34 protein-coding genes and 1 riboswitch (1 of these 35 running past the window's edge) are annotated in these 50,236 nt (G+C 35.8%); of the genes, 23 read left to right on the forward strand and 11 right to left on the reverse strand.

All coding sequences use genetic code 11. The features are described 5' to 3' along the window. The 14 genes from F8154_RS06455 to F8154_RS06520 form a co-directional block, all read left to right on the forward strand. Positions 1-1,732: the 3' portion of a sigma-54 interaction domain-containing protein gene (locus tag F8154_RS06455; protein WP_151860788.1), read on the forward strand. 125 nt of this gene lie to the left of the window's left edge; 1,732 of the gene's 1,857 nt are visible here — the last part of the coding sequence; the start codon falls outside the window, past its left edge; the stop codon is at positions 1,730-1,732. Between the two features lie 462 nt (positions 1,733-2,194). After that, positions 2,195-4,051, forward strand: coding sequence for a peptide ABC transporter substrate-binding protein (locus F8154_RS06460; protein WP_151860789.1), 1,857 nt, complete (start codon positions 2,195-2,197; stop codon positions 4,049-4,051). A gap of 137 nt (positions 4,052-4,188) precedes the next feature. Beyond that, positions 4,189-5,133, forward strand: coding sequence for an ABC transporter permease (locus F8154_RS06465; protein WP_151860790.1), 945 nt, complete (start codon positions 4,189-4,191; stop codon positions 5,131-5,133). Further along, on the forward strand, positions 5,133-6,101 hold the full coding sequence (locus tag F8154_RS06470; RefSeq protein ID WP_151860791.1) for an ABC transporter permease: 969 nt from the start codon (positions 5,133-5,135) through the stop codon (positions 6,099-6,101). The genes F8154_RS06465 and F8154_RS06470 overlap by 1 nt, the downstream gene beginning before the upstream one ends. Before the next feature lie 11 nt (positions 6,102-6,112). Beyond that, positions 6,113-7,162 carry an ABC transporter ATP-binding protein gene (locus F8154_RS06475; RefSeq protein WP_151860792.1) on the forward strand — a complete coding sequence of 350 codons (1,050 nt, stop codon included), beginning with the start codon at positions 6,113-6,115 and terminating at the stop codon, positions 7,160-7,162. Continuing rightward, complete coding sequence (locus F8154_RS06480; RefSeq protein WP_151860793.1) at positions 7,155-8,099, forward strand: ATP-binding cassette domain-containing protein; 945 nt, start codon at positions 7,155-7,157, stop codon at positions 8,097-8,099. Before F8154_RS06475 ends, F8154_RS06480 begins: the two co-directional genes overlap by 8 nt. Positions 8,100-8,217: 118 nt before the next feature. Beyond that, entirely contained in the window at positions 8,218-9,600 is a 1,383-nt protein-coding gene (locus F8154_RS06485; RefSeq protein ID WP_151860794.1) for an N-acyl-D-amino-acid deacylase family protein, read from the forward strand. 21 nt (positions 9,601-9,621) lie between these two features. Then, on the forward strand, positions 9,622-10,401 hold the full coding sequence (locus F8154_RS06490) for a serine hydrolase (RefSeq protein WP_151860795.1): 780 nt from the start codon (positions 9,622-9,624) through the stop codon (positions 10,399-10,401). Between the two features lie 27 nt (positions 10,402-10,428). Continuing rightward, a complete protein-coding gene (locus tag F8154_RS06495) occupies positions 10,429-11,253 on the forward strand; it encodes a C40 family peptidase (protein WP_151860796.1) in 825 nt (274 codons plus the stop codon). 284 nt (positions 11,254-11,537) lie between these two features. After that, the gene (lysA, locus tag F8154_RS06500; protein ID WP_151860797.1) at positions 11,538-12,863 is read left to right on the forward strand and encodes a diaminopimelate decarboxylase; all 1,326 of its coding nucleotides are present in this window, start codon (positions 11,538-11,540) and stop codon (positions 12,861-12,863) included. Between the two features lie 86 nt (positions 12,864-12,949). Further along, positions 12,950-13,570: a nucleoside recognition domain-containing protein gene (locus F8154_RS06505; RefSeq protein ID WP_151860798.1), complete on the forward strand. Its 621-nt coding sequence runs from the start codon at positions 12,950-12,952 to the stop codon at positions 13,568-13,570. Between the two features lie 14 nt (positions 13,571-13,584). Further along, positions 13,585-14,121, forward strand: coding sequence for a spore maturation protein (locus F8154_RS06510; protein WP_151860799.1), 537 nt, complete (start codon positions 13,585-13,587; stop codon positions 14,119-14,121). Between the two features lie 82 nt (positions 14,122-14,203). Continuing rightward, a complete protein-coding gene (locus tag F8154_RS06515; RefSeq protein ID WP_151860800.1) occupies positions 14,204-15,133 on the forward strand; it encodes a S66 peptidase family protein in 930 nt (309 codons plus the stop codon). Continuing rightward, the gene (locus tag F8154_RS06520; protein WP_151860801.1) at positions 15,133-16,329 is read left to right on the forward strand and encodes a M20 metallopeptidase family protein; all 1,197 of its coding nucleotides are present in this window, start codon (positions 15,133-15,135) and stop codon (positions 16,327-16,329) included. The genes F8154_RS06515 and F8154_RS06520 overlap by 1 nt, the downstream gene beginning before the upstream one ends. A 50-nt stretch (positions 16,330-16,379) precedes the next feature. On the opposite strand, the gene F8154_RS06525 is transcribed toward F8154_RS06520, so the two are convergent. From F8154_RS06525 to potA, 5 genes are all read right to left on the reverse strand, one after another. After that, positions 16,380-16,928: a VanZ family protein gene (locus F8154_RS06525; RefSeq protein WP_151860802.1), complete on the reverse strand. Its 549-nt coding sequence runs from the start codon at positions 16,926-16,928 to the stop codon at positions 16,380-16,382. A 309-nt stretch (positions 16,929-17,237) separates the two neighbouring features. Next, positions 17,238-18,281 (reverse strand): ABC transporter substrate-binding protein, encoded by a 1,044-nt coding sequence (locus tag F8154_RS06530; RefSeq protein WP_151860803.1) that lies wholly within the window; start codon positions 18,279-18,281, stop codon positions 17,238-17,240. A 7-nt stretch (positions 18,282-18,288) separates the two neighbouring features. After that, positions 18,289-19,071 (reverse strand): ABC transporter permease, encoded by a 783-nt coding sequence (locus F8154_RS06535; protein WP_151860804.1) that lies wholly within the window; start codon positions 19,069-19,071, stop codon positions 18,289-18,291. Next, positions 19,065-19,889 carry an ABC transporter permease gene (locus F8154_RS06540; protein ID WP_151860805.1) on the reverse strand — a complete coding sequence of 275 codons (825 nt, stop codon included), beginning with the start codon at positions 19,887-19,889 and terminating at the stop codon, positions 19,065-19,067. Before F8154_RS06540 ends, F8154_RS06535 begins: the two co-directional genes overlap by 7 nt. Next, positions 19,886-20,932, reverse strand: coding sequence for a spermidine/putrescine ABC transporter ATP-binding protein (gene potA / locus F8154_RS06545; RefSeq protein ID WP_151860806.1), 1,047 nt, complete (start codon positions 20,930-20,932; stop codon positions 19,886-19,888). The genes F8154_RS06540 and potA overlap by 4 nt, the downstream gene beginning before the upstream one ends. A 415-nt stretch (positions 20,933-21,347) precedes the next feature. Between potA and F8154_RS06550 the strand changes: the two genes are divergently transcribed. The 4 genes from F8154_RS06550 to mtnA all read left to right on the forward strand — a co-directional run bounded on the left by F8154_RS06550 (position 21,348) and on the right by mtnA (position 25,506). After that, a complete protein-coding gene (locus F8154_RS06550) occupies positions 21,348-22,514 on the forward strand; it encodes a GGDEF domain-containing protein (protein ID WP_192930186.1) in 1,167 nt (388 codons plus the stop codon). A gap of 80 nt (positions 22,515-22,594) precedes the next feature. Continuing rightward, positions 22,595-23,245, forward strand: coding sequence for a class II aldolase/adducin family protein (locus F8154_RS06555; protein WP_151860808.1), 651 nt, complete (start codon positions 22,595-22,597; stop codon positions 23,243-23,245). 12 nt (positions 23,246-23,257) lie between these two features. Beyond that, the gene (gene mtnK / locus F8154_RS06560) at positions 23,258-24,460 is read left to right on the forward strand and encodes an S-methyl-5-thioribose kinase (RefSeq protein WP_151860809.1); all 1,203 of its coding nucleotides are present in this window, start codon (positions 23,258-23,260) and stop codon (positions 24,458-24,460) included. Between the two features lie 14 nt (positions 24,461-24,474). After that, on the forward strand, positions 24,475-25,506 hold the full coding sequence (gene mtnA, locus F8154_RS06565; protein ID WP_151860810.1) for an S-methyl-5-thioribose-1-phosphate isomerase: 1,032 nt from the start codon (positions 24,475-24,477) through the stop codon (positions 25,504-25,506). A 660-nt stretch (positions 25,507-26,166) separates the two neighbouring features. On the opposite strand, the gene F8154_RS06570 is transcribed toward mtnA, so the two are convergent. The 6 genes from F8154_RS06570 to F8154_RS06595 form a co-directional block, all read right to left on the reverse strand. After that, on the reverse strand, positions 26,167-26,658 hold the full coding sequence (locus F8154_RS06570; protein ID WP_151860811.1) for a hypothetical protein: 492 nt from the start codon (positions 26,656-26,658) through the stop codon (positions 26,167-26,169). Between the two features lie 20 nt (positions 26,659-26,678). Beyond that, entirely contained in the window at positions 26,679-27,446 is a 768-nt protein-coding gene (locus F8154_RS06575; RefSeq protein ID WP_151860812.1) for a hypothetical protein, read from the reverse strand. Positions 27,447-27,599: 153 nt separating this feature from the next. Further along, positions 27,600-28,571 carry a hypothetical protein gene (locus tag F8154_RS06580; protein WP_151860813.1) on the reverse strand — a complete coding sequence of 324 codons (972 nt, stop codon included), beginning with the start codon at positions 28,569-28,571 and terminating at the stop codon, positions 27,600-27,602. 967 nt (positions 28,572-29,538) lie between these two features. Further along, on the reverse strand, positions 29,539-30,117 hold the full coding sequence (locus F8154_RS06585) for a hypothetical protein (RefSeq protein WP_207706853.1): 579 nt from the start codon (positions 30,115-30,117) through the stop codon (positions 29,539-29,541). Positions 30,118-30,252: 135 nt separating this feature from the next. Next, positions 30,253-30,924 (reverse strand): hypothetical protein, encoded by a 672-nt coding sequence (locus F8154_RS06590; RefSeq protein WP_151860815.1) that lies wholly within the window; start codon positions 30,922-30,924, stop codon positions 30,253-30,255. A gap of 139 nt (positions 30,925-31,063) precedes the next feature. Next, positions 31,064-31,540, reverse strand: coding sequence for a hypothetical protein (locus F8154_RS06595; RefSeq protein WP_151860816.1), 477 nt, complete (start codon positions 31,538-31,540; stop codon positions 31,064-31,066). Between the two features lie 440 nt (positions 31,541-31,980). Next, positions 31,981-32,063, forward strand: a riboswitch (cyclic di-GMP riboswitch). Positions 32,064-32,148: 85 nt separating this feature from the next. Here F8154_RS06595 and F8154_RS06600 point away from each other — a divergent pair. The 5 genes from F8154_RS06600 to F8154_RS06620 all read left to right on the forward strand — a co-directional run. Further along, positions 32,149-36,795 carry a cellulose binding domain-containing protein gene (locus F8154_RS06600; RefSeq protein ID WP_151860817.1) on the forward strand — a complete coding sequence of 1,549 codons (4,647 nt, stop codon included), beginning with the start codon at positions 32,149-32,151 and terminating at the stop codon, positions 36,793-36,795. Between the two features lie 51 nt (positions 36,796-36,846). Then, entirely contained in the window at positions 36,847-40,143 is a 3,297-nt protein-coding gene (locus tag F8154_RS06605; protein WP_151860818.1) for a fibronectin type III domain-containing protein, read from the forward strand. 22 nt (positions 40,144-40,165) lie between these two features. Continuing rightward, positions 40,166-41,101, forward strand: coding sequence for a hypothetical protein (locus tag F8154_RS06610; RefSeq protein ID WP_151860819.1), 936 nt, complete (start codon positions 40,166-40,168; stop codon positions 41,099-41,101). Positions 41,102-41,103: 2 nt separating this feature from the next. Continuing rightward, entirely contained in the window at positions 41,104-41,961 is an 858-nt protein-coding gene (locus tag F8154_RS06615) for a hypothetical protein (protein WP_151860820.1), read from the forward strand. A gap of 34 nt (positions 41,962-41,995) precedes the next feature. Next, a partial coding sequence (locus F8154_RS06620) for an RHS repeat domain-containing protein (protein WP_192930187.1) occupies positions 41,996-50,236 on the forward strand: 8,241 nt, incomplete at its 3' end.

A 50,236-nucleotide genomic window follows, 5' to 3' on the forward strand; every position in this document is an offset into this window, starting at 1 on the left:
ATACAATCAAGGAATAGGACATAAGGCTGGCGTTATCAATAAAGGAGATATTGTTATAGTTGCAGATAACTGTCTAGGTAAAGATGATGGTGGACTTACCCCTAATGACTTAAAGGTGATGGGAATTGATGATAGAAGCATTAAACACAATGATTCTATCGTTGGTATTGGAGTATTTGGAGAGTTTAATGGGAAGGCAAAATATAAATATCACAAACCATATGAAAAAAAGGGAATATTATCAATATCACATGAAATCCTTAACAAAACAATAAATGTTGTTATTGATTATAACAATAGAGTAATTAATATAACAGTGGATGAACAAGCCTTTGAAATGTCCTATGTAAATGCCATTGGTCATATGGTTATTTTAGATAAAGACTATGGTAATGTAAAATTCTATCAGGCTAAGGGCTATACAACCAGAGGAGAAGAAATAAATAATTTATTAAGGGGATACAGCTATAGGGCAAAAGGGAGAGATGTAGATACAATAGATGTTATAGGTAGAGATATATTCGAGATTCATAATAATAGTCCTACCATTAAGGAATTTTATGAAGCAGCAAAGGGTAAGGACATTAGCTATAGGGAAAAATTCACAGAAATAAATGGAAGACCAACTATATGCACCTTAGAGGTTGTAAACAGTGGTGATAAAAGGGTAGGTGCAGCCCTTAAGGTGGAGGATATATCAGAGATTAAAAGGGTAATTAGAGAAAGGGATGAAGCATTACTGAATCTAGAGGAGGCTGAGAAAAAGCTTAAGGAAGAAGAAGCACTATCAGAGGTGTTTCCAGAAGTAATTGGTGATAGTAAAGAAATAAGAAATGTTAAAAACCTTGCATATAAAGCATCAAAATCAAACTCCACTGTGTTGATTTTAGGAGAAAGTGGCACAGGAAAAAGCTTGTTTGCAAAGGCCATACACAAAGCAAGTAAATATAGTCATAATCCCTTTATTCATGTAAACTGTGGTTCAATACCAGAGGCATTGCTAGAAAGTGAGTTGTTTGGCTATGAAGGAGGAGCCTTCACAGGGGCTAAAATCAGCGGGAAGGCTGGAATGTTTGAGTTAGCCGATGGAGGCACTATTTTTTTAGATGAAATAGGTGAAATTTCACCAGTATTACAAATAAAACTATTGCAGGTTTTACAGAATAAAAGCTTTTATAGGGTTGGTGGAAACAAGAAAATAACAGTTGACCTAAGAATAATTGTGGCAACAAACAAAAACCTAGAAGAAGAGATGGTTAAGGGGAATTTTAGGGAGGACTTATATTATAGAATTAATGTTTTCCCAATTTGGATACCTCCATTAAGGGATAGAAAGCAGGATATACATTCACTGGTATATTCAATGCTACCAAACATTTGTAGAAGAATTGGCTGCCAAGAAAAACGAATTTCAGGGGAAGCCCTTAGTATGTTATCAAACTATCAGTGGCCTGGGAATATTAGAGAACTTGAGAACATACTTGAGAGGGCAGTAAATCTTGCCGAAGGTAATACTATTTTATCAACCCACTTATCAATAGAACCTTCAATAACTAAAGAGAGAAAGATTAAAGAAATAAAATCATTAAAGGATATTATCGGTGAGGCTGAAGAAAAGGCTATTAGGGAGGTCCTTCTACTTAGTGGTGGAGATAAGAAATCTGCCATTAAGCTATTAAAGATAGGGAAAACCAGCTTTTATGAAAAAATGAAAAAATATCACATTGACTAGTTCGCACTACAGGAATCGCTCCGTAATTTCGGAATAAAGCTACTCTAAAAGCATTTTGGCATAAAATAGATGTGTAGAAGTGTTCTGAATAGGTAGCTGTTGGTAATTTGAATAAATAATAAAAAAATCAGTTCGAAAATTCGGAAGAGTAAACTTTATAACCTGCAAAATAGAGGTGCTAATTAGCCTATATACAAATTAGTAGAAATTGGCATGGTACTTGCTTTATAATAAGTCAGAATATTATGCAAATTGGCGGCACTCATCTCCCCCTTAAGAAGCGGGAGTGTTAGTAACCTATGTGGGTGTAGATGCTGGAATGTCTCATAACTATAGTAAATTACCAAGACCATCAGTACTTTTATTAACAAAGGAAGAATAGAATTATTATATAAAGATTAACCTATGAAGACCTTTTCAGTAAAGAGAGATTTAATAAAATATTGGAAGAGGAGGGTTAAAATGAAAAAATTATTAGTCTTAATGTTAATACTAATGTTAGCACTAACGGGTTGTTGGTCTGGGGGGACGGACCAACCAACAGATGGGGATGAAACAGGAGTTGAAGAGCCTAGTAGTGTACCAAAAGAGTTTACATGGACCTATTCTGGAGAAATTACTACATTAAATTACCTAGTAACAGCTAGTACAAATGAATTTGGGGTTGCTGCTAACTTAGTAGATTCACTAATTGATTATGACAGATATGGGGTTGTACAACCTGCTTTAGCGACAGAATGGACTACGTCAGACGATGGTTTAGTTTGGACATTTAAAATCCGTGAAGGTGTTAAATGGGTGACCCATGAAGGTATAGAATATGCAGAGGTTACAGCACAGGATTTCGTTGATGCTGCTGAGTACCTTCTAGACAGCACAAATGAGTCAAAAACTGCTAATATTTTCTATAGTGTTATTAAAAATGCCGAAGAGTACTATAATGGTGATATTACTGATTTTTCACAGGTAGGAGTAAAGGCAGTAGATAAACATACTCTAGAGTATACCCTTAAGCAACCAACACCATATTTCCTATCAATGCTTAACTACGTAGCATTCTTCCCAGTTAATGGTCAGTTTTTAGAAGAAGTAGGAGATAGATTTGGTACTGATCACAAGAATTTCCTATATAATGGTGCTTTTATAATGGAAATATTTGAGCCACAAACTAGAAGAATTCTTGTGAAGAATGAAAACTATTGGGATAAGGACAATATATTCCTTACTAAAATAAACTATCTATACAATAAAGAGTCTGCAACTCTAGCCCCAGAGCTATTTGCTCGTGGAGAAATAGATTACGCAGCTATACCCTCATCAATTATTGATGAGTGGATGAAGGATTCTAAAAAGAAGGAAATGGTAAGACCTAATAGAACATCTTTCTATACTTATTTCTATGCACTAAACTTTGACCCAAAGTTTGATGAACAATATGAGCCAGACAACTGGAAGATTGCAGTTAATAATAAAAACTTCCGTAAATCCCTATTCCATGCTTTAGATAGAAAAGCAGCTATGCTAACTGCAGAGCCTTATAATCCAGAACAAAAACTATCAAATACAATAACACCTAGAAATTTTGTTAGTATAGGTGGATCGGATTACACTCAAATTGGGAAGTTGAATGATTTCACAACTACAGATTCATTTAATAAAACTAAAGCTGTTGAGTATAAAGAAAAAGCTATGGAAGAGTTACAAGGAAATGCTAATTTCCCCGTTATAGTATATATGCCATATAATTCAGGATCAACTGAATGGGCTAACCGTGCTCAGGTCATAGAACAACAAATGGAGAATTTATTAGGAAAAGACTATATAGATATAGTTATCGCAGCAAAACCTCCTACAAACTTCTTGTCAGAAAATAGACGTAATGGAAATTATGCCTTCCTAGAAGCTAACTGGGGACCAGACTATGCCGACCCTGAAACATATACAGGTCCATTCTATCCAGGTGGGACTTATAACTTCCCTGAGTTTGTAGAAGGATATACCGAAGCTAATGGAGAGAAAAGCTATACAAACTTAGTAGATACTGCCAAGGCAGAAGTTCTAGACATCGCAAAACGTTACGAGTTATTTGCTGACGCAGAAGCCTTCTTAATAGAAGAAGCCTTTGTAATACCTTATGCCCTTGGTGGAGGTGGGTATTCTGCTTCAAGATTAAATCCATTTGAGTCACAATATTCACCATTTGGAGTTTCAGCTGAAAGATTTAAAGGGCAACATCTTCTAGAAAAGCCAATGAATACAGAACAGTATCATGAGGAAAGAGAAGCATGGGAAAAAGCACGTGAGAAGGCTTTAAAGTAAGTAAAAATTAAAATAAATATAAGCTATAAAGACTGTTTAATAACAGTCTTTATAGCTTATTAATAGCCTATAAAGATACGTTATTAATCCTTTATGACTCTATTACAGGCTTGAAATACAAGTAGAGGGGGAGAGGGATGTTAAAATATTCTATAAAGAGATTACTCCAATCATTGGTTACATTATTCATTATCATTACAATAGTATTCCTTCTTATGAGATTAATGCCAGAAGAGGGTTACTTTGGAGATGAATTTGATAAATTAGATGTGGCACAAAGAGAAGCTATCTTAGCAAGTATGGGTCTTAGAGATCCTATACATATACAGTTAGGAAACTTCTACAAGGATCTTTTTTCTGGTGATTTGGGAACATCTATAATATACAGACCTAAAGTGCCTATTACAGAGATTATAGCAGATAAGCTACCCTATTCACTGTATTTTGGACTGGTTGCCATGGGCATATCTTTGTTGGCTGGTATCCCTTTAGGAGCACTTATGGCGAGAAGTAAAAACAAACTCTGGGATAAATTGGGTACAGGGTATATCGTGTTTATAAACGCGGTTCCGGCGGCGGTATACTTTCTATTTTTACAATTATATGTAACAGATATTTTTAAGCTGCCAATACTCTTTAGGCCTGACAAACCAGTTAGCTGGATACTACCTGCAATATCAATGGCTTTAGGAAGCACAGCCCATTATGCAATGTGGATGAGACGTTACATGGTAGATGAAATTAATAAGGATTATGTTAGATTAGCAAGGGCTAAGGGTTTAAGGAATCAAACCATTATGTTAAAGCATGTTTTTAGAAATGCTTTTGTTCCTATGGCTCAATATCTGCCCACATCATTACTCTTTACAATAGCAGGTTCTATATATATTGAGTCACTATATTCAATCCCTGGTATGGGAGGCTTATTGGTAGATGTTATTCAAAGGCAAGACAATTCATTAGTACAGGCATTAGTACTTATATTTTCTTCAATTGGTATTTTTGGATTATTTTTAGGAGATATACTTATGGCTATATTTGACCCACGCATTAATCTACAGAAAAAGGAGGGGGCTAGGTAATGGGTAGTAAGGCGATTAGTAAATTATCAGACGGAATAAGTCAAGACCTATTCGAGTTTGCAGGATACGATGAAGAAGAGGCAAAACGCGCTGGTTATTCAAATTACTCCTATTGGCGCTCTACTTGGCAGGTGTTTATTAAAAATAGGGTAGCACTGGTTTTGCTAATATTGATGACTACGGTTTTAGTATTTACACTAATACAACCCTATTTACCAAATCAAAAATTACCTACAAAGATATATATTGATGAAAGTACAGGAATGCAGCTTTCAAACCATAAGCCAGATTCTGAATTTTGGTTTGGAACAAACTCAATAGGTCAAGATATTTGGGCTCGTATATGGAGCGGAACCCGCACTTCACTATTAATAGGATTGGCAGTAGGGTTTTTTGAAGCCCTTGTAGGAATTACAGTTGGAGCCATGTGGGGATATATTAGACCCCTAGATAGACCGATTACAGAGGTTTATAATGTTATAAACAATGTACCAAAAACTATTATATTAATTCTTCTAACATATATTATGCGTCCTGGTTTAGGTACTATGATTTTTGCTATGTGCATGACAGGATGGATAAATATGGCAAGGTTTGTACGAAATCTAATAATAATTATAAGGGATAGAGAATATAACTTGGCATCAAAATGTCTTGGTACTCCAACTAGAAGGATTATAACCAAGAACTTACTTCCATACTTAGTTTCTGTTATTATGCTGAGAATGGCATTAGCTATACCCTTAGCCATTGGATATGAAGTGTTCTTAACCTATATAGGACTTGGATTACCAGTTAGTATACCATCACTTGGGAACTTAATTAATGAAGGAAGACTTTTAATGATGGCACCATCTCTACGTTATCAGTTGATTTTCCCAGCATTAGTTCTTTCAATTATTACAATATCTTTCTATGTAATGGGTAATGTATTCTCTGATGCAGCAGACCCAAGAAACCATGTTTAGGAGGTGACATTATGGCAAGCCCAAAGATTAAGTTATCTATTAGGGACTTAGTAATAAAATTTAAGCTAAGAGGTCAGGTTTTAACTGCTATAAGGGAAGCTTCTTTAGATATATATGAAGGAGAAAGTCTAGCCATAGTTGGAGAATCAGGATCGGGAAAATCTGTATTTACTAAGAGCTTTATGGGTCTACTAGATGGTAATGGATGGATAGATTCAGGGAGTATTACCTATGAAGGAGAAGATATAGCAAGATTCAAAACTGAAAAGGAATGGCTTAAAATAAGAGGCAAAAAGATTGCCATGGTATTTCAAGATCCAATGACTTCCTTAAATCCTCTGAAAACTGTAGGAAAACAGGTTCAAGAGGCGGTGGAGCTTCACCAAGGATTAAAAAAGGAAGAAGCTAAAAGGCTTACCATTGAAATCTTAGATGATGTAGGTATACCAGACTCAGAAAGTAGATATAAGCAATTTCCCCATGAGTTTTCAGGGGGTATGAGACAAAGAGTTGTTATAGCAATAGCTATAGCATGTAATCCCCATTTACTCATATGTGATGAACCTACAACAGCCCTTGATGTAACAATACAAGCCCAGATTCTTAATCTTTTAAAAAATCTTAAGGAGAAATATAGTTTAACTACCATATATATTACCCACGACTTAGGAGTTGTGGCTAATGTGGCTGATAGAATCGCTGTAATGTATGCAGGGGATATTGTGGAAATAGGAAATAGTGAGGAAGTATTTTATAATGCACAGCATCCTTATACCTGGGCATTACTATCATCACTACCACAGCTTGGAGTTAAGGGAGAACCTTTACACTCTATAAAGGGAACACCTCCTAACCTATTTTATGAAGTGAAGGGAGATGCCTTTGCACCTCGTAATCCCAAGGCTTTAAAAATAGACTTTGTTGAAAAGCCCCCATATTTTGAAGTAAGCCCTACCCATAAAGCGAAAACTTGGATATTAGACCCAAGGGCCCCAAAGGTAGATCCGCCTGCATCTATTAAAATATTAAGAGATCAATGGGGGGGAAGGAAAAATGCCTAATAAGAAGGATATTTTACTAGAAGTTAAGAATCTTAGCGTTGAGTTTGGAAAAAGAAAAAAGAAATTTGTTGCAGTTAATGATGTTAGTTTTCATATATACAAAGGCGAGACCTTTGGATTAGTGGGAGAATCAGGCTCTGGGAAGACCACTATAGGGAGAGCAATTATGCGGTTAAATGAATCAGCCAGTGGAGATATAGTATTTAATGGAAAGAAGATTAATGGCAGTATAGATAAAGAGCTAGACAAAGAGATAACTAAGAAAATACAAATGATTTTTCAAGATCCAATGGCTTCATTAAATGAAAGGGCCAAGGTAGACTATATAGTGTCTGAAGGGCTTTACAACATTAAAAACTATAAAAACGAAGAAGAAAGAAAAGAAAAGGTAGAAAAGGCCCTTTTAGATGTTGGGTTACTTCCAGAGTTCTTAAGTCGTTTCCCCCATGAGTTCTCAGGGGGGCAAAGACAAAGGATAGGTATTGCAAGAGCCTTAGTTATGGAGCCTGATCTAATAATAGCCGATGAGCCCATATCAGCACTGGATGTTTCCATCCGTGCCCAGGTTTTAAATCTGTTATCAGAGCTTCAAAAAAGAAAAAATTTAACTTATTTGTTTATAGCCCATGATCTATCGGTTGTTCGTTTTATAACCGATAGAGTTGCAGTAATACACAAAGGCAAAATAGTAGAGTTAGCAGAAACTGAAAGGTTGTATGGAAATCCTCTACATCCCTATACTCGTTCCCTTCTTTCTGCTATTCCTATACCAGACCCTAGAAAGGAGAAGGAAAAGGTACTAAAGATTTATGATCCAAGTTGTCACGATTACGATAATGCCCCTCCAAAGTGGGTGGAAATTGAACCGGAACACTTTGTATTAGGAAATGAGAAGGAAATAGAAGAGTATCGAATAACGTTAATGCATAACCAATAGCCCTACTTCATTATCCATGGTATTAGAATATTATGGTCGTGATATTGACACCGAAGAAGTAGCAGCCCATGTTTTAGATAATTAAATGAATACATTAAGAACCTAAAGGGGGATAATTTTGAAAAGACTTGTTATCAACAATGGATATGTGATTGATCCTGCAAATAAAATATCATCTTTATTAAATATTGCCATAGAAGGTGGAAAAATTGTTGAGATATCCAATGATATCCTGCATGGAGAAGAGCTTATAGATGCAGAAGGTTTAATTATTTCTCCAGGATTTATTGATTGTCATATGCATGAAGATCCCTATGACCCAGAATTAGACAAAATCAACATAAGTATTTTTAATTGCATGCTAAGAATGGGTGTTACTACTGCTGTAGGTGGAAACTGTGGAAGTGGGCCGGTTGACATACCTAAATACATAAATGCTATTGATAGAGCTGGACTTCCTGTAAACTTTAGCATGCTAGTCCCTCACAATATATTAAGAGCTCTAGAAGGAATAAATGATAAATATGGAAAAGCATCACCGGTAGAAATAAGTAATATGAAAATAAGAGCCCAACAATACTTAGATTTAGGATGTTTAGGAATATCCTTTGGCATTAGATATGTTCCTGGATTAGATGAAAAAGAATTAAAAGAAATATCTTCAGCCTGCAAAAAAGATAAAAAAATTATAGTAGCACATATCAGAGATGACGCCAAAAACGTGATTGCTTCAGCTAAGGAGCTTATAGAAATAGGACTAAATCATAATTTACCTATTCAAATTTCCCATTTAGGAAGCATGGGAGCTTATGGACAGATGGAAGAATTACTATCATTAATTGATTATCATAAATTAAATGGTCTTGATATATCTGCAGACTGCTATCCTTATAATGCATTCAGTACAAGTGTAGGAGCAACAACCTATGATAGCGGATTTCTAGAGAGATATGGGGCTGATTATGAAGCTATCGAAATTGCAGAAGGTAAATATAAAGGACAAAGATGTACAGAAGAAATTTTTAAAGAATTAAGGGATACTAATCCAGCAATCTTAACCATAGGCCATTTTATGCGGGAAGAAGATGTTGATAAAGCTATATCCCATCCTAATGTATTTATTGCCAGTGATGGAGTTATGCATAATTATCAAGGTCATCCAAGAGCAGCAGGAACATTTCCTAGGGTAATCTCAAAATACGTAAAGGAAAAACAATTAATTTCATTATATGATGCTATAGGTAAGATGACTTGGTTACCTGCTAAAAAGTATGGACTAGCTAAGGGTACCTTAAGCATTGGCAGTGATGGGGATATCCTTATATTTGACTACAATGAAATAAAGGATAACTCAACCTTTGAAGAGCCTGCTCTACCACCTAATGGGATTAAATACGTACTTGTTAATGGAGAAATATCCTGTAAAGATAATAATATATTAAGCTATACATCTGGGAGGTTTATCCGAACCTCAACTGAGTCTTACACTATTCAGAAATAACTGGGGGTTGGAGGTGATTAAATGCTTAGAGAAACAGTGCTAAATAAACTACAGGGAGTAGAAGCTAATGTATCTATAGTGCTAAATGACTTAACTAGAGATAAGTGGGTGTTAAGATACAAGGAAAATAAAAAATTTCCCTCTGCTAGTACAATTAAGATATTAATCATGGTAGAAGCATTGAAGCAGGTGAATGAAGGTAAATTCACACTAGAACAGAAGATAACAGCGAAGGATAGTGATAGGGTAGAGTTTAGCATCATTAGTGAACTAAATATAAGTGAATATACATTTAAGGACTTAATAATTCTTATGATAATAATTAGTGATAATACTGCAACTAATATGCTAATAGATATGGTTGGTTATGAAAGCATAAATAAAATGGCAGGGGTCCTTGGACTTAGCAGTACAGTCTTAAAAAGAAAAATGATGGATTTTGAAGCAGCAAAAGCTGGTAGGCAAAATGAAACTAGTGCCATTGATATGGCAAAAATTTTACAAAAAATATACAACAAGTCTATACTCAATGAAGAAATGTGTGAGATAATGATAGATATCCTAAAAAGGCAGAAACATAAGGATAGCCTATCAAGGTATATTACAGATGAAGTAACTATTGCACATAAAACTGGTGAACTTGATAGGCTTAACCATGATATAGGAATTTTTTATCTAGAAGATATTCATTATATACTAGGAGTATTTGTTACAGATGCTCAGGATAATTTAGAGGCTAAGAGAATTATAGGGAGTATATCTAAATTAGTATATGAACATTTTTTACATAAAGGAAGATAGGACTAAACAGAAAAGGGGGCTAATTAAATGGGAAATAATGCTTTTCAATTAGGGGTCTTTATCAAATCAGTAGTGCCTATAAAGCTACATCCCAGCTTCGAAAGTGAAATGGCTGATGAGGGTCTCTATGGTATGGTTGTTAAAGTGATAGAAGATACTGGGGATGGATGGTATTACATTGAAACCCATTATGATTATAGTGGATACGCTCATCAATCTGATATGTTTATGGATGAAAAAAGGTCATTGGATTGGAAAAACTCTGCTACAAATGTTATAACTCACTCAATTGTGGATGTTATGGCTGCACCTACTTATAAAAGCTATATAATAGAAGTCTTGACTCGAGGTGGAGTAGTAGCATTAACAGGAGAGGAAAAGGATGGTTGGTCTGAGATTGAGCTTATAGATAAAAAGAGAGGATGGGTCCGCAGTACCTTTGTAGAGAGCCTAAAGACAGAAGCAAATAGATTAGATGAAGAAAAACTAAGGAAAAGCTTAGTAGCTACTGCTTTATCTTACATAGGAACCCAGTACAGATGGGGAGGAAGGAGTGCTTTTGGGATAGATTGCTCTGGACTTTGTTCAATATCATATTTATTAAATGGAATTATCATCTATAGGGATGCTGAGCTAAAGAGTCAATACATGAGGAAGATAAGCCTTGATGAAATTAAACCTGCAGACCTTTTGTTTTTCCCAGGTCATGTTGCAATGTACATCGGCGATGATAAATATGTGCACTCAAGTTCAAGCATCAATGGTGTAGCAATAAACAGCTTAAATCCAAAGGACTATGATTATAGAGAGGACTTAGCAAAAGAGATAACCGGCATAGGCACAATTTTTTAAGGCGAAGAGGTATACAATGAAAAAACTGATATAAATATTGGTTAGTTCGAAAAAACGAACTGGTTGTCCTAAAAAGCGAACTCATGATATACTAGGATAATACAAGATTATCTAAGGTTTTAGATTTGATGGTATTACTTTATTTACTTTAGGAGTTCGGAAAAACGAACACAAAATATACCCTATAATACAATACAGTTGTAGAAGACTTGAAACATTCACTATTCTAGCAATTGGCACAGTTATTGCTTTTTGATTAAAGGAGCTATATATATTAGAAAATTATGAAAATAGAAGGGGACATAACCATGAGAAATGCAGAACAGATGAAGACTAACTATGAATTTGCTGGATGTGACACTGTTGAACTAGCCAAGCAATACGGAACACCACTATATGTTGTTTCGGAGGAGAAAATAAGAGAAGGCTGTAAGGAAATTAAAGAAACATTTCTTATGAAATATAAAAATACTAAAGCAACCTATGCTAGTAAGGCATTTTTAACACTGGCGATGTGTAAAATAATAGAAGAAGAAGGCTTAGGATTAGATGTGGTTTCGGGAGGAGAGCTTTATACAGCAATTAAAGCTAATTTTCCAATGGAAAAAATTGTGTTTCATGGCAATAATAAATCCTACGAAGAGCTGTATATGGCGGTATCCCATGGAGTAGGTAGAATAGTTATTGATAATTCCTTTGAGCTACACATGCTGGAGGATATTACAAATATTCTAAAAAGAGATATTGAGGTTTTATTTAGGGTTTCTCCTGGGGTAAAGGGAGAAACACATGAATATATAATAACCGGTCAAAAGGACTCAAAATTTGGAATTCCCTTAGAGGGGGATAATATTCTGCAATGTGTAAAAAGGGTGGTACTATCAAAGCATATAAAGCTAATGGGATTTCACTTTCATTTAGGCTCTCAGCTTTTTGATAGGGACATATATGTAATTGCACTAAGAATTATTATGAACCTCATAAAGCAGCTTAAGGAGCAAATTTCCTTTGTAACTAAAGAAATTAATACAGGTGGAGGCTTTGGTATTTTCTATACTAACGGTGATAAGCCAAAACCTATAAATTATTATACAGATGCCATAATGAAGGAGCTACAAGATCAGTGTAGTAGTCTAAATATAGAAGTACCATCTATAGTAATTGAACCAGGCAGATGGATTATTGGAGGTTCAGGTATAACCCTATACACAGTGGGGGCAGTAAAGGAAATTCCCCAGGTAAGAACCTATGTAAGTGTAGATGGTGGTTTACCAGATAACCCTAGACCAGCTTTATATAAGGCTAAATATCAAGCGGTGGTGGCCAATAAAATTAATCATCCGAAGGACAAAGTAGTTACTATCGCAGGAAAATGCTGTGAATCAGGTGATATTTTGATTTGGGACTTACAAGCTCCCCAGGTAGAGCCAGGGGATATTTTAGCAGTGCTAAGCACAGGAGCCTATAACTATTCAATGGCAAGTAACTATAATAAGCTTTTAAGACCTGCTGTTGTTTTAGTTAATAGGGGAGAGGCCAATTTAATTGTAAAAAGAGAAAGTCTTGAAGATCTTATTAGGAGAGATATTATTCCAAAGCATCTCCTATAAAAAACTTATTATTAAATTCTTATGGGGGGGGTGAATGTAGTAGTTTTTAGTTGTTTTACCAATATCATTAGAAGGGGGAATTGTGTATGATTAATGTTGTATGGTTTTTATTTATTGCAGTTGGTATTATAGTAGCAGCTTTTACTGGTAATATTGAAGCAGTTACAGACTCAGCCATATCAAGTGCGAGACTAGCTGTTGATTTATCTTTGGGACTAATTGGAGTTATGGCTTTATGGCTTGGAATTATGAAAATAGCAGAGGTTTCTGGATTAATTAAAGCAATATCAAAGGCTTTGAGATTTGTAATGGTACCTTTATTCCCAGATGTACCAGCTGATCATCCAGCTATGGGAGCAATTATCATGAACATGGCTGCAAACGTTCTAGGTCTTGGAAATGCTGCAACACCACTGGGGTTAAAGGCAATGCAAGAGCTACAGGAATTAAATCCTAATAAGGATACAGCAACAAATGCAATGTGTACCTTCTTAGCTATTAATACTTCTTCTGTTACGTTAATACCAGCAAGTATTATTGCCATAAGAGCTTCTGCTGGTTCAGCTAATCCAACAGAAATTATTGGACCTGTTATAGTGGCAACAGTAGCATCTACAACTGCAGCAATTATAGCAGTTAAGCTGCTACAGAAGCTACCAGCTTTTCAAATTAAACCACAGGACCTTGAAGAAGTAAAAGGCCAATAAAAGGAGGGGAAAATATGTTTGTTGAAATTATGAATGCAATTTCTAAATATGCAATACCGTTCATTTTGTTAGCAATACCAGCCTATGGTTTCTTTAAAAAGGTTAAGGTGTATGAAGCCTTTACAGATGGAGCCAAGGAAGGATTTACTACAGCTGTTAGAATTATACCATTCCTAGTTGCTATGCTGGTGTCAATAGGGATATTTAGAGCATCAGGGGCTATGGATATTTTAGTTAAGGCAGTAAGCCCAATAACTGGACTTATTGGAATGCCAGGTGAGGTGCTACCAATGGCTATTATGAGACCCCTATCCGGTGGTGGTGCATCAGGTATAATGAGTGAATTAATAACTACACATGGAGCAGATTCACTAATAGGTAGAATGGCATCAATTATGAATGGATCTACAGAAACTACCTTCTATGTGTTGGCAGTATACTTTGGTTCCGTTGCAATTAAAAAGACAAGACATGCACTTCCAGCAGGACTTATTGCAGATGCAGTTGGCCTTGTAACAGCAGTTTTAGTTGCTAATCTAATGTTTGGATAGAAAAAAGCAAATAAATAAAAATTAATAAGGGCTATTTTTAGCCCTTTAATTTTTACATAATAAAGTTATAGGAGGAGAAAACATGATAAAACCCAAAGCTTTAAAGGCTGGTGACACAATTGCAGTAGTGGCACCCTCAAGCCCTGCAGACCCAGAAAAGGTAAAGAATGCAAAGCTTCAGCTGGAGGCGTTAGGCTTTAATGTAATTATGGGTAAAAGCTGTCACCAGGTCCACGGGTACTTAGCCGGTGAAGATGAACTTAGAGCAAATGATATAAATATTATGTTTAATGATAAGAAAATTAATGGTATTATTTGCTTAAGGGGAGGTTATGGTGCAGCTAAAACCTTAAATAAAATAGATTTTAATATTATAAAGGCAAATCCAAAAATTTTTATGGGCTATAGTGATATTACTGCACTACACCTAGCAATTAATCAAATATGTAGCCTTGTAACCTTCCACGGACCAATGGCTGCGTCAGATATTGCAGGCGGACTTGATGATTATAGTAAAGAGTATTTTATAAAGGCTATAATGGAGCCACAACCTATGGGGGTACTTAAGAATCCAATAGAAGTTAAAACCCAATGCCTTGTGGCTGGTAAAGCAACAGGAGAAATAGTAGGTGGAAACCTCGCCTTAGTCAGTTCAACAATGGGAACTCCCTATGAGATTAACACCAAGGGTAAACTCCTCTTCCTAGAAGAAATAGGAGAAGAACCCTACAGTGTAGATAGAATGTTGACCCAGTTAGCACTTGCTGGAAAGCTTAATGATGCAGAGGGTATAATTTTAGGCGACTGGAAGGACTGTGAGCCATCTAAGGCTAAAGAAAGCTTAAGTCTAATGGAGGTATTTCAGGAGATAATAGTTCCCTACAATAAGCCAACAATATTTGATTTAAAGGCAGGCCATTGCACTCCAAAATTAACTATTCCCTTCGGGGTTAAAGCAACACTAAATGCAGAGGAAGGTACTTTATTCTTAGAGGAGGCGGCAACAATTTAATGGCAAAATCAACACATCCACTATTGATGGAGGCTCAAGCAATAAAAAATTGGCTAAGTAAAGTGAGAAGAGATTTCCACAAAGAACCCGAACTAGGTATGGAGGAGTTTAAAACTCAAAAAAAAATAGTTGAACACTTAAAGGAAATGGGAATACCCTACAAGACAGATGTGGCCAATACTGCTGTTGTGGGAATTATAAAGGGTAGTGAAAAGGGTAAGGTGGTAGCCCTAAGGGCAGACATGGATGCCTTACCCCTAGAGGATGAAAAGACAGTGCATTATAAATCTACCATAAAGGGAAAAATCCATGGCTGTGGACACGATGCCCATATGACTATTCTCTTGGGGGCTGCTAAACTGTTGAAGGAAAGAGAAGCAAAGCTAAAAGGAACCATAAAACTGTTTTTTCAACCTGCCGAAGAAACTTTAGGTGGAGCTAAGCCCATGATAGAAGCAGGAGTGATGGAGAATCCAACTGTAGATGCAGTTTTTGGACTCCATGTAACTCCAGAAACACCAGTGGGGAAAATTGGAGTAAAATACAGCCAAATGAATGCCTCATCCGATACAATAATAATAACTGTTAGGGGGGAAAGCACCCACGGAGCATATCCCCATGGAGGAATAGATGCAATCGTTATAGCTGGTCATATTATAACAGGGCTACAGACAATAGTAAGTAGAAATGTAGACCCAAGAGATTCTGCCGTTATTTCACTGGGTGAAATATCTGGTGGAACACAGGGGAATATTATTGCAAATAAAGTAACTATGAGGGGTACAGTACGGACCTTAAACCCTAATACTAGAGATATTGTTTTGGATAGAATCAAGCTAACCATAGAAAATATAGCTAAGTCAATGGGGGGTTCAGCAGAGCTTAACAGAGAAGAGGGGTATGTAGCATTAATTAATGATGATGCTATGGTGGAAGTAGTAAAGAAAAATGCAGGGGAAATATTAGGTTTGAGAAATGTAGAAATAATTAAAACTCCTAGTTTAGGAGTAGAGGACTTTGCATATTTTCTTCAGAAGGCCCCAGGTGCCTTTTATAGACTAGGCTGTAGAAATGAAGAAAAGGGAATAGTACATGAAGCCCATAGTACTCTATTTGATGTAGATGAAGATTGTCTCCCTATAGGAGTAGCTATTCAAGTCAAAAATACCCTGTCAATGTTAGAGGAGGCAGACTAAATGGAGGATTTTAAAAAGCTTTCATGCCGCCAGCCTAATAAAAATACCTCCTAAGCAGGAGGTTTTTGCTTTTCTGTTTTCTTTGTAATTAATATTGAAAAGATAATTAATAATGTAGCCAAGGATATACCAATAAAATCTATCCCAACATCAATTAAGCTGCTTACTCTACCATCTGTAAAGGATTGTCTAAACTCATCTAAAGCAGCCATAGCAGTGGCAGAAACAAAAGATAATAAAAGGGCTGTATAATTCTTTTTTGTGTATTGATTTATTAGAAAAAATAAGGCTATTGTCAAGGAGAAAAAAACAAAAACATGGGCTATTTTTCTTAATAGGAATTCAAGTATTACGGGATTTGCTCTAGCATAGGCATAAAAATCATAACTAACTGTTCGTATAGGATTCAATTCATTCATGTTAACAGGTAAATGCTCAGCTATTAATTCAGCAATACGTATAAAATACACATCAAATCTTAAGAGAATAGTATTTAGCTGCTTTAATATAGGTAGTACCCTTAAACCAGGAATAGAGGATAAATAAAAAATTCCTCCCAGTATTATTATTGCAAATACCCAACCATTTAGTTTTTTCATTTTCTACCTGCCTTTCAAGTTTTAATAAAATATTTAACCTATATGTTATTTTACCCCTTTTACACTATTTAATAATAACACAAATATATATTGGAACATACAGCCTAATAAAAGTCATTTAGTAAAAAGGGAAAACACAAGAATCAGTAAAAAAGCCTACTGACCCTTGTGTTTAGTTTTTTAAGGTTTTTGATTTCGTCTTTTCATTCAACATTCAACATTTCTTTTATCTTTGCCTTTAATTTTTAATTCGGTTTTATGTTCTTAATTTTTCACTTTTAACTTTTAACTTTTAATTTTTATTTCTCCCTATCTCGCCTTAACCTCTGTCCAAACCCTATCATATTCTGTTAAGAAGTCGGAAAGGTCCTTAAAAACCTCACAGTTTGCTAAATCTTCTGAAGAGGGATATGCTGTTTTATCATTAATCAGCTCATCATCTAAAAGCTTTCTAGCCTCCACATGGGGAGTAGAATAACCAATATAGTCTGTATTCTTAAAGGCTATGTCGGTGCTAGTCATGAAGTTAATAAAAAGCTCTGCATTTTCTTTGTTTTTACTGGTTTTAGGAATTACCATAGCATCAAACCAAAGGTTACTACCCTCCTTTGGTATAGCATATTCAAGGTTAGGATTTTGCCATTTCATATAAACAGCATCCCCTGACCATACAACAGCCATTGCAGCCTCCTCAGAGATCATCTTATCCTTTACATCATCTCCAACATAAGCCAAAACCAATGGTTTTTGTTTAATTAGCTCATCTTTAACAGCCTCAAGCTCATTAACATCTCTAGTATTAAGAGAATATCCTAGCTTCTTTAAGGTTATACCAATAGAATCCCGTTGACTATCTAACATTAATATCTGATTTGCGTATTTTTCATTCCATAAAATATCCCAGCTATCAACTGTATCATCCACCATAGTAGTGTTGTATATTATACCTACAGTACCCCACATATATGGCACAGAGTAATTATTACTAGAATCATAATCAAGATTTTTAAACTCTTCACTAATATATTTAAAGTTAGGAATGTTATTAAAGTCTATTTCGTGAAGCAAATCCTCTTTAATCATACGTTCAATCATATAGTCAGAGGGAAAAGCAACATCATAATCACTGCCACCAGCTTTTATTTTTATATACATGTCTTCGTTGGTTGCATAGGTATCATAAATTACTCTAATTCCATACTCCTCTTCAAACTCCACTAAAACAGATTCATCAATATAGTCTCCCCAGTTATATACCTTTAACGTAGGCTTACCCTCACTACATCCTGTCATAGCAAGAATAATAGAGGCTACAAGTAATAATGCTAATGTTGTTTTAAAGACTTTAGTCATTTTTAAATCACTCCTTTATGGTATTGTTTTTTGACATTCTATTATTGATTATTATTAATAATAGTAATACAGTAATAAACATAATGGTTGAGAGGGCATTAATTTTAGGGTTAATTCCCCGCCTAGCCATTGAATAAATTGTTATTGATAGATTTGACACACCCGAGCCAGTGGTAAAGAAGCTTATTACAAAGTCATCCAGAGACAACGTAAAGGCCAAAAGAAAACCCGTTATAATACCTGGCATTATTTCAGGAATTATTACCTTTCTAAGGGCATAGCTAGGGCTTGCACCCAAATCTAAAGCAGCCTCATAAATATGCTTATTTAACTGTTTTAGTTTAGGTAAAACCGAAATAATTACATAGGGAATATTAAAGGTTATATGTGCCAACAATAGGGTTAAAAAGCCTAATCTTATCCTCATGAATATAAATAACAGCATTAAAGCTATTCCAGTCACTATATCGGGATTCAATACTGGTAAATAGGTTAAATTCATTATCATTGATTTTTTAAATCTTTTCATGTTATCTATTCCAATAGCTGCTGCAGTTCCTATTGCTGTTGCAATTAAAGAAGAAAGAATTGCAACACTTAAAGTATAGTACATTGCTGACATAATTTGCCTATCCTTAAACAATTCTATATACCATTTTAATGTAAGTCCATCCCAACTACCCCTCGATTTAGATTCATTGAAGGAGAATATAATAAGAACCATAATGGGGGCATATAGAAAGAAAAATATTAAAAAGGCATAGAGCTTTTTTATATGTTTCATTACCATAGTCCAGCCCCCTCGTTTTCTTTTTCATATTTAGACATAAAGCCCATACTAACTAATATTAAAATCATCATCACTATTGAGATGGCAGACCCAAAGCTCCAGTCACCAACAAATAAAAACTGCTGTTCTATTAAGTTACCTATTAAGGTGAACTGACCGCCACCTAAAAGCCTTGAAATAACAAAGGTGGTAACCGCAGGCATAAAAACCATTGTAATGCCAGATATAACCCCCGATATGCTTAGGGGAAATGTGACCTTGCGAAAAACAGTAATAGAATCTGCACCTAAATCTTCTGCAGCCTCCAGTAGACTTTTATCAATCTTTATTAACACAGAGTATATAGGTAATACCATAAAGGGCAAGAAGTTATAAACCATACCAAGAATAACTGCCTGTTCTGTATATAAAATATTTAAGCTAGGTAGCTTTAAAAAGTTCAGTATAGTATTAATGATTCCTCCCCTTTCAAGCAATGTCATCCATGCGTAGGTCCTTAAAAGAAAATTCATCCACATTGGAATAATAAACAGAAGAACTAAAGTGTTTTTCATCTTTAAGCCATTGCTTGCAAGTATCATTGCCATAGGATACCCTAAGATTAAACAGATTACGGTACTTATTAATGCTAAACGAATTGAGCGCCAAAGCACCATTAGGTATATAGGTTCAAAAAATCGCTTGAAGTTATCCAGTGAAAGCTGAAGTCCTGACTCTGTTCTAATAGTAACTCCAAAGAATATAACCAATATAATGGGTAAAACAATAAAAATTGTCATCCATATCAGATAGGGTGCAACAACACGGTTTTCCTTCATATAGCCTTCACCTTCTTCATAATATGGATATCACTAGGTTGAATTAATATACCTACTTTGCTGCCAACTGGCACCATCAAGGTGCTGTGAATCATCCAGCTTATACCGTTACTAGTAACCATCATTTCATAGTGAACTCCCTTAAATATTACTGATACCACCTGACCCAACAGCATACCATCAGCTTCCTTTACAAGCTTTATATCCTCAGGTCTAATAATTACATCTACTTCTTCGTTGGCTTCAAAGCCTTTATCTACACAGTCAAATTTTCTGCCTGCAAAATCTACTAAATAATCCTTAATCATGGTGCCAGTAATAATGTTGCTTTCTCCTATAAAATCTGCAACAAAGGAGTTTTTAGGCTCGTTATAAATGTCTACAGGGCTACCAATTTGCTGTATTGTGCCATCCTTCATTACAACCACTGTATCCGACATGGTTAAGGCTTCCTCTTGATCGTGGGTAACATATATAAAGGTAATTCCTAGTTTTTGTTGTATGTTCTTAAGCTCAAGCTGCATATCCTTTCTTAGCTTTAAATCCAATGCTCCTAAAGGCTCATCTAGTAATAATACCTCTGGTTCGTTTACCAAAGCTCTGGCGATTGCAACCCTTTGCTGCTGCCCCCCACTCAAGGAGTGTATTGATCTTTTTTGAAAACCAGGTAGATTAACTAAGGTCAATATATCCTTTACCTTTTCTTTAATAAGTCCTTTATCCATTTTTTTAATGTTTAATCCAAAGGCTATATTATCTGCTACGTTTAAGTGAGGGAAGAGTGCATATTTTTGAAACACTGTATTTACTCTTCTTTGATAAGGGGGAATACTTGTTATATCCATACCCTCAAATAATACTTCGCCAGAGGAAGGGGTTTCAAAGCCACCAATAATTCTTAAAGTAGTGGTTTTACCACAACCACTTGGACCTAAAAGAGTTAAAAATTCATTTCTTCTTACATATAGATTAATATTTTTTAATACATTATGGTCATCGTAGCTTTTCGATACATTAGTCAGCTTAATTATTGGCTGTGACATTTTTAATCCCCCTTTAAATGCTATTTTAAGTATTTTACAATAATAAGTATCAATAGTAAACTTTTTGTTGAGTTATACTAAACTTAATAAGCAATAATAGAATGCCACATTAAACAAACAAAGTCAATAAGTACTGTTAAAAATATTTTTAAAAGTAAAGGTAACTGTAGAAATGTAAAGCCAGCCCTTAATTATATAGATACGCAAATGCAAGTAAAAATATTTACTTTATGCACTTATTTCGAAGCTTTATGGCACTTGCTTACACCATAAGAACTGGGAGCATTAGAAACGCCCCCAGTTAATTACCCATATTATATAGAACTTAAAACTTATTGAAACATATTGATAAGGTTGCTATAATTAAACAATACAACTGTTGGTATTTAGTAGTTTTGTTGAAAGGATGAAAAAAATGCTTACTTCAATAATAGTTCTAATAGCTGCCTTTATATATTATAACTTTTTAGATTCACTGCCTTCAGCAATTATTACCATTACTCAGTATGCTCCATATGTTATTTTTTCATTTGGAATGATTATGGCTATACAGTTTAATAGAAGTCGTATTTTTTTTATTCTGCTAACTCTATTTATAGCTAAAATTGCCATTAATCCTATATGGGTAAATGATAGTGTTTTTACCTATATCTGTTTTTTTACAAGTATTAATGTGTTGGTTTTTTCAATACTTAAGGAAAGAGGCTACTTAACTGTTTGGGGTCTGATAAGATTCTTCTTTATTTTTATACAGGCTAGCTTTTTAATTTGGTTATATTTTAGAGGGTATTCAGAAACAGTTACTAAGCTAAATGCCGATTTATTCCCGTGGAATATGCTAAGCCCTATTCCAGATTATGGTATACTACTGTTTTTATTTGTATTAGCTATTTTGATACTTAGAGGCTATTTATATAAGTCGTTTTTAGAGCCCTTTTTAGTAGGGGTTATGGTATCCTCCTTCATATCACTAAACTTTTACAATAACAACTTACTATCGTCAGTTTTTTTTAGCTGTGGAGGAATCATATTAATTACTGCCATAATCAAGTTAACCTACAACATGTCATACCTTGACGAGTTAACTGGCTTACCTGCTAGAAGAGCCCTCCGTGAAGATATGCTTAAGCTAAGTGGCAACTATGTAATTGCAATGCTGGATATAGATTTTTTTAAAAAGTTTAATGATAAGCACGGACATGATATAGGAGATGAAGTGTTAAAAATGGTGGCTGCCACCATTAAGGAGGTCAATGGAAGGGGTAAAGCCTATAGGTATGGTGGAGAAGAATTCACTATTTTGTTTCCAAATAAGGATTTAACTGAAGCTATACCTTTTCTTGAGGAAGTTAGAGAAAGGGTAGCTAAAAGAGGATTTATTGTTAGAAGCAAAAACAGACCAAGAAAAAAACCAGAAAAAATTGTAAAGAATAAAATTACTACAAAAAAGCTACATGTTACTATAAGTATTGGTGGAGCAGAAAAGACAAAGGAGCTAAGAACCCCACAAGAGGTATTAAAGATGGCGGATAAAGCACTTTATAGGGCAAAGAAAAAGGGTAGAAATTGTGTAAGTAAGTAAAAAAATGGTACATATAAAGATAGAGAAGTTTAGATTTAAAGGGTAATAAAATACTGAATATAAGAATTGAAGGTGATTAAATGGGAATAGAAAAAGAAATCATTAATGTAGGATTAAGTATAATTAACGGAGGCTTGGTTAGAGGTACATGGGGAAATATCAGTATATGTGATGGAACAACAATGTGGATTACACCATCTGCCATATCCTATAAAGATTTAAAAGAAGGAGATATAGCAGTTATCCAGCTAGATACAGGGATACAAATAGGTGGAAGGCTAAAGCCTTCAAGTGAAATGCCACTTCACATAATTATTTATAAATCCCTGCCACATGTTAAAGCCATTGTACATACCCACAGCGTATATGCCACTGCCTTTGCGGCTATAGGGGAGGAGGTCCCTTGCTATACTGAGGATCAAGCTCAAATAATAGGTGGAAGCATTCCTTTAGCGAAGTATGCATTGCCTGGAACAACAGAATTGGCTTTAGAGGCAGTAGATGCTTTAAAAAAGGATGTATATGCTGCATTATTAGAAAGACATGGATTAATTGCTGTGGGCAGATCCCTTAAGGAAGCTATCACAGTAGCTGAAATAGCAGAAAAATCTGCTGAGCTAGCAGCAGTTGTTAGAGGAATGGATAAGGAAGCCAAACCATTACCTCAAAAGGAAATAGATATTATGAGGAAAATGTATATAGATAGCTATAGTAAATCAATTAAAGACTAGGAGGATTTCATAATGGGCTACTATCAAATGAATGAAAAACTTGCAATAGAATATTTAGTGGAGCATGGAGTATTTGATTCCGCCACTGGACTTACAGCTAAAGAAGTAGGGGATGGTAATTTAAACTTGGTTTTTATTGTAAAGGATGAAGCAACGGAAAATTCAGTAGTATTAAAACAGGCACTTCCTTATGTTAGGGTTGTAGGGGAAAGCTGGCCTTTAAGCATTGAACGGACAATTGTAGAAGCTAATGCCCTCGAAATTTATAATAATTTAACCCCGAATTATGTACCAAAGCTCATACATAGAAATGACCAACTGTCATTGATAGTTATGGAGGATCTATCCCACTTGGAGTTAATGAGATATGGGATGATAAAAATGCAAAAATATCCTAGTTTCCCAGAGCATGCTTCAACCTTTCTAGCAGATACCCTGTTTTACACCTCAGACATGTATTTAAGCTCAGAGGAAAAGAAAAAACTAGTAGCAAAATTTATTAATATAGAGCTATGTAAAATAACAGAGGATCTTATATTTACAGATCCATACCACGATGCCGACACAAATAATATCAACCCAAGACTTAGACCCTATTTAGAAGAGGTGTTCTGGAAAAAAACCGACTTATGGCGTGAGGTTTCTAAATTAAAATACAAATTTATGACAGAGGCCCAATCACTAATACATGGAGATTTACATACAGGCTCAATCTTTGCAGGTGAAAATGAAACAAAGATATTTGACGCAGAATTTGCTTTTATGGGGCCTGCGGCCTTTGATGTTGGTAAAATAATAGGTAATATTTTTATAAATTATATTTCATGGAGTGGAAAGGATGAAGATCCAGAAAGGATAAAAGACTATAGAAGCTACTTACTAGAAACGGTAATAAGATTACATAGATTTTTTGAAAGAAAATTTATAGAAAACTGGAAAAAGGATGCCCTCAATATATCAGCTAGAGCTGAAGGCTATAGGGATGACTTTATGAATAACCTTTTTACTGATACAATAGGCTTTTGTGGAGCTGTAATGATACGTAGAACCCATGGACTAGCCCAAAACTTAGATGTAACTGGTATTGAGGACCTTCAAAAACGTAGGGATGTACAGGTTAAGCTTTTAGAGTTGGGAGAAAAGCTTATAATGAATCGACATAGCTTCAATAATTTAGAAGAGGTTACAAATTTAATTAAAGAAAATATTGAATAAAGGAGTATTATAAAATGATTAGCCCAATAGAATGGAGAGATGGTAAGCTTTACATATTAAATCAATTGAAGCTTCCTGTAGAAAAAGAATACAATGTAAAATCAACAGTTGAAGATGTGTTTTACGCTATAAAGGATATGGAGCTTAGAGGTGCACCACTTATAGGCATTGCAGCTGCCTATGGGGTATATCTTGCAGCTAAGGAGATAGATTTTAATAATCATCAAGAGTTTATGAAGCACATAGAGGAGAAAACAGAATATTTAGCACAATCAAGACCAACCGCAGTAAACCTTTTTTGGGCCTTAGATAGAATGAAGGAAAAGGCTAAGACTTTAGAAAATCTTTCATTAGACGATAAAAAGAAATCACTTCTTGAAGAGGCAATAAGCATTCATAAGGAGGATGAAGCAATAAACCGCAGCATTGGTGAAAATTTTCTTAAACTGTTAAAGGATGGAATGACTATAATGACCCATTGTAATGCAGGTAGCCTGGCTACATCAAAATATGGGACTGCCACATCACCTATGTACCTAGCTAAGGAGAAGGGTTGGAGTTTTAAAGTTTTCGCAAACGAAACAAGACCTTATTTACAGGGTGCTAGACTAACAGCCTATGAGCTACACCATAGTGGTGTTGATGTCACTCTAATTTGTGACAATATGGCTGGCTCCTTAATGGCTGAAGGAAAAATTGATGCAATTATAACTGGTGCCGATAGGGTAGCAGCCAATGGAGATACAGCCAATAAAATTGGAACACTACAGCTTGCAGTAATGGCTAAGCATTACGGAGTACCCTTTTATGTTGCTGTACCAACTCCTACTATAGATTTATCAACTCCAACAGGTAAAGAAATTCCTATAGAAGAAAGAGGAAGCCATGAAGTAACAAATTGGTTTGGAAAAGCCACTGCCCCTGAAGGCATAAAGGTTTTTAATCCAGCATTTGATGTAACTCCCCATCAGCTTATTACAGCTATAGTAACAGAAAAGGGAATCATCTACCCACCCTATAACATGTCGAGGGGATGGGGTTGTTGACACTTTTAGATACTCAAGTCCTTCAAATTTACTTTTTAAAACAGCAGAAAGCAACCTGCTAACGATACAGGTTGTTTTCTGATATTTATTTGCGTTTGCCTTTGGGGGAAATAAAGTATATAACAGCAATAACAATGCCAACACTTATTACAATTACTATTGATAAAATTATCGTTGAAATACTGCTCATCATATTTTCCAACTAACTGTAATATCGTTATTACTTCCAGTGAGAGCCCCATTAAGCAAACTAATTATTTTTTCATATATAAAACTCCTTTTCATGCCACTCCACCCCTTTTTCAATATTTTTTTTGCTTTTTAGATTAGCAAATTGTATTGTGTTTAAAGCTAACTCATCTATAGCATAAAAATACGATAATTAAACATATATGTAACGAAATGGGAGTGAAATGTAACGAAATGGGAGAGAGGCTAGATATACTAAAATAATATTTTAAACACTTTGTATGGTCCATCAAGGTGTGTGTAGGAGGCGGCAGTTGTTGACACTATTAGGTATTTATTTCAATGAGTAAGTATTTGGAAATTCTTCGACTATGTATCAAATTCTTTGAAACTAATAAAATACTTTAATGAGCTCTAATACACTTAGAATTAATTATAGTTTTTTTATATTTTGAGTAACACAATGATAGCTTAATAAAGCTTTAATAATTCAGAAATCTTGTTTTCTAAGTTACACTTTTCATCGGTTGCATACAATATGATTCTTTTATAGTGTTCATAAGCTTCTATATCAAGTTCCAAAACACAAATTTCATCAAAATTTTCTGTAACAAACAATCTACTTATCCTTAATGATTCACTAATAGGTACAGTTATTCTTTCAGATGGATTTTCATACCCATTAAGCAATAAAGAAAGGTCTGTTTTTTTAAACCTTTTTTCACTTTTAACAAATTTTATTTTATAATCATCAAATAAGATTTCTCCTACAAAATGAAATCCTCCATATAGGTAAGATATCTTTTCTCCTTTTATTAATACATCTACTTTTTTTATAATCTCACCTTTTTCATTAAACAGAACCCCTTTTAACTCTTGATTTATTATACTGGTAGAACTATATATTAGTATAAATAGAATTATGAAGTATATAATTGTGCAAACAATTAATCTTTTTTTCATAGTTGGTCCCCTTGTGTTCTTTATAAATAATCCTCTAAATCTTCTCCACTAACATTTTGGTCGGTTATCTCATATCTAATAAAATCATTATAGTTCACCTCATCTGGGGCTTCTTCATTATACCAATCACTCAATTTGTTCCAAACATGCTCTACATTTGCAGTTACTATAACATAATCATCATTATTCATTTCCCACGCTGCATCATTAAGTGCATCTTCTAAATCATCGGTTGTTCCATACATGGTAACATATCCCAACAATACCCCTATAGTAAAGGCAAGTTTACCCCCAAAAGCGGTTAGTTCAACGCCAGATTCTCCATAAGATGCTAAAAATAACTCGAAATACGATAGACCTCTATCTTGCAAATCATTCCTTAAAGCATATGCTCTACTTTTTGATAAGCAAAATTCCATTTCCGAGGATTCTACAATAGGTGTAGGTGACCAACTTTCAGGCTGATTTTCTTGTGGTTGACTTTCTTTATTGTAAACTTCACTTTTTCTACCAACAATTAACTCATCATTCTCAATTTTCTTGTTGATGTATTTAACTATATTCTCCATATACAATACATCAGCTTTTTCGTGTCCATTTTCCTCTGCTTCTATTTTATCAAGAATTAGTGTGCCATTTTCATCTAATATAACAAACTTCTCTAACTGCTCTGGTGTTGACTCGTTAAAGCCCTTAGCATAATTTGAAAAATTTATATTTGCGTAGTTCAATGTTGTTATTGAAAAAAACATACATAATACTAATACTAACGAAATTAATTTTTTCACATTTACTCATCCTCTCAAAGAAATTGGAACACGAGGGGACAGACCTCTTGTGAACACGGGGGGACAGTCCCCTTGTGTTCTGTATCTTTTTAAAGGGCAAAACTTCCGATTGAACCCTTAAAGAACCGTCTCCTTGGTTTATTGGTTTACCCCTTAATGAATATCTAACCCATAATCTACAACATATATACCACTGGAATGATGGTAGGTGATATGCCACTCCTTATCTTTATTATTGAGGAGAGATAAGTCTTCTATATACCTTGGTAACAGGACCTTGATGGTATCAGTTCTATCACTAATGTAAGCGAAAAGGTAATCCTTAGCATAGAGAGAATAGTCAGAATCCTCAAGGATTAAACCTTCTAATTCTTTATCTTTTATTTTTTGGGTATTTGTTAATCTACCTATAGTAACTATTCTTGTGATAGATTGATTCCCTTCTGAAAAATCTTCTTTTAGATCTTTGAGTGAGACACCTTTATATACCTGATCACCCTCGGATTGAAACTTTTCTGTAGTGTGGGTTGCAAAAATATTTTTAATTTCTTTAAAAAAAGCTGAATTCATTACTTGTATGGAACTTATTTGATACTTACCTATGTAGACAGAAGAGGCCTTCAGGCTTATCATCAAGATTTTATCCTCAGAGCTGTAATACCAATTAGTATCGCCATATTTTAAACTATCCCTACTTGCTAGATATTTATAAAAGTTTCTATAAATGGAATTAGAGTAATCAATCCCTGTTAACTCACATGTAAGTTGTAGAAGTTGTTTCCTCGTTCCTTCATCAAGAATTATTGATTCATATGACATGGGAATATTAGGTATAATAGAAAAACTAAACATTTCATCCTTTTTCATACTACTAATAGTTAATGTCTGAACAAGTTCAGAACTAGATAACCTAAATACACTGTTACCTTCATTAATTGTGTACTCATCTATTATATGCCAATCTAAATCAACTTCCTCTAGTGCATTTTCAATATTGGTTTTTGACAAAGGAAAATCATAATGGTTTTGGCTATAGATTATTACTATAAATAATACTACTAAAAACATAATGCCGGTTGTTATAGATAAATACTTCATATTTACTGAATTAAGTAGAGTTTTCAATTATATCTTATACCTCCTCTACGTTTTTTTGTTTCTTAAAAAATACGAATAATCATCAAGCATAAGAACACGGGGGGGGGACAGTCCCCTTGTGTTCTTACGGGGAAAACTTATATCTGGGCGTATAGGGACAAGATTTTTTGTTATGGGTTTCACTGCCTCTTGTAAGAAAATGTGAAAACCCTAGCCCTTTTTTCTTGTTCCAAATGCATGGTTTTTCTATCAAGAACAATATAAACATTTTAGAGCTACATATAATTTTAATTGATAGTGTGCTTATTCAGCTCAATAAATTTATTGGTTAAATATATATTGTAAACACTTGAAACTGAACACGTTACCGAATAAAACAGTAGAATCTGCAAAGTATGCAAAGTATTAACTTGATATTTATTATTAGCATAAACATTTGCTACAAAAAATACTAGAACGGAAATCATTAATATTGTATTAATAAGCTTTAAAAATCTTAAAACCTTGTTTTTACTTATATTTAATTCAATAGATTCTTTTTTGTACACTCTTCCTATTTTGTTTTTCTTATGTTGATTAATCAGCGACAAAATCAACATAGTCAACAGGATAAATACCGCACTAACGCCTATAGAAATATTTGTTAGTGCAAAAGATACAACTTGTAGTATTAATATAATGTAATATTTAAACATATAATCCACCCATTCTCTTTAAGCACTTATTACTTCATTAACATACTATTATACTTAGTATTTTCGTGTTCCCAATCGTCTGTAGTTCTAGCATCTCTAGTGTAGGTTTCAGATTTAGCTTCTAACCAAGTGTTCACTAATGTTATCTTATCAGTTAACAGGTTTACTTGATACTGCTTTTTTTCTCAAGTATAGAAATCTGTTTTATAATCTTTTTTATTTGATCCATAAAAGTCATATAAAAGCACTATGAATACGGGGGGACAGAACACGGGGGGACAGTCCCCTTGTGTTCTTCTTCATAGTTCCTCATCAGTAAAGGTTAGTGTGACTACCTGCACTAAATCCATTCCTTCAAATTTAGACGGTTCAAAATAATCTTGAATCGAATAGCTTCTCATACTTGTACCACTATCATAAACCATAAGAGCAACTGGGATTTCCTTATACATCTCTATTTTTTGGAATTCTTGTAAAAAACCGATTGTGGATACCATTGTTTCTGCATCAAGTATAATCTCATCTGTATTAAAGGAGAATATGCCACCAGAATTCACATTAAAGTCAATAACATAATTCTCCTTCAATTGCATCGTAAAAGTACCCGTTAATACATCAATCGGTTCCCTCTCTGTTCCTATTGAAATAGATGCTCCACTTATACTATGCCAAGTATTGTCAACTTCAAGTCTGTAAACATTAACATTCAATGTTATAGATTCATAAGGTGCATTAAAGGAAATAATTTGTGAATTTCCTTCCATGCCAAATGACTGTAATAAATATTTTTCGCTTTTGGTTAGATTATATGGTTGAACTCCTTCTTTAATTAAGGGTTTAGGAAAATCCGATTGGCTCCAACAAGCAACTAAATGCATTATAGTTATAAATACTAATATTAGTGAGTATACTTTTTTAATTTTTATATGAAATCACCTCATAAATTTAATCGGCCACTTAAATTTTTTTCATGTTTCTAGATTATATTTATATGTTGATATGATCTAAAAACATTAGAACTTGTTTTTTGTTTTATTAATCAAATCGTATCCTATAGTTCCCATAGAAGAAGTGTACAAGTTATATTTATCTATGATGAATTCTTCTATTTGCTTATTGGAATTATTGTAGCATTGTAGCCAATCTTTGAAATCTAAGCTTCTAACAGTATGATTAGTAGAACTTTGTTGGTACTTCTTAGGCATATTTGATTTTATTGTATCAACAAGCTTATTAGTAACTTCTTTCATCATTATAAATGTTTTAACATCTTCGCTAGTAAGAGTATATATGTTATCTTGTAATTGTATATGAAAAATATCAAAGGATACATCATTTTGAACTAAACCACCTGTAAATCTATAGAAATCACTTACAATTTGAATTATAGGACGTTTATTTCTGATTTTATAATTATTATGGAACCTAAATCTTTCCATATCTGCTAATTTAGAATACATAGTACCATAATTCTTATGTAATTCTACAATAGTCTCTATTTTAACAGTTTCAGAAGAAGAGATTTCATCTAGTATACTTTTATTTCTTATTATAGAATACATCATATGATTGTACATTTCACTAGCATAGTTTTTACTGAAGCTTTTATAAGCATTATTAAAGTATATATTGCTTATCAAAATAATAATTATAAAAACTAATATGTAATTAAAGTATTTTTTCAAGTGCCTCTCTCCTTCTATGAGAACACGAGGGGACAGTCCCCTCGCGTTCTTAAATCCTTGCACTCAGCATTAAATAAGAGTCAATCTTCCAATAATTGTGTATACAAATCTAAGTTAAAATTCCTAAATAATGTTGCATCTATTTTTTATTCTCATTTTCAATAATTTTCTTTATAGTATCATTATCTATTAAACTAAATTTGATCTTTTTTATAATATCCTTCTCACCTTCAATATAATAATATTCAGGTATTTGTACATATATATCATTTGCTTCATTATAATATAATGACTTTCCATAGGAACTATATTCTTTAAAGTTTTCTTCAGCGTTTCGTTTTGCTTCATCATAGAATTTATTGATTTCTTCAAAGCTCAAAATAGTAAAGTAGCTGACCGACGGCTTAAGAGACACATCAATGTTTTTTATAAAAGCAAAATTATGTAGAGGCACAGCTATCTTATAATCATCAATTGTGTAACTGATATTCTTTTGCATAGTTACTGGTAAACATCTAATAAAAGTTAATTCATCTTCATATTTTATAAATAAGAACATAAAAAACAAGATTAACACTGCTATAATTATAATAATAATTTTCCAGTTTATTCTCAAAATTAATTACACTCCTCGTATTAAATTAATTCATATACATGTTATTTTTTAATGGGAACACGAGGGAAATGTCCCCTCTTATTCTTAAAGAAAACTTAGCCCAGATGGAGTTTTAACTCCACCTGAACTCTAGTTGCCCTTATTTCGAAGCTTGGCGGCACTTATCTCCCGCTTAGAAGTGGGAGTGTTAGTAACGCCGCTGAGATAAATATTAACTTTTTACATTGCAGTACTTCTACAGATTATAGTCCTTTTCCTGCCAAAAACAGTAAATAATATAAAGGTAGAAATGCAGGGATGGTTGGTACTTGTAGATGGGTACTCCAGTTTTTTTATTACTACAAAGATATAGTGCTGTAGTCTCAAAAAAAAATAGTAAGAAGTTACAAATTTCGACAACTAAGAATGACATTTTTAGCTATAATTAAATAAACTACATTTTTTGACAAAGGCAAACTTTGTGAAAGCAAAGGACGCAAAGCCACGGGTCTAAAGCAATAGCCATGATCGCCGGGTTGCAGTAAAATAGAAGCTTCATGCCTATACGGCATGGAGTTTTTTGTTGCTTTTGTTCTTATGAAAAAATAAACATTAGAGAGGGTGGAAGGATGAAAAGAATTGCAACTGTCTTGATAATTGTGCTGCTAATGCAGACGGTCTCTGCTGTAGGTTTGGACAATGTATATGTATACTCCATGGAAATTAATGACATACATATTAATTTTCAAGACTCAGAGTCAACAACCCCTGGGGATTATCTTCCTGACATTGGAGAAGCTTATGGGAATCGAGGGGAGTATACCTATGGTTGGAACCAAGATCACAGTAATAATGGAGTGGTCTGGCCTGAACAGGCTGACGAAGCTTTAGCAACAGGGCTGTTTTTGAATCAAAACAGTGTTTGGGAGCTTAAGCTCAATAATGGAATCTATGAGGTAACCCTAGGAGTTTACTCAGAGGAAGAAAAAAACATAGCCCTATCGGTTGAGGATAAATCCTATTGGGATCAACGCCAAATAGAGGCTAATGAACTACTAGAAAAGACTTGTTCAATTGAGGTGACAGATGGCAAGCTAACCTTATATGCAGAAACAGATGATACGCTAATTAGTTATATAAGTGTTGTTCCCAGTAGCGTGATAATTGAAGAAGAGGAGCCGATTGAAGAGCCAGATATAGAAACAGAAGAGGAACAGGAGGAAGAAGTTATAGAGGAAACTGAGCCTGAAGAAGAGGAACCAGTTGAAGAGCCAGATGTAGAAACAGAAGAGGAACAGGAAGAAGACATAGAGGAAACTGAGCCTGAAGAAGAGGAGCCTGTTGAAGAGCCGGATATAGAAACAGAAGAGGAACAGGAGGAAGAAGACATAGAGGAAACTGAGCCTGAAGAAGAGGAACCAGTTGAAGAGCCGGATATAGAAACAGAAGAGGAACAGGAAGAAGACATAGAGGAGACTGAGCCTGAAGAAGAGGAGCCAGTTGAAGCGTTGGATATAGAAATAGAAGAGGATTCTCAGCCTGATGAAGATCCAAAGGAAATAGATAAGCAGTTAGATGTATTAGTGAAGATGTACAATGCAAATCGTGCTTCTGAAAATAATACTATTTATCCTTGGTTCCAAGTAGTAAACAGTGGAGAAGAGGTTATTCTGTTAAAGGATGTGAAAATTAGGTACTATTACACAATTGACGGAGAAAGGGACCAGCAGTTTTTTTGTGACTGGTCAAATATTGGAAGTGGAAAGATATCAGGGGATTTTGTAAAAATGGAACAGCCTTGGGAAGGGGCAAACTACTACTTAGAAATCAGCTTTGAGGAGAGTGCTGGCTCCCTTTTACAGGAGGAAACTGTTGAGATACATGGAAGAATAGCCAAGTTAGATTGGAGCAATTATACTCAGACTGATGATTATTCCTTTAATCAAAACGACACCACCTATGAGGAATGGGATAAGGTAACCCTTCATTATAAAGAAGATTTAATTTGGGGAGAAAAAGGCACTGAAAATGAACCTGAGCCAATTCCAACTGAGCCAGAGCTCACATTGAGGATGTTTAACAGTAATAGGAACGAAATAAGCAACACTCTTTTTATTCGCTATGAGTTGGAGAACACAGGTCAGCTGCCAGTTGATTTTAATGATATTAAAATACAGTATTTTTATACTGTGGATGGCAATAAACCCCAAAACTATTTTGTAGACTGGTCAACTATTGGTGCCTCTAATGTACTGGGGGAACTAATAGAGCTAGAGGAACCTTTAGATGGAGCAGATCATCTTTATCAAATCGGCTTTCAAGAGGATGCAGGTGTATTAGAGCCTGAAGAAAAAATTGAGATTCATTCTAGAGTTGCAAAATCAGATTGGAGTAATTTCAATCAATATAATGACTATTCCTTTAATTCTGAAGCAAACAAGTACCAACAATGGGAAAAGGTAATATTATTGCTAAATAACGAAATCATTTCCGGTGAAGAATCAGAGGTATTACCTCCACCACAGGAGCCAGAAGAGCCACAGCAGCCTATTAAAATACAGATGTATAATGCGCAGCGAAATATGACCACCAACACAATATTCCCATGGTTTAGAATCTATAATACAACTTCATCACCAATTGAACTAGAGGACACAATTGTTCGTTATTTTTTCACAACAGATGGGGAAGAACAACTTAACTATTATGTTGACTGGTCAAATGTTGGTGCATCAAATATTAAGGGTAAATTCAGTGAATTAGCTAAACCTCGTACCAATGGAGATCACTATTTTGAAATTGGTTTTGAATCCAGTGCTGGATCATTAGCTTCAGGTGAGTATGTAGAGATACATACTAGGCTTGCCAAAAATGACTGGAGTAACTTTGATCAGTCAAATGATTTTTCCTTTAACCCCGATTCCAATAGATATGAAGATTGGACAAAGGTAAATGGTTACTATGAAGGCTTCTTTGTATGGGGGGAAGCAGATTTCTTTGATATACCAGAGGGACTAACAGCAGTAGCAACTGAAACAACTGTCAACTTAGAGTGGGAGCCCGTTGAAACGGCAGCACTATATGATGTGGAGGTAGATGGAGAAATAATATCTGTTGACAGTGAAGGTAGTTATCTACATGAAGGGCTTTTACCTGGAACAATGCATACCTATAGAGTCCGTGCAAAAACCTCCACTGTTACAGGTGGATGGTCAGAGTCATTAGAAGTGTTTACCATACCTGGTGTACCCCAAGGATTACAGGCCCACAGCACCAGTGAATCGGTGAATCTCAGCTGGGACCCAGTCCCTGGAGCATTAGGCTATGAGGTAGAAATCTATGGAGAGCCTATTGATGTTGGTTCTTCCCTCAGCTATAACCATACAGACTTAAACCCCAATACCCAAACTACCTATCGGGTTAGGGCTAAAAATGAAAGTGGTATAGGGCAATGGAGTTCAATTATAGCCCATTCAACCTTGCCAGCAGTTCCATCAGGCTTGAAGGGAAATGCCAGTTCTAATAGCGTAACGGTTACTTGGAACTCAACTCCAGGAACTTCTACATATGATCTGGAAGTTGATGGTTCAATTCTTGAGGGATTAACTCAACCAAGCTTCCAACATGCAAATTTAAATCAAAATGAAGTTCATCAGTATCGAGTAAGAGCAAGTAATGCATTAGGAACAAGTCAATGGTCTGATTTGATTATAGTTCAGACTTTACCAGAAACACCTAAAAATCTAACAGGAATAGCAACACAGAATCAAATTTCCCTTTCATGGGATTGTGTTGAAGGTGCAACAGCCTACGATATACAAGCGGATGGAGTGACAATAGAAGATATCACATTACCTGAATATACCCATGTAGACCTTGCGCCAGATTCTAAACATGCCTATCGAGTAAGGGCAAAGAATAATTCAATAGTAGGGCAATGGAGTGAGCTTGTAACCTTAACTACCCTATTAGATGGAGAAATTATAGTATATGCCAATCCATCTAGTTCACAAATAGAACTTACCTGGAACATGGTAGCTGGAGCTTTGTCCTACGACGTTGAGGTAGATGGCGTCATTATAGATAATGGTCTTAATACAGCCTATACACACAAAGATCTTCTTCCAAATACAACCCATACCTACCGAGTTAGAGTTAGAAGTGAAGGTGGATTTGGCCAATGGAGCGAAGCTGTAACTGCTAAAACCATATTTGGCACACCACAAAATTTACAGGCTATAGCAGATAGAAGCTCAATTGTATTAACATGGCAAGGGGTAGATGGTGCAACAGGCTATGATGTATTTGCTGATGGAGAGGTATTTGATAATAAAGGAGATACCTCCTATCACCATAGTGGATTAGAGCCCTATTCCTGGCATGTATATAGAGTAAGAGCCAAGGGCGATGGAATTATAGGTGAATGGAGCCCTCCAATTACTATTCCAACCTTAATTGGTACTCCACAAAATCTCAAAGGGAAGGCCGAAAGTAATCAAATTAGCCTTGACTGGGACTCAGTTGCCCATGCTTCCTATTATGAGATCGAAGTGGATGGCAAAATAATTAAATCTACCTCATCCAGTTCCTTTACCCATGAAGGGTTAGAAGTAAATAAGCTTTATACCTATAGAATCAGAGCAATTGTAGAAGATGAAAGACCAGAATGGAGTAATATTAGTAGATGGAGTAGATCACTAGAAATTGCAACGCTACCAGGTCCTCCAACTAATTTAAAAGCTGAAGCAAATACCCATTCTATCACACTTACATGGGATCATATGGAAGGAGCCAGCAGCTACGATGTTGAAGTGGATGGGATTGTTGAGGAGGGAATAACTACTGCTAGCTATACTGTTGACGGATTAAAACCAAACACCTATCACAGCTTTAAAGTAAGGGTACATGATGGTGATACATTGAGTGAATGGAGTGAAGTACTTGAAAAAAACACCCTACCAGAGCTAACAATTCAGGTAGCAAAGGATAATTTATTCCATTTTGTGGTGGTAGCTCCGCCAAAGGCCGATGAAAGCCCATTGACTATTACAGTCACCTACGATTCGGAAGCTGTTCAGGTACTGGATTTATCTGCAAACACGCCTGAAGTTATTCTTGAAACTGGCAATATACCTGGCACCAATATTACTGTCACTGAGTTTTCAACAGGAAAGATAGTTTACCAAGTTGATGGTGCTGATAAAACAACTGTTAATAGTATACAATTCTTGTCCCTATCAAATGAAGATTCAAAAATTACCTATAGGATTGAGTAAAATCAGAGTTAATTAAAAGTAATTTATTACAATCTAAAAGGAGACTTTTCTATGAAACGTTATAGAATTTTGTTTAGTATTTTTCTAATTCTTACCCTCCTGATTCGACCACTGCCAGTATCAGCTGCCAATAAGCTAGATATAGTTTTTATAATAGATCGTTCAGGAAGTATGGGTTCCAGCATTAACAATGTCAAAAACCAAATCAGTGACTTTACAGATTTATTAGAGGGTCAGGGGATTTCCTATCGACTTGGACTGGTCACCTATGAAGACGATGTTACTGTATATCCCCTTACTAGTAATGTCAATAGATTTAAAAGAGACTTAGGTAGGATTGATGTTTCCGGGGGTACAGAAAATGGTTTAGATGCTATTTATGATGCGGTAAATAGCTACATATTCGATATTAGTGCAGCTAAGTACTTTGTGCTTATAGGTGATGAAAGAATATATAGTGATTATGGGCGGACGGAAAATTCAATCAAGAACCTATTGAAAAATAACAACATTATATTAACTAGTATTGGCCCAAATTCAAGTTCAGATCCAGCCAAATCACAATTAAAAAGCATTAGTGATGCAACTGGAGGATTGTACTTAGATCTGGACAGTGATTTTAAAGATAGCTTAACCTCTATTTTTGACCAAATTCAGACTATCCCAACCCTTGATATTGTATCGCCAACACCAAATCAAGTGATTAGTGGGTTAAACACAGCCTTTATCCCTGTTGTAAATGTGGCTGACCCCGACAGTGATAGACTGACCTTCTCATTATATGTAGACAGTGAGACGAGCCCTAGACAGACGAAAACTGTTACCAATAGCACTAACTCCCAAATGGTTAGCTTCGATGCCATGAACATGGGCGGTTTAGTTGAGGGAAATCATAGCCTTCGTTTTGAAGTTAATGATGGAACAGCAACTGTTCAGGAGATAGTCAACTTCCAAATTGATAAAACACCACCACAATTAGGAGTGACGAATGTAACTGCAACAGCCAATAGTATAACTATGACAGGAAGTGCTACAGATGCAAGGGCAGGGATGAATCATCTTCCCTATCGATATACAGTAGGTACTACTTCAAGCAACTGGACTTCATTAACCTCATACACAAGAGGATCATTAAGCCCCAATACTGCCTATACAACCAAATTTGAGGCAAGGGATAAGGTGGAGTTAACGTCAGTAAAAAGTCAGACTGTTTATACCTTAGCCCAAATTCCTTCATTTACAATTCAAAACCAACAAACCGATAGCTTGGAGCTGCTTTTTAATGATAACAATCCTGGAACAACTCAATATCAGGTTAAGGTAGGTAGCAAATATGTAAGTAGTACTGGTACCCTGACAACGACCCCTACGTGGATTACAGCAACAGAACGCAGGGTTACCATAAAGGGTCTTTCTGCCAATACAAGCTACTTAATTGAAGGAAAGGCACGAAACCATGCAGGTATAGAAACTAACTATTCACCAAGGGTGACTGGTATCACCATAGGAGATCCACCTAAGAACATTACATTAGATTCTTCACAAACATCAGTCACCATAAGCTGGTCGCCAGTGGTAGGGGCAACAGGCTACGATGTAGAAGCCGATGGAATTATCGTGGATAACGGTAATCTTACTACCTATATTCATCAAAACCTAATCCCTAACACACAACATCAATATAGGGTTAGGTTAAAAAATGGTGGAGGAACAGGAAATTGGAGCTCACTTTATTCAATTACTACCCTACCCTATCCTCCAGCTAGTCCAGAAAATTTAAACTTGATACCAAGTCAAAGAAGTATTCAGTTGGAATGGGATTCCGTACCAAATGCAGACAGCTATGAAGTAGAGGCCAACGGTAGCATCATTTATTCCGGTGACCAAACCTCCTACCTATATCAGCAGTTAACCCCCAAAACCAGCTACAGCTTTAGAATAAGGGGAGTCAATCGTGGAGGGGCAGGTGAGTGGAGCCAAGAGTATTCAATAGATACACTTCCAGATCCACCTACAGAACCGGTTAATATCACCACAAATATTACTAAAGATTCAGTAAGGGTACAATGGCCCAGTGTTGAGGGGGCTACAGCCTATGAAATTGAGGTGGATGGTTTAATTTTAGAAAATGAAGATAACACATTTTATCTCCATGAAAGCCTATTACCTTTATCCGGTCACACCTACAGAGTAAGGGCTAAAAATAGTGGAGGGAAAAGTCCATGGAGTGTGGCAATCAATGTAACAACACATCCAGAAGCCCCTGTGGTACCTACTAACATTATGACTACTTCAGATAGCAGTAGTATCAATCTTACCTGGTATCAGGTTGCCTATGCTGAAAGCTATGAAATAGAAATAGATGGAGTAACAGTTGTTAATGTGGAGGATACAATTTTTACCCATAGTGGATTAAACACCAATGACCAGCACAGCTATCGAGTTAGGGCGAGAAATATAAGTGGTGTCAGCCCATGGAGTAAACCAGTAACAATGTCCACCATGGGTGATGAAGCAGTGGCATTAACAAACCTTGTTGCTGTGGTGACCAATCATTCAATCATGCTTTCTTGGGATGCTGTGGCCTATGATAATAGGTTTGAAATAGAGGTAGATGGAGTCTTAATGGATAACGATCAAAATACAACTTATAATCATACAGGACTTCAAGCAGAGGAATACCATACCTATAAAATTCGTGTAAAGGATCAAACGGGAGATCCCCAATGGTATGTTGTTCTTTCCCTAGCTACATTACCAAATCCCCCCGATGCACCAGGGGAAATAGAGGCCTTTGCCACAGACACATCGATAGAGCTTCGATGGGATAGGGTGGAAGGGGCTACAGGTTATGATATTGAAGTGAATGGAACAGTTTTGGATAATGGAACATTAGAAAGCTATATACATGATCAGCTTACACCAGCCACTACCTATTACTATCGGATCAGGGCAAAAAATATGACTGGGGTGACCGCCTGGAGTCCTCTTCTATCAAAGAGCACCACTAGTCCCACCTATGTTGTTGATGGAAAGCTGGAGGAAAACTTTGAGATGTCATTGTTAGCATATCATGTACAGGATTTCAGCCAAATGACCTTCGTGGTAACCTATGATCCTGACGAAGTAGAGGTTGTGGATTTATATGGATTTACAATAGAAGAAGAAAGTTTGATTACAGGAGTCATTCCTGGAACCAATATTGAGGTCAATCACACCGAAGGTAGAATCGAGTACAGGGTTCAACAATCTGTTCTTCCAGGAACCTCTTGGACAGGTGAAATATCGGGAATTATATTTAAATCAAAAATTGATGGCGAGATAAACATAGATTTTATTTTAGAATAATGATTAGAAATGAGGAATGTAGATGCTTAAGGAAAAAGGTAATCATACAAGATTCATTGCATTATTGTTAGGGATGGCGTTGATTGCACCACTATTTATCTATGCTGTGGATATGCCAAATATTAAAGATACGTTGCCCCTTCAAGGGGAGACTGTTAAAGCAGTCAATCAGGAAGAAGAGAACAGAATTGCCGCAGAAATCTCTAATTTAACAGGGGTAAAAACCTCAATCATACATGACCTTAGAAAAGAAGGCAACAGCTGGAATAAGATTTTAAGCTATTTAGGTGAAGCAGATTTGGTAGAGGAACCAGTCAATAGAGACACACAGCTTCTTAATTCTGGACTAACAAATGAATTTTTAACAGCTCTTTTCGCTGAAGGCTTTAGAGAAGAAGAGGTATTAGAAGCCAAAATATTAGCAGAACGAGTTCAGTTTCAGCTGTATGAAATTAAAAGAACCATAGAAACTGACGTGATGGCAGAAATAGAGAGTAATAATGAAAATCAAGAGGAGAACAAAAGGCTTCGACAGCTTTACGAAGGGTTTAAACTGGAAGATGCCATCACCCTTGTCCTAAGGCTGGATAAAAGATTAGGTAGTAAAGAGGCTGCACTGGAGGAATACCTTATCTCCCTCCAGTTAGATATTTATCTGAAGGATTATGTAGAACTATGGGAGGACTATTTAGACCTGAAAGGAGAAAAAGGGGTAGGAATTGATCCAATTACCCTTCATGATTTAGAGGAGGTAACCTTGAAGACTATTCAAGAAGGTAATAACCATGACATTTCCCTTGAGTCATTTAGTCCTAAGGAAGTTGAAATACCCGTTTTCAATCATTCAAAAGAATCTCCTATTTCATCAAATCAGGTAGTAAAGCCTCATAATCCAGCACAACAGATTATGGATGAGATTAATAAACTAAATCCTAACTATACTACAAAGGAGCGTTAACCATGATTAAGAAGTTGATAGCTAGAACCACTATGTTAATTCTAATTACAGGTTTGGTTTTACATACCGGACTTAGTGTATATTCAATGATTAGCGACGGGAAAACATTTGAAAGTGAACAGGTAGCCCTGCTAACAGATGAAAATATTGATGAAGTACCAACTACAGAAGTAGAAATAAGTGTAGAAATTCAAGAGATCATCAAGGATCAATATCCCGAGAGATATGATCATTACCTTGATTTATATCGAAGCATCCTTTCTACATTCATGGTTTCGCCAGCCCTGCAGACACAAATCGAAAGCTTGTTAATAGAGGGATATCTTTTAGGGGATGTAATGAGTGCCTACGATTTTCTATATCATGGCTATGGGACCGTTGAAGAGCTAAGGGAGCTTTTGATAGCCCATCAAATGGGGGAAGGCTGGGTAATTTTGTTTAAAGACTATAATCAAGCAAATACCTTTGTACCCAGGGATTTTGATATGGAATATCTGGAAAAACTGACCCAAACCCTAGGAATAACCTCTGATGACATTATGATTGCCGATATAATTTCACATAAATCAGGGGAAGACTTTACCTCCCTAATCCATAGACTGCAGGAGGGAGAAAGCTGGCGTCAGATTACTGAAGAATTAAATATACTTAATGGTTCAGATTCCCTCCCAAGGGTTCAAGTAACTCAGGAAAAGCTAACAAGCTACACTTCACTGGGGCTGTCAGAAGAGAAGATAGTTGAAGGGCTGGTATTAGCAAATAAACTAGGCTTTTCTGAGGAAGCAGTTTTAGAATTAGTCCAAAGGGGACAAACAGAAGAAGAAATATTAGCCAGAGGATATCAGGAAAAATATCAGTAAAAAACATTAGTAATACAAAGGGGGCATCAAATAAGTGAAACGTATAAATAGAATCTTATTAATCCTAAGCCTGCTATTTCTTCTACTACCCCTTCAGGCCCATGCAGAGACCCTTGAAGAGCGGTTAAATAATTTAGTAGGACCAGCAAAACAGTATAATACAAAGCTTTCTCCAGTTTTTATTAGAAATAATACCCTAGAAGAATCCATCAGTGCCCAAAGTGGTGAAATCAAGTTAATGCAAACAGATTATCTGCTACCAGGTACTAATGGTCTTGATCTAGAGATTAAACGTATCTATAAAAGCGGAGTATCAAATGTGCAGGAAATGAAGGTTAAGTATGTGAATGGTGCTTGGGTAGACTATGTCCATTCTGATGCTAAAACCTCCTCCTTTTATGAGGATAGATATAACATTGGTGTAGGGATGCGTTTTTCCTTTCCCTCCATGGAAATCAGAGAAAACCAGGACAAAAGCAGTCATAAGTTCCTTCACACCGAGGGGGGAGATGTTTATCGTCTGCGGGCTGTATTGATGGATGATATAGTTACCTATATGCCAGAGGGACAAACAGTTCGAGATGTAATCATTAGAGAATCCAATGATTTCAATAATGGACAAGGGGACGGAGAATCGAAATATGTCATGTCAGGAAAGGATGGAAAGAAAACCTACTTTTCTGAGGACGGAAGAATTCTAGGAATCGTCGATCGCTACGGCAATACAATAAAATTTGAGTATACTACCCTTAGCTATGAAATTGGCAGCACTAAAATAGAAAAGCGTTTGATCGGTAAAATTATCGATTCAGTAGGTAGAGTTGTTACCTTAGAATATAAAGAAGACCATAGCTTTAGAGTAGGTAAAATTAAAGAGGTACCCTATTCAAAGGAAGACAGCTATAAGGCCTCACAAAATCCCAACACTGTGGATTCCGGTGACTTAGAGGAGAAATTTCAAGTTGAGATCACCTTCCCAGGGGGGAAGAAAATAGTCTATGATAAATCAGCGGTACTAGTCAATCCACAAAAACAAGTAATTAGAACCAGACTTCAGAGGGTATATGATGTTGACGGTCAGCCTAAATATCATTACTGGTATGAACAGCCTGAGCTAGGCTTTACCTACACCAATGGCAAAACCTATTCAGTATATAACCGATATGAAAATCTTGTGCAAATAGACTACTTAAAAAATAATCGGATAAAGCGATATAGCTACGACTCCTTTACCCAGGGCTTAAGTGAAGGAAGCATGCAATATCGGAAAATTGTTGAGGTACAGGAGCTTGTCAAAAAAGATTTTGATAATAGCCATAAGCAATTTATAGATAAATTTATCACAGAAACCAAAGATCGGGTAACCTACACCTATGTGAATGAGCCCGATGGCTTTGGACATGCAGGCTATAAAGAAAATGACTATGATTATTTAGAGAACACCTACCGCTACGAGACAAAAATTACTGACTTGCTTGGGGGAACGCAACATTATTCCTATGACGGTATACATCAGCTAATCGAAATACAAGACGTTGGAGAGCACCATAAGGAAGTTACCTATACTGAGCATGATGAAATGAAATTGGTTAAGCTGAGTAAAAGGTTAATTTATCCTATAGTGAATGGTCAACCAAGCAGTACCCCTACTACAGAGATAACTAACTATAAATATGATGAATATGGCAATTTAACCAATTACACTGGTAAGGAAGCCAAACGGGATGAAAATGGTATTCCTCTAAATAATGAACATACAGTGGTATATTCCTATGACTATGATCGTTACCATATGCCAACCTCCAAAACATGGAAGAGGAATCCAGAAACCCTGAGTCAAGTTTTATATACCTTAAACAACTCAGGAGATATTATTCAAGAAACAAAAATCAATACTCAAGATGAGAATCAATGGGTAATTATCTACTATGAGTATGATGAATATGGAAACATGATTAAAAGAGAGAACCAATCTAAGGGAGAGACCTATAGCAGCTATTATGAATATGGAGTAGATGCAAAGGGGCAGGACCACAAGGGTGCTTATATGACAAAGACCTATCAAATATTTGATGGGGAGAGAATAGAGAGAAAATACAGCTACGATTTTAACACAGGCAATTTATTGGAGGAAATAGACCCTCTAGGGAATGTTACGACCTTTGAATATGACTCCCTAAGCCGATTAATCAATACAACTAAACCAAATGGAGGACAGCTACCGGTTTCCTACAGGGATCAACCATACCAGGATTTTGCCATTGAAGAAACTGATGCCCTTGGTAACCGATTCCTATACGAGTATGATATCTTGGGATACTTAGTGAGATACAGTCTTTGGAAAGAAAACCAATGGCAACGGTTAGAGACAAATGAATATGATTCAAAGGGTAACCTATTAAAGCAAATAGATGCCAATGGCCATAGCATAAGGTACACCTATGATAGTGCCAGTAGGCTGATATCCAAAGGCTATTATGAAAAGGATCAGGTACAAAAAGGAGAACTATCCCTTAAATATGAAGTTGGTTATGATGAAAATACACCTCTAAGACTGGTCATTACCGATGAAGAGGGCTATAAAGAAAGGTACTATTATGATGTATTAAATCAGTTGATTAAGAAGGAATATTCAGCAGATAAAATCAACTATTACTCCTTAAACTATACCTATGACTATGAAGGTAATTTAATAGAGTTTACTGATGGTGGAGGTGCTACCAGCTATACTGAATATGATGATTTGGGAAGAAAGGTAGTCTACACAGACCCATTAGGCTACAAAACCCATTATGAGTACAATGGTCTGAACCAAGAGTTGAAAATTCATCAGCCTGATGGAAGAATTGTAGAGAACATTTATGATGAAATAGGTAGGCTATCAGAGACAAAAATCTATCTTGAGGGCTCAGAGGAATACTGCTATTCCAGTGTAAACTATGACCTTAATGGCAACATTATTAGCCAAATAGAAGGTATGGGAGATGGAGCAGGAAAGACACCCCAATATGTCCTAGAGTTTAGTTATGATTCCATGAATCAAAGGACAGATCAATATGAAAAAATAGATGAAGCAAGGAAAAGCCACAAAGAGTTTAAATATGATTTAGCAGGCAATCTGCTGCAAGTGCTAGACTTTAGCGATGCTGAAAAAACAAAATATATTGCTACAGAATATGCTTACGATTTTGCTGGGCGTCAGGTAAAAGAAATTATAGCTTACCATGATGTCAACAATGCAGCCGAGGCTGCCCAGTATGGCTATAGTGAAAAACACTTGGAAAGGGACATGGAAGGAAATATAACTAAAGAGCTTGTTTTCACAGGGGATGGGTTCGAGACCACCCACTACGCATATAATTACCGTAATTTAGTGACAGAAATAAAAGAGCCCTTTAGTGGACAGCAGTATAAAGTAACGCAATATCAATATGATCAAAAGGGTAATCTGACAGCTGAAACCATTAAGAACCAGGGTAAAGCTTTAACCACAGCCTATATATACAATGGTCAGAATCAAGTGCTGACAAAGACTAACCCCCTTGGTCAGGTTCATCGTTATGCCTACGATGCTAATGGAAACAAAATTAAGGAGGTAGACCCTAGATATATAAATATGGATTTAGAAGATGCCCCAGGTATGGTCTATGAATATGATCAAATGAACCAAGGGATTAAGGACATTGATTTCGATGGGACAAACTCACAGGTAGTGACCTATCGTGAATATGACGGAAGGGGTAATATTGTCAAGGAAGTATCAGGGGAAGGCTACAACAATGATGCACCAGAGGATTCCTTTGGAACATTAATGAAGTATGATGCTCTAAATAGGGTAATAGAAAAAACTTCAGCCCAGACAGCCGCTGAGAACCTTCAAAGGGGAACAACCTTCTACACTACCGGCTATCAGTACGATTTTAGAGGTAATGTATTGTCTGAAACAGATTCCTATGGCAATACAACCTACAGCACCTATTATTTAAATGGTTTATTAAAGGAAAAAACATACCCAGATGAATCAAGGGAGCTTTATGATTATGATTTGACTGGATTACTTTATCAAATAAAAATCAATCGTGGGGGAAATAAAACTGAGCAGTGGAATACAATATTCCAAACCCCCTTCAAGGTTCAATTTGCCGATGGAACCACCCAAATACACCAGTATTCCCCTAAGGGTGAGTTAATTGCCCAAAGGGACCAGGCTGGAAACTGGACCTACTATGAATATGATCAACAGGGAAATCAAACAGCAATTAGGGAGTATATCCGTAGGGAAGGGAACACCGAATTTTATAAATTAACCCAAAGCACCTACGATGAAAGGGGTCTTAAACTTTCAAAGGAAACATTCTTACAAGAGGTTAATGGAGAGCTGGAATCGGTTGTTTCAGCAAATGATCTAGTACACTTCACCTATGATAATGCTGGAAGATTAATTAAGACCAGTGGACCATTGGACCAGGAAGTACTTCAAGAATACGATGCCCAGGGGAATGTCATCACAATTACAGAGGCTGTTTCAGCAACTGAGGCAGAGATAAAAAGAATAAAATATGATCATCATTCAAGGGTGACATCAGAATCAATTTTGGTAAAAACCTCAGAAATAGACTCAAGGTTTTTAGCTGGTGCTACCTTCGATGACTTCTATTTTGATCGAATTATGGCTACCACTACCTATCAATATAACAAAGATGGGCAACCAATCCTTAAAAGGGATGCTAACGGTAATCAAACCCAAGTGAGCTTTGATTTAGATGGAAGACCAGTAAAGAGGGTGAGTGCAGAAGGGGATATACACCAATATTTCTATGACAGAAATGGTAATCTAATAGAAGAATGCAATGGAAATAGTGCTGTTACCCAATATCAATATGATGCCTTTAACCAGCTAATCAGAAAAATTGAACCAGCCCAAAGTGGTATAGCTGTCACTGCCTATATCTACGATGTCATGGGAAATGTGATTAAGGTAATCAATCCCAATGAATATCAACAGGATAAAGACACCCCTGAATTAGTACAAGAGTTGAAGGGTACTACCTATACCTATGACAGTATGAATCGTAAGGTGACCACTTATTCACCAGAAGGTGTTTTACTGGAGTATATCCTATATAATGAGCTAGGTATGCCCCAGAAGGTAATCAATGGCTTGGGTTACACCGGAGAATTAGCTAACTCATTAGGCACTACCTATACCTATGACGGATTGGGTAAAACTACCACAATGACCGATCCACTAGGGGCTGTAACCAGCTTTCAGTATGATGTTCTTGGTAATCTGGTTAAAAGAACAAACCCCAAAGGACATATAACCACATGGGTTTATTCCAGTGCTAGTACCATGGATGCTGAAAAACATCCCGATGGCAGCAGTAAATGGTATACCTATGATAGAAAGGGAAGAAAAATCAGCGAGACAGATGAAAGAGGCTATGTTACCACCTATCGCTATAGTAGCTTAGGAAAGCTATTGAAGGTGGAGGACCCTTACCAAAATACAAGGGAGCTAAAATATGATTTAAGCGGAAACCTAATTAGTGAAAAGGACAAAAGAGGAAGCATAAGCTATTTTAGCTACGATAAAACTAATAGACTAACTCAAAAAAGACTTCCCCTTCAATTAGATGCAGCAGGAAATACAGACTATCTTATAGAAGACTATCAGTATGATTCTGTTGGCAATCTAATAAGAAAAAAAATCACTAGCAGTAAGGATGCCACCTTCATTAGAGAAACAAGCTACACCTATTATGATAATAACAAGGTAGAGACAGTGTCAGACAATAATGGAGCTTACAGTAAAAGTACCTATGACTTAAACGGTAACCTTGTGGAGCTTAAGAAGGCTAAAAATGATAAAGAGTTTGAGATAGAACGCTATCAATACGACTCCCTTAATAGACAAATTACAAAAATACAATTGGTTAATGCAGAAGATATCTATGAAGGCGATAAATACAGTCACCTTATAGAGGAAACTACAGGAAAGCTTCAGCTTATCACTCAATATCAGTATGATCCTATGGGAAATAAAATAACAGAGACTAATCCCAAGGGTGACCAAATAAAATATCGCTATGACCTATTGGGGCAGGTTATAGAAATTACCAGAGATTTAGACGGACAAGAAGTTAGTCAGCATTTTGATTATGATGCCAATGGGAATCGTATCAAATCTACAGATGAAAAAGGAAACGAAACCAAATACCATTATGATACCATGAATCGACTATTGACTATTATAGACCCAATGAATCAGCCCTTTACCTTTGAGTATGATTTAGCAGGAAACAAAATTACCGAAACCAATAGTCTAGGGTATAAAATGACCTATGAATATGATCAATTGAATCGACTACAAATAATAAAGGACCCACTTAATAAAATAATCAGACAAAATGAGTATGACGAAAATGGGAACTTAGTAAAGTACATTGATGGCAAAGGCTATGAGACACTACAATTCTTTGATTTAGCAAATCGAGTAATAAAAAAAATTGATCCAGAAGCTAATGAAGACAATAAACATACAGCAATATATCAGTATCTACCAACAGGAGAATTGATTAAAGAAACAGACGCCTACGGCCATAGCATGACCTACCAGTATGACAATGGAGGAAGATTACAGGCAGTTACCGATCAACTAGGAGTTACTACCCGATACGGCTACGATTTAATAGGCAACAAGCTATTTATGCAGGATGGACGAGGCAAGGTAACCAAATATCACTATGGAGCCCTTGGCTTCCTAATAGAGGTTATCAATAGTGAAAATCAGTCCATTAACTATCAATATGACTTAACAGGAAATCTAGCCCTAGAAATAGACAAAAGCCGAAATCACATACAATACACCTATGACAGCCGAAACCTACTGACAAAAAAGCAAGTATTAGAGACAGGAGATCAAATTACCTACAGCTACGATGAAGCAGGAAACCGACAGACCATGGAGGACGAAAGTGGAGAAACCACCTATTACTACGATGAAAAACATCAATTAATAGAAAAAAGAAAAAATGGAGAACTAGAAATAGCCTATGAATATAACAGCGTAGGAAACCTAATCACAGTAACAGATAACAAAGGCTTTACAACAGGCTATACCTACGATGAGTCCAATAGGATGAAAACCGTTACCTTTAATAATAAGACAGTCACCTATGAGTACGATGAAAACGGAAACCGAAAATCAATCCAATATCCAGGAGGAATAAGAGAAGAATACATCCTGAACAAAAACAATCGATTAATAGAACTAACCAACAAGAGCAACAAAGGAAGCATATTATCAAGCTACCAATACACCTATGACTTAACCGGTAAAGAAACCAGCAAAACCGATAGCTATGGAACCACAAACTATACCTATGACACCGTGGGTAGAGTCACAAAAGTAGAGGCACCAGGAAAAACCACCCACTACAGCTACGATAAGTCAGGAAACCGACTAACAATGGATGAGATATACACCTCACCCCAACCAAGTGGATATATTGACCAAAATACAAAAGAAGCGATACAATATAAAATAAAGAAAAGTCACTATGTCTATACCAACGCCAACAAGCTCATAAAACTAGTAGAAAAGCTACAAGACGAAGAAGGAGAAGAAGTACTCCAAAAAACAACCAACTACCAATACGATGCCAATGGAAACGAAGTAAGACAAGCAGTAAACTATATACTACCCCACAATAGACAAATGAGACAAAGCACCACCGGGGATATCCATGGAGATCAACAAACAGAAGAAATCAATATCCTAGTAGAAAAGGTCAACAGCCAATATGACGGCTTTAACAGACCAAAAGAAATAGAAAAAATCAAAGATGGAGAAAGAGTAGTAGTCAGCTTTACCTACAACGGAGACGGACTAAGAACCCAAAAGATTAGTAAGAGCTCAAAGGATAACTACAACCCAGTCTACACCAACTACCATTACGACAGGCAGCATGTCATCCTAGAGACCAATGAAAGAGGAGCAGTCAGCGGAAGATACATCAGAGGAAATAACTATATCAGTAGATATGACAGCAACAACCAATTAGTATATTACCTATATAACGGACATGGAGACGTAGTACAAACCATAACCGAGGCAGGGGAAATACAAAACCAATATGACTACGACATATTCGGAAACCCAACCCTCCAAATAGAACAACACCAAAACCCAATCCGCTATGCAGGAGAATTCTATGACCAAGAAACAGGACTCTGCTACCTAAGAGCAAGATACTACAACCCCTACACAGGA

It is taken from the genome of Alkaliphilus pronyensis, from assembly GCF_009017275.1.
Taxonomy (GTDB): Bacteria; Bacillota; Clostridia; order Peptostreptococcales; family Natronincolaceae; genus Alkaliphilus_C; species Alkaliphilus_C pronyensis.

What these genes read in the sequence shown, in the direction of transcription:
- F8154_RS06525 (WP_151860802.1), bottom strand. Translation starts at nt 16,928, where the DNA reads ATGAAAAAACTAAATGGTTGGGTATTTGCAATAATAATACTGGGAGGA.
- F8154_RS06510 (WP_151860799.1), top strand. Translation starts at nt 13,585, where the DNA reads ATGTTTGTTGAAATTATGAATGCAATTTCTAAATATGCAATACCGTTC.
- F8154_RS06515 (WP_151860800.1), top strand. Translation starts at nt 14,204, where the DNA reads ATGATAAAACCCAAAGCTTTAAAGGCTGGTGACACAATTGCAGTAGTG.
- F8154_RS06615 (WP_151860820.1), top strand. Translation starts at nt 41,104, where the DNA reads ATGATTAAGAAGTTGATAGCTAGAACCACTATGTTAATTCTAATTACA.
- F8154_RS06550 (WP_192930186.1), top strand. Translation starts at nt 21,348, where the DNA reads ATGCTTACTTCAATAATAGTTCTAATAGCTGCCTTTATATATTATAAC.
- F8154_RS06585 (WP_207706853.1), bottom strand. Translation starts at nt 30,117, where the DNA reads ATGCATTTAGTTGCTTGTTGGAGCCAATCGGATTTTCCTAAACCCTTA.
- F8154_RS06505 (WP_151860798.1), top strand. Translation starts at nt 12,950, where the DNA reads ATGATTAATGTTGTATGGTTTTTATTTATTGCAGTTGGTATTATAGTA.
- mtnA (WP_151860810.1), top strand. Translation starts at nt 24,475, where the DNA reads ATGATTAGCCCAATAGAATGGAGAGATGGTAAGCTTTACATATTAAAT.
- F8154_RS06535 (WP_151860804.1), bottom strand. Translation starts at nt 19,071, where the DNA reads ATGGTAATGAAACATATAAAAAAGCTCTATGCCTTTTTAATATTTTTC.
- F8154_RS06490 (WP_151860795.1), top strand. Translation starts at nt 9,622, where the DNA reads ATGCTTAGAGAAACAGTGCTAAATAAACTACAGGGAGTAGAAGCTAAT.
- potA (WP_151860806.1), bottom strand. Translation starts at nt 20,932, where the DNA reads ATGTCACAGCCAATAATTAAGCTGACTAATGTATCGAAAAGCTACGAT.
- F8154_RS06520 (WP_151860801.1), top strand. Translation starts at nt 15,133, where the DNA reads ATGGCAAAATCAACACATCCACTATTGATGGAGGCTCAAGCAATAAAA.
- F8154_RS06460 (WP_151860789.1), top strand. Translation starts at nt 2,195, where the DNA reads ATGAAAAAATTATTAGTCTTAATGTTAATACTAATGTTAGCACTAACG.
- F8154_RS06570 (WP_151860811.1), bottom strand. Translation starts at nt 26,658, where the DNA reads ATGAAAAAAAGATTAATTGTTTGCACAATTATATACTTCATAATTCTA.
- F8154_RS06540 (WP_151860805.1), bottom strand. Translation starts at nt 19,889, where the DNA reads ATGAAGGAAAACCGTGTTGTTGCACCCTATCTGATATGGATGACAATT.
- lysA (WP_151860797.1), top strand. Translation starts at nt 11,538, where the DNA reads ATGAAAATAGAAGGGGACATAACCATGAGAAATGCAGAACAGATGAAG.
- F8154_RS06530 (WP_151860803.1), bottom strand. Translation starts at nt 18,281, where the DNA reads ATGACTAAAGTCTTTAAAACAACATTAGCATTATTACTTGTAGCCTCT.
- F8154_RS06480 (WP_151860793.1), top strand. Translation starts at nt 7,155, where the DNA reads ATGCCTAATAAGAAGGATATTTTACTAGAAGTTAAGAATCTTAGCGTT.
- mtnK (WP_151860809.1), top strand. Translation starts at nt 23,258, where the DNA reads ATGGGCTACTATCAAATGAATGAAAAACTTGCAATAGAATATTTAGTG.
- F8154_RS06495 (WP_151860796.1), top strand. Translation starts at nt 10,429, where the DNA reads ATGGGAAATAATGCTTTTCAATTAGGGGTCTTTATCAAATCAGTAGTG.
- F8154_RS06470 (WP_151860791.1), top strand. Translation starts at nt 5,133, where the DNA reads ATGGGTAGTAAGGCGATTAGTAAATTATCAGACGGAATAAGTCAAGAC.
- F8154_RS06605 (WP_151860818.1), top strand. Translation starts at nt 36,847, where the DNA reads ATGAAACGTTATAGAATTTTGTTTAGTATTTTTCTAATTCTTACCCTC.
- F8154_RS06555 (WP_151860808.1), top strand. Translation starts at nt 22,595, where the DNA reads ATGGGAATAGAAAAAGAAATCATTAATGTAGGATTAAGTATAATTAAC.
- F8154_RS06610 (WP_151860819.1), top strand. Translation starts at nt 40,166, where the DNA reads ATGCTTAAGGAAAAAGGTAATCATACAAGATTCATTGCATTATTGTTA.
- F8154_RS06475 (WP_151860792.1), top strand. Translation starts at nt 6,113, where the DNA reads ATGGCAAGCCCAAAGATTAAGTTATCTATTAGGGACTTAGTAATAAAA.
- F8154_RS06600 (WP_151860817.1), top strand. Translation starts at nt 32,149, where the DNA reads ATGAAAAGAATTGCAACTGTCTTGATAATTGTGCTGCTAATGCAGACG.
- F8154_RS06465 (WP_151860790.1), top strand. Translation starts at nt 4,189, where the DNA reads ATGTTAAAATATTCTATAAAGAGATTACTCCAATCATTGGTTACATTA.